The organism is Pseudomonas sp. MYb2 (assembly GCF_002979955.1).
Lineage (GTDB): Bacteria > Pseudomonadota > Gammaproteobacteria > Pseudomonadales > Pseudomonadaceae > Aquipseudomonas.
This window is the reverse complement of record NZ_PCQC01000016.1, coordinates 1-57,278: the sequence shown is the minus strand read 5'-3', so window position 1 is coordinate 57,278 and position 57,278 is coordinate 1. Positions and strand designations below refer to the sequence as shown.

Genomic DNA, 57,278 nt, shown 5'->3' with positions numbered 1-57,278 from the left:
GTCGAGTTGCAGGCGGTGTTGACCAAACGCGTTGAACGCCTCGATTGGCAAGTCCTCAAGAACAACGATCACTGGCTATTGGGCTGGCAATAAAGCCCCCTGTAGGAGTGAGCCTGCTCGCGATAGCGGGGGACCATTCAACATTTTTATTGAATGACATACCGCTATCGCGAGCAGGCTCACTCCTACAGGAATCGCATCAACCGGAAAAAGTTATACAAATAATTTGACTTGTACACCCATGAATCTATGCTGAGCAAAGTTGTACAGAGATTCACCTCTGTACAGGTATGGATTCGAGGTGTTCATGTCTGATCCTTGCGTAGCCAAACCTAAAATCGCCATCAGCGCCTGCTTGCTGGGCGCGGAGGTGCGCTACAACGGTGGACACAAGGAATCACGCCTGTGCAGCCGCACCCTCACCGAGCATTTCGATTTTTTTCCGGTGTGTCCGGAGGTCGCAATCGGCTTGGGCATTCCTCGCGAACCGATCCGCCTCGTCGGTGATCCAGAACATCCTGAAGCCATCGGCACGGTAAACCCGGCGATCAACGTCACCCGGCCATTGGCCGAATATGGCGAGAAAATGGCCGCTGAACTCGATGACATCTGCGGCTACATCTTCATGCAGCAATCGCCGTCCTGCGGCCTGGAACGGGTCAAGGTTTACCACGCCAACGGCGCCCCGGTGAACGGCGGCGGGCGCGGGATTTACGCCCAGGCGTTTTGCGCCCGACACCCGGATCTGCCCGTGGAAGAAGCCGGGCGCCTCAACGATCCAGTGCTGCGCGAGAACTTCATCACCCGCGTGTTCGCCTACAGCGAATGGCAACAAGTCATCGCTCGAGGCTTGAGCCGCCGCACGCTCACCGAATTCCATTCGCGCTACAAATACTTGCTGATGGCGCACAACCCGCTGCAATACAAGGCGCTGGGCAAACTGCTCGGCAACATGGCCGACACCGATCCCGTCGAACTGGGCCCGCGCTATTTCAGCGAACTGATGGCGGCGCTGAAAAAATGCGCCACCCGTGGCACGCACTGCAACGTGCTGCTGCACATCAGCGGTTATCTGAAACAAGTGATCAGCGCCGAAGACAAACAGGAAATGGTTCACGTCATCAGCCAATACCGCCTCGGCATCGTGCCCTTGGTGGTGCCGTTGACGCTGCTCAAGCATCACTTTCGCCTCCATCCGGACCCGTACATCGCGCAACAGGTTTACCTGCAACCGCACCCGGAAAACCTCAGTCTGCGAAACGCCATCTAATGAACGACAAACTCGATACCAGCGCTCAGGAAGACCTTGGCGCTGATTTTAAAAAAGCCCTCGACGAGGGCTGGCTGCCGATTCGCGAAGTCGCCCGGCAAACCGGCGTCAATGCGATCACCCTGCGTGCGTGGGAACGCCGCTATGGGCTGGTCGTGCCACAACGCACCCCCAAAGGTCACCGGCTGTATTCGGCCGAACATGTGCAGCGAATTCTGACGATCCTTACCTGGCTCAACCGTGGCGTGGCAGTCAGCCAGGTCAAACCACTGCTCGACACGCCACAGGCGTTCAGCGAATCAGTGGAAAACGACTGGCAGCGCTTGCGCCAGACACTGCTGGCGGCCGTTACGCAACTCAGTGAACGCAGCCTCGACGACAGCGTCAATCAAGCCATGGCGCTCTACCCGCCACGCACGCTGTGCGAGCAATTGCTCATGCCGTTGCTGACGGAACTGGAGCAGCGCTGGCAGGGCCAATTCGGTGCACAGATGGAACGCGTGTTTTTTTATTCGTGGCTGCGCAGCAAATTTGGCGCACGCATCTACCATAACAACCGTCAGTTGCATGCTGCGCCCTTGCTGTTGATCAATCATTCCGACCTGCCACTGGAACCTCATCTGTGGCTATGCGCGTGGCTGATCAGCAGCTCCGATTGCCCGGTGCAGGTGTTTGACTGGCCGCTACCGGTGGGAGAACTGGCGCTGACAGCAGAACACCTGCAAGCGCGTGGCGTACTGCTGTATTCCAGCAAAGCCATGAACCTTGCGCAGTTGCCGAAACTATTGAACGGAGTGAGTTGCCCGAAATTACTGGTCGGACCAACGGTATGCATCCACCACGCCGAGTTGTCCGTAAAAACTTCCGAGATCGCTGATTTGTACCTGGCTGAAGACCCGCTTTCAGCGCACCAGGCACTCGTTCAGCGTGGGCTGATTTAATGGACGCAGTGAGTTCCGACATGCAATTGATCTGGCTACGCAGCGACTTGCGCCAACATGACAACACCGCCCTCGCGGCCGCCGCAGCGCGCGGTCCGACGGTCGCCGTGTACCTGTTGAGCCCGCAGCAATGGCTGGAACATGACGATGCTCCATGCAAGGTCGACTTCTGGTTGCGCAATCTCAATGAGCTGAGCAAAAGCCTCGACGAGCTGAACATCCCCTTGTTGATTCGCACCGCAGCGCATTGGGATCAGGCTCCGGCCGAACTGCTCAAGCTGTGCCAGCAACTGAAGATTGAAGCGCTGCACGTCAACGAAGAATACGGCGTCCATGAAAGCCGTCGCGATGCCGCAGTGGCTGAAACGTTGACAGCCAAGGGCATCGAGTTTCACAGTTATCTCGACCAGTTGCTGTTCAAACCCGGCACCGTGCTGACCAAGACCGAAACCTACTTCAAGGTCTTCAGCCAGTTCAGAAAAGTCTGTTATGAGCGCCTGCATCGCTCGATGCCGGCATTAGTCAAGGCACCCGGCAAGCAGGCAAAACTCAAAGTCGACAGCGACCCGGTTCCTGACGCGGTCAAAGGCTTCGCCACCCCGAGTCCATCCCTCCAGGCTCTTTGGCCGGCCGGAGAAAAAGAAGCGCAGCGTCGCCTCGATACGTTCGCCGACGCACAAATCGACTACTACCAAAGCGAACGCGACTTCCCGGCCAAGCCCGGCACCAGTCAACTCTCGGCCTATCTCGCCGCTGGTGTGATTTCGCCGCGCCAATGCCTGCACGCCGCCCTGCAAAGCAATCAGGGCGAGTTCGAGAGCGGCAAAGTCGGTGCAGTCACCTGGATCAACGAATTGCTGTGGCGCGAGTTCTACAAACACATCCTGGTCGGCTATCCGCGAGTCTCGCGGCACCGCGCCTTTCGCCCGGAAACCGAAGCCCTCGCCTGGCGTGATGCACCGGAAGATCTCGCCGCCTGGCAAGAAGCGCGCACTGGCCTGCCGATCATCGATGCGGCCATGCGCCAATTGCTGGAAACCGGCTGGATGCACAATCGCCTGCGTATGGTCGTGGCGATGTTCCTGACCAAAAACCTGTTGATCGACTGGCGCGAAGGCGAGCGCTTTTTCATGCGCCACTTGATCGATGGCGACCTCGCGGCGAACAACGGCGGCTGGCAATGGAGTTCGTCGACCGGCACCGATTCAGCGCCGTACTTCCGCATCTTCAATCCGTTGAGCCAGTCGGAAAAATTCGACAGCGAAGGCCTGTTCATCAAGCACTGGCTGCCGCAACTCGCCGGTCTCAACAAAAAAGAAGTGCATAACCCGGCCAGCGCCGGTCTGTTCGGTGCCGCCGACTACCCGCCGCCGATCGTCAATCTGAGCGCTTCACGGGAACGGGCGCTGACCGCGTTCAAGAACCTGCCCACGCGCCAAGCCATCGGAGACGATCATGAGTGAATTCCTGCAGCGCTTCGCCCGGCAATTTTCAGCGTTGAACAAAGACAACCTGCAACGCCTGGGCGAGCTCTACAGCGATGACATTCATTTCACCGACCCGCTGCACGAAGTTCAGGGCCTGGCGCAATTGCGCGATTACTTCAGCGAGCTTTACGCCAACGTCAGCGAATTGCATTTCGACTTTCACGGTTTCGACCAGATCAGCGAGGGCGAAGGCTACTTGCGCTGGGTCATGCGTTATCGCCACCCGCGCCTGGCGGGTGGTCAGGTGATTCGCGTCAGCGGCTGCTCGCACCTGCTGTGGCACGACAAGGTTTATCGCCATCGGGATTATTTCGATGCCGGGGCACTGCTTTATGAACATTTACCCGTATTGGGCCGGGTGATCGCCTGGCTGAAAAGGAGAATGGGATGAGTCGTACAACTCCACGGCGTTATTGGTTGACCGGTGCCAGCAGTGGCATCGGCGCGGCGCTGGCTGAAGAGATACTGAAAACCGGTGCGCACCTGGCAGTCAGTTCACGCCAGCTCGCACCGCTCAAAGTGTTATCGCAACGCTATCCGGGACAGGTATTGGTAGTCCCGGGGGATTTGACCAACAGCCAGACCGTGCGCGAAATCGGCCAGCAGATTGCTGAGGACTGGGGTTCGCTAGACAGCGTCATCCTCAACGCCGGGACCTGTGAATACGTCGATGCCAAGCAGTTCGATGCCTCGATCATCGAACACGTGGTACGCACCAATCTGCTCGCCAGCAGTTACTGCATCGAGGCAGCCCTGCCGCTGCTGCGCAAAGGCAACGCACCGCATCTGGTCGGCGTGGCGAGTTCGGTGACCTATTTGCCGTTGCCTCGGGCTGAAGCCTACGGTGCGTCGAAGGCCGGGCTGCGTTACTTGTTCGAATCGCTGCGCATTGATCTTGCGGACGAGGGCATTGAAGTCACTGTGGTCAGCCCGGGGTTTGTCGAGACGCCGCTGACCGCCAAAAACGATTTCCCGATGCCGCTCAGCTGGCCTGTGGATAAAGCCGCGCGGCACATCTTTGCCAAGCTCAAGGATCGACCTCTGGAGATCGCTTTTCCGGCACTGTTCATGGCGGCGCTATGGCCCTTGTCGAAACTGCCCGCGCGCGCGCAACTGGCCATCGGCAAGCGCATGGTGCGCAAGCCACCACCACAGACGGATCCGGCATGAAGATCGCCATCGTCGGGAGCGGCATCGCCGGGCTGACCTGCGCCTACCTGCTCAATCGCCGACACGACGTCACGGTGTTCGAAGCCAGCGACTGGGTCGGTGGTCACACGCATACCGTGGAGGTCACGGTCGAAGGTCGCAAGTACGCCGTGGACACCGGTTTCATCGTGTTCAACGACTGGACCTATCCGAACTTCATTCGCCTGCTGGGCCAACTGGGTGTGCCGTTCAAACCGACCGAAATGAGTTTTTCGGTGACCGATCCGGACACTGGCCTGGAATACAACGGCAACAACCTCAACAGCCTCTTTGCCCAGCGCAGCAATCTGCTGTCGCCGGGGTTCTGGGGCATGCTGCGTGACATTCTGCGCTTCAATAAAGAAGCGCAACGCGACCTCCTGGAGCTGCGCATCGCGGCCGACACCACCCTCGACGAATACCTCAAGGCTGGCGGTTACGGCGAACGTTTCATCCTGCATTACATCGTGCCGATGGGCGCGGCGATCTGGTCGATGCCGATGGCCGAAATGCTCAATTTTCCGCTGCAGTTTTTTGTCCGGTTTTTCAAGAACCACGGTTTGTTGTCTGTCAGTGACCGTCCGCAATGGCAAGTCATCGAAGGCGGTTCAAGCGCTTATATCGCACCGCTGACGGCCGCGTTCAAGGACAGAATCCGACTCGCTTGCCCGGTAACCCGGGTTGATCGCGATGTGCACGGTGTGATGATCCACAGCCCGGTGGGCATTGAGCATTTCGACCAGGTGGTGTTCGCCTGCCACAGCGATCAAGCGTTGAAACTGCTAGCGGTTCCGAGCGATGCCGAACGCGCGATCCTCGGCGCCCTGCCCTACGCCGACAATGAGGTGGTGCTGCACACCGACACGCGCTTGCTGCCGACACGCAAACTGGCGTGGGCGAGCTGGAATTATCGCCTCGGCGGATCCGGCCATACCCAGGCTGCGGTCACTTACGACATGAACATTCTGCAAGGTATCCAGAGCGACACGACATTTTGCGTCAGCCTCAACCAGAGTGCCGGCATCAGCCCGTTCAAAGTGCTCGCCAAATACACCTACGCGCACCCGCAATACAGCCTGGCGGCGGTCGCGGCGCAAAATCGCTGGGCCGAACTCGATGGCGCGCAACACAGCCATTATTGCGGCGCCTATTGGGCCAACGGTTTTCATGAAGACGGCGTGGTCAGCGCTTTACGTGTGGCTGCCGCGTTCGGGGAAACCTTATGAACAGTGCCCTGTACAGCGGCTGGATCGGCCATCGGCGCTTCTCGCCGCGCCAGCATCAATTCCGCTATCGGATCGGCCTGATCTACCTCGATCTAAACGAGCAGGACGCGGTGCTGGCGCTGTCACCGCTGGCCGGGCGCAGCCGCTTTGCGCCGTTTTCGTTTCGGGAGAGCGACTACCTCAAGACCTATACCGGTCGTGGTGTGCGCCTGATCGATGCGGTGCGCCAACAAGTGGCTGCCGCCATTGGTCATGAGCCACAAGGCGCGGTCTGCCTGCTGACTCAGGCGCGCAGTTGGGGCCTGTCGTTCAACCCGGTGAGTTTCTTTTATTGCCACGAAGCCGACGGGCAACTGGCGGCGATTGTCTGCGAGGTCACCAACACGCCGTGGCGCGAACGCTATCACTACGTGCTGCCGGCGCGCACGCCGGTCAATCTGCAGGATTTTCATCAGCACTTCGCCGTGGCCAAAGCCTTTCACGTTTCGCCGTTTTTGCCGCGCGATCTCGAATACCGCATGAGCTTCAGCCCCGCCGCGCAAACCCTCGGCGTGCACATGGCCGACTGGCAGGGCGAGCAAAAACTGTTCGACGCGACGCTCAATCTGCAACGCGAAACCCTTGATCGCCACAGCTTGCACCGTCACTTGCGGCGCTTTCCGTGGATGACCGCGAAAACCGCGTTGGCGATTTACTGGCAAGCGCTGCGACTGCTGCTCAAACGCGCTCCGATCTTTGCTCATCAGACTGCCGACGGCAGCTTTCAAACCGCCACTGTGCCTCCCAAGGAGCACCGCCATGAAATCCTCTAGCCTGTCGGTCAGTCGGCTCAGCACTAACGGTTTGACCGGATCGCTGCTGCGCCGAGGCGTATTGCGCCAACTCGCTCAGCTCAAACACGGGCAATTGATGGTGTTCGAAGACGGCGAACAAATGCTCTTCGGTACGCCCGGCAGTGCGCTGCTGGGAGAAATCCACATCACCGATCCAGCAGCCTGGGGGATGGTTGCCAGCAGTGGCTCGATTGGCGCCGGCGAAGCGTTTATTCATGGCTACTGGAGTTCGCCGGACCTGACGGCAGTGGTGCGCGTGTTTGTCAGCAACCTGGAAGTACTCGATGCCATGGAGGGCGGCCTCGCCCGCCTCGGGAGGCCATTGGTGCAAGGCCTGCACTGGCTCAATCGCAATACGCGCAAGGGCTCACAGAAAAACATCGCCGCGCACTACGACCTCGGCAATGACCTGTTCGAGCAGTTTCTCGACCCGACCATGATGTATTCGGCAGCGCAGTTTCTGACGCCCGAAGACACGCTTGAGCAGGCGCAACTGAACAAACTCGAACGGATCTGCCAGAAGCTCGCGCTCAAGCCCAGTGACCATTTGCTTGAGATCGGCACCGGTTGGGGCAGCATGGCGCTTTACGCGGCGCAACATTACGGCTGCCGCGTCACCACCACCACGCTGTCGAAAGAACAGTACGCCTTTACCGCACAGCGCATCGAACAACTTGGATTGCAGCAACAAGTGACGCTGCTGCTCAAGGACTATCGCGACCTCACCGGCGAGTACGACAAACTGGTGTCGATCGAGATGATCGAAGCGGTCGGTCATCGCTTTCTGCCGACCTACTTCAAACAATGCGCGCACTTGCTCAAGAGCAACGGCCTGATGCTGATTCAGGCGATCACCATTCGCGAGCAACGCTATGAGCAGGCCAAGCGCGGCGTCGACTTCATCCAGCGCTACATCTTCCCCGGCGGTGCCCTGCCCTGTGTGCAGAAAATGCTCGAAGTGGTCGGCCGCGACACCGACATGAACCTGCTGCACATGGAGGATTTCGGCCTGCACTACGCGCGCACCCTGCGCCTGTGGCACGAGAACTTCCGCCGCGCCCATGGCCGTTTGAGCGAATTGGGCTACGACGATTATTTCCTGCGACTGTGGGAGTTCTACCTGTGCTACTGCGAGGGCGGCTTCCTCGAACGCACCATCGGCACCGCGCAATTGCTGCTGGCCAAACCGGCCGCAATAACTGCGCCGCTGCTCGGACGCTTCGATGCTTGAGCGTGTGGCCAATGCCGTGCTGTTCCAGATCGGCTGGCTGACGTGCGTGCTCGGCGGCAACAGTTTGTGGTTGTTGATCGCGTTAGCGGTGCTGGTGATCCATCTGCGCTGGATCAGCAGTTGGGCGGCTGAAGGCCGTTTGATTTTGAGCGTGGTGATTGTCGGCACGGCGGTGGACAGTGTGTTGCGTGGTGTCGGGGTATTCGAGTTTCAGGATCAGTCGCCACTGATTCCGTTGTGGCTGATGCTGCTGTGGGCGCTGCTCGCGACGACGCTGCGCCATTGCCTGCAATGGAGTGCCCGGCCCTGGTGGCTGGCGAGTGTGCTTGGCGCAGTCGGCGGAGCACTGTCGTATTACGCTGGCGGACGCCTGGCCGGGGTGCAATTTCCCTACGGCGAACTACCCACGCTGATCGGTATCGGCCTGCTCTGGGCGCTGCTGTTTCCGCTGCTGCATGGGATGGCGCGACGACTGGCACATTGAGCGTCTGTCAGACCTTTCACACGCACAGCAGCGACTGCCTTACACTGCCGCCATGAAGACCATTCCCCACCAACAAATCACGGAACCGGCGGTCACTTGTTCGACCTGCGCGGCGTGCTGCTGTCAGCTCGAAGTGATGCTGATCACCGACACCGGCGTACCTGATCGCTTTATCGATACCGATGAGTGGGGCGGCGAAGTGATGCTGCGCCTGGACGACGGTTGGTGCGCGGCGCTGGATCGCGACACGATGATGTGCACGATCTATGAGAAACGCCCGTTGATCTGCCGCGAGTTTGAGATGGGTGCACCGGAGTGCATTGAAGAGCGCCAGGGCATCAGTACTGCCTACCGCTGATTTTTGAGCATCACAAAAACCAATGTAGGAGTGAGCCTGCTCGCGATAGCGGAGTGTCAGTCAATATTTGTGTGACTGACACTCCGCTATCGCGAGCAGGCTCACTCCTACAGGGGTTATGCGTACGGCTTAGAGCGGCATCGTGTAATGCAGCGCGTAACTTTCTACGCCGTCGTTGTCACTGGCCAGGCCAGCGTTGGAATAGTGCGTGGCACGGATCCCGACTTCATGCCCGCCATTGAAGCGCAGACCAAAACCGATACGGTCTTCGAACTGGAAAGAACCGCCGAGGTTGTTGCTTTCATACTTGGTGTTGGAGAACGCAGCCACACCAATGCCCGCTTCGATATACGGTTTGACCGACTGTCCGGCAAACTCGTAAACAAACACCGGCGAGAACGACAGGCTGTTGTTGCTGGAGGTCTTGTCGCCTTCCCAATAGGTATAGGCACCGCTCCAGTAACCGGTCAGGCGACCGACGTCGCTCTGCAGCCAGCTCTTGTCCCAATCGAAATTCATGCCCAAGCGGTACGTCATGGTCGAATCGCTAGTGGCCCCCACCGCAAACTCAACACCTGCCGCTTGTGCAGTAACACTTTGCCCCATCAGTGCGGCCGCAATCGCGGCCAAGCAGAATAGTCGCTTCACGTTGAAACTTCCTTTTCCGGAACGATCGTTTGGTTTTCTAGATAACTCTTCGCTATAGAAGCTGGCGCCTGCTTAGAAGTTCAGCTGATTTTTTAGTTATTTCACAATTTTTTTACAAGTCGAAGTTTTGCACTTCACCAGCGTTTTGTCCGAGCAGTGGCAGGATGTTTTTAAAGTACTCAGGATCGGCGCTGGTCCAGAATCTGACTGGTTGGTTCGGGCCGGCAGCGAGCAAATCACGCTCAGCCAAAAGCCGCTGAAGTTGCCGCGCTACAGCAGCACCGGTATCGATCAGGCTGATGTCCTCGGGGATCATCGACTTGAGCATCGGTTTTAGAAAGGGATAGTGGGTGCAGCCGAGAATGATCGTGTCGCAGCCGCTGGCCAACAGCGGGTCGACATAACTTTTCAGCAGCGCGCGCAACTCGGCGCTGTGCAGATCGCCACTCTCAATCAATTCGACCAGACCGGGACACGGCTGGGTGATCACTCGCACGTCAGTGGCGAAGCGATCAAGCAGCGCCGCGAACTTGGCGCTTTGCAAAGTCCCGGTGGTGGCGAGCACGCCGACTACTCCGCTGCGGGTCGCGGCAGCCGCCGGTTTGACCGCAGGCTCCATGCCGACCAGCGGCCAGTCGGGAAAATCACGGCGCAGATCGGCGACACCGGCAACGGTCGCGGTATTGCAGGCCAGCACCAACGCCTTGGCGCCCTGCTCGCGGAAAAACCCCGCCATCACGCTGCAGCGCTGGCGAATGAATTCCGGGGTTTTCTCACCGTAGGGAATGTGCCCGCAATCGGCGACATAGAGCAGCGATTCATTGGGCAGCAAGCGCTGGATTTCCGCCAGCACCGACAAGCCGCCGACGCCGGAATCGAACACGCCGATCGGCGCTTCACGCATGGCGCGAGCCACAGACGCTGCAACCCGGATCACGCTTGACGCGCAGCTCACGGAAACGCGAGCCCAGCGCATCGATCAGCAACAGACGCCCAACCAGCGGCTCGCCGAAACCGACCAACACCTTCAACGCTTCCAACGCCTGGAGACTGCCGACCAGACCGACCAGCGGCCCGACCACGCCTGCTTCGCTGCAGGTCAGTTCGGCTTCGCTGCCGTGGCCGTACAAGCAGTGGTAGCACGGGCTCTCGGCGCGACGCGGGTCGAACACCGACAACTGCCCTTCCAGACGAATCGCCGCGCCGCTGACCAACGGTTTGCACGCAGCCACACACGCAGCGTTGACTGCTTCGCGGGTGGAAAAATTATCCGAACAGTCGAGCACCAGATCCACCGCAGTCACGGCTGCGGCGAGAGAATCCTCGTCCAGCGCCTGACGATGGGCAATCAATTGAATCTCGGGATTGATCGAGCCCAGACGCTTGAGCGCCGAGTCGACCTTGCTCATGCCGACGCTGTCGGTGTCATGAATGATCTGGCGTTGCAGGTTGGTCAGGTCGACCGTGTCGAAATCCGCCAGGTGCAACTCACCGACGCCCGCCGCCGCCAGATACAAGGCAACCGGCGCACCGAGCCCGCCGAGGCCGATGATCAGCACGCGACTGTCCTTGAGCTTCAGCTGCCCGTCGATGTCGATGTGTTGCAGCAGAATCTGCCGGCTGTAGCGCAGCAATTCCTGATCATTCAGCACGGCAGGCGCCCCAGACTGATGCGTTGATGACCGCCCAGATCGGTGCGGCTGTGGACTTCTTCAAAACCGCGCGTCAGCAGCAAGTCACGGACGGCTTCGGCTTGATCATAGCCGTGTTCGAGCATCAACCAGCCAGCGGCCTCCAGATGATCCGGGGCCTGATCGACGATCAAGCGCAGATCGTCGAGCCCGTCCTCACCAGCAACCAGCGCGCTGGCCGGTTCGAAGCGCACATCGCCCTCGACCAGATGCGGATCGGCGGCGGCAATGTACGGCGGATTGCTGATGATCAACTGGAAACGCTGACCTTCAAGTGCGCTGAACCAATGGCTGCTCAGCACCGTGGCGTTGTTCAAATGCAGGCGCTGGCGATTGCGCTCGGCGAGGGCCACGGCTTCGAGCACGCGATCCACCGCCGTGACTTTCCACGCCGGACGTTCGCTGGCCAACGCCAGGGCAATCGCGCCGCTGCCAGTGCCGAGATCGAGTACTTTCGCCGGGGTCGCAGGTAGCAATTCCAGCGCCGCTTCCACCAGCAACTCAGTGTCCGGGCGCGGGATCAGCGTGTGTGGCGCGACTTCCAGATCGAGTTTCCAGAAACCCTGCTGACCGAGAATGTAGGCCACCGGCTCACCGCCACGACGACGTTGCAAGTACTCGGCAAACGTCAGCGCTGCTTCACTCGGCACAATGCGCTCGGGCCAGGTGTGGAGAAAACTGCGCGACTTGCCCAACGCGGCGGCCAGGAGCAATTCGGCATCCAGGCGTGCGGTGGGCGAGTCAGGCAGTTCGGCTGCGCGCAACAGGCTGGCAATGATGGTCATTTATTCACCTATCGCGGCGAGTTGGTCAGCCTGGTATTCGGCCAGCAAAGGCTCGATCACCGCCTCAACGCCACCGGCAAGAATTTCGTCCAGCGAGTACAGGGTCAGGTTGACGCGATGGTCGGTGACTCGACCCTGGGCAAAGTTGTAGGTGCGAATGCGCTCGGAGCGGTCGCCGGAACCTACCAGCAATTTACGTTCGCTGGCGATCGCATTCGCCGCCGCTGCGGTTTGCTGATCGTTGAGCTTGGCGGACAGCCAAGCCATCGCCCGCGCCCGGTTCTTGTGCTGGGAGCGTTCTTCCTGGCACTCGACGACGGTACCGGTCGGTATGTGCGTGATGCGGATCGCCGAGTCGGTGGTGTTGACGTGCTGACCACCGGCGCCGGAGGAGCGGAATGTATCGACACGCAAATCCGCCGGGTTGATCTCGATGGCTTCGCGTTCGTCCGGCTCGGGCAACACCGCCACGGTGCAGGCCGAGGTGTGAATGCGGCCCTGGGATTCAGTGGCGGGTACACGCTGTACGCGGTGCGCGCCGGATTCGAATTTCAGTTTGCCGTAAACATTGTCGCCTTCAATGCGGGCGATGACTTCTTTATAGCCACCGTGCTCGCCTTCGTTTTCCGACAGGATCTCCACACGCCAGCCGCGACGCTCGGCGTAACGCGAATACATGCGGAACAAATCGCCGGAGAAGATCGCCGCCTCGTCGCCACCGGTGCCGGCGCGGATTTCGAGAAACACGTTGCGCCCGTCGTTGGGATCTTTGGGCAGCAACATGCGCTGCAGATCGGCTTCCAGGGTGATCAGCAATTCCTTGGCTTCGCGGACTTCTTCCACAGCCATTTCACGCATGTCCGGATCGTTGTCCTTGAGCAGCGCCTGCGCGCCTTCAAGATCGCTTTGTACGCCGAGCAGCTTTTTATAGCCTTGCACGACCGGCTCGAGTTCAGCGTATTCCTTGGAATAAGCGCGAAATTTGGCCTGATCGGAAATGACTTCGCCGTCGCCGAGCAACGCGGTCAGTTCCTCGAAACGGTCCTGGAGGATGTCCAGCTTATTGAGCAGTGACGCTTTCATTGCGGTTTTTTATCCGAAAAGCTATCCGGTGAGCCCTCGAGGGCAAAGAGTTCCTGGGCCATGGCCAGCGCATCGAGGCGGCCTTCGGCAGAAAGCTTTTTCAACTGCACGCTGGGCGCATGCAACAGTTTATTGGTCAGGCCACGGGCCAGTTGCCCGAGCACCTCTTCGGCGTTGCCACCGTTGGCCAGCAGGCGCAGGGCTTTTTGCAGTTCCTCGTCGCGCAGGCGTTCGCTCTGTTGACGATAGGCCTTGAGCACATCGACCGCCGCCAGCTCGCGCAGGCGCACCATGAAATCATCGGCGCCGACCGAGACCATCTCTTCTGCCGCCTGGGCTGCGCCCTGACGACTCTTGAGGTTTTCGGCGACCACTTCGTGGAGATCGTCGACGCTGTAGAGGTAAACGTCGTCCAACTCGCCGACTTCCGGTTCGATATCGCGGGGAACAGCGATATCGACCATGAAAATCGGCTTGTGCTTGCGCAGCTTCAAAGCGCTTTCCACCGCGCCCTTACCGAGAATCGGCAACTGACTGGCGGTCGAACTGATAACGATGTCGCTGCGCACCAGTTCCGCCGGGATGTCCGACAGCAGCACCGCGTGGGCGCCGAACTGCTCGGCCAACAGACTGGCGCGCTCCAGCGTGCGGTTGGCGACGACAATGCGCTTGACGCCGAGCTCGTGCAAATGGCGGGCGACCAGGGTGATGGTCTCGCCGGCGCCGATCAGCAAGGCTTGGCTGCGCTGCAAATCACTGAAAATCTGTTTCGCCAGGCTGACCGCGGCAAACGCTACGGATACCGGGTTTTCACCGATCGCGGTGTCGGTGCGCACCTGTTTGGCGGCATTGAACGTTGCTTGAAACAGTCGCCCCAACAGCGGGCCGATGGTGCCGGCCTCGCGGGCCACGGCGTAGGCCGATTTCATCTGACCGAGAATCTGCGGTTCGCCCAGCACCAGCGAGTCGAGCCCGGAGGCGACGCGCATCATGTGACGAACTGCCGCATCATCTTCATGCACATAAGCACTCGCGCGCAGCTCATCGAGGCTTAAATGGTGATAGTCGGCCAGCCAGCGCAGCACGATATCGGCAGAAAGCTGATCCTGTTCTATATAAAGCTCACTGCGATTGCAGGTCGAGAGGATCGCAGCTTCGCGGCTGTCGGTCAGTCGGCAGAGCTGCTGCAAGGCTTCCACCAACTGCTCTGGCGTAAAGGCCACGCGCTCGCGGACGTCTACTGAAGCAGTCTTGTGGTTGATACCGAGTGCAAGGAAGGCCATTCAAAGTCGCTGATGGTGACGTGAAGCCGGCAATTGTCCTACTTCGCCAGATTCAGAACAACTATTGGATATCTATCGCCCTTATTGTATCCACCTTATGCTGCGATCCATTCTCGTTCATGTACACACCACCCCATGTAGGAGCTGCCGAAGGCTGCGATCTTTTGACTTTGTTTTTTGAAATCAAAAGCAAGATCAAAAGATCGCAGCCTGCGGCAGCTCCTACAGGGCGATCAGCGTAAATTGCCTGAGCGGTTATGTTTGGCCGAAGGCTTGTGTCATGATGATCCGACCGCAGGTTAGTCGTCCTTCTCCTATATGAATAGATCTTCCGCGTTGCTCCTCGCTTTTGTCTTCCTCAGCGGCTGCCAGGCCTTGGCTCCCGTTTCGCCGGACGGTACGCCGCCGGTTGAAGACACCACGCCCGCGCCTGAAAAGCCCAAGGTTTACAGCTCGTTCAGCGAGGAAACCGTTTTCAGTCTGTTGAGCGCCGAACTCGCCGGCCAGCGCAATCGTTTCGACATTGCTCTGGACAACTACGTGACCCAGGCCATCAACACCCAGGATCCGGGCGTCTCCGAGCGTGCATTCCGCATCGCCGAATATCTGGGCGCCGATCAACCGGCCCTCGATACCGCGCTGATCTGGGCCAAAAACGCGCCGGACGATCTCGAAGCGCAACGCGCCGCCGCCGTGCAACTGGCCCGTGCCGGGCGCTATGACGACTCCATGGTTTATATGGAGAAAGTCCTGCAGGGCAAAGGCGATACCCACTTCGACTTCCTCGCGCTGTCGGCCGCCGATACCGATCAGGAAACCCGCAACGGTCTGATGAAAAGTTTTGACCGTTTGTTGCAGCGTCATCCGAACAACAGCCAGCTGATTTTCGGCAAGGCGCTGCTCCTGCAGCAGGACGGCGACAACAAGGCCGCACTGAGCCTGCTCGAAGACCATCCGCCGGAAGAAGGCGAAATCGCCCCGATCCTGTTGCGTGCGCGCTTGCTGCAAATCATGAACCGTGGCGATGAAGCGTTGCCTTTGCTGCAAAAAAGCATCAAGAAATACCCGGACGACAAACGCCTGCGCCTGACTTACGCGCGCATGCTGGTTGAGCAAGACCGCATGGACGACGCCAAGGCCGAGTTCTCCAGCCTGGTTCAGCAATACCCGGAGGACGACGAACTGCGTTACTCACTGGCACTCGTCTGCCTGGAAGCCAAGGCCTGGGACGAGGCCAAGGGTTATCTGGAAGACCTGATCGCCCGCGAAAGCCACGTCGATTCGGCGCACCTGAACCTCGGTCGCATTGCCGAAGAACGCAACGACCCGCAAGGCGCTCTTCTCGAGTACGCCCAGGTCGGCCCGGGCAACGACTATCTGCCAGCGCAATTGCGTCAGGCCGATATCCTGATGAACAACGGCAAGACCGCCGAAGCGCAAAGCAAACTCGCCGCCCAGCGCGACGAGCAACCGGATTACGCGATTCAGCTGTACCTGATCGAATCGGAAACCCTGTCGGCCAACAAACAGGACGACAAGGCCTGGAAAGTCTTGCAGACAGCCTTGCAGCAGTACCCGGACGATCTGAATCTGCTGTATACCCGGGCAATGCTCGCGGAAAAACGCAATGACCTGGCGCAGATGGAAAAAGACCTGCGTCTGATCATCAAGCGCGATCCGGACAACGCCATGGCGCTGAACGCCTTAGGCTACACCCTGTCCGACCGCACAACCCGCTACGCTGAAGCCAAAGCACTGATCGAGCAGGCACACCAGATCAACCCGGAAGACCCGGCCGTACTCGACAGCCTTGGCTGGGTGAATTACCGCATGGGCAATCTGGACGACGCCGAGAAATATCTGCGTCAGGCGCTGGAGCGTTTTCCTGACCACGAAGTTGCCGCCCACCTCGGTGAAGTGTTGTGGACCAAGGGCAACCAGCGCGAAGCCAAACAAATCTGGGGCAAATTCCTCAAGGATCAGCCCGACAGCACCATTCTGCGCAGCACCATCAAGCGCCTGACCGGATCCGAGACTCTTTAACTCATGTTTTTGCGCCACGTTATTGTTTTCAGCTTTATCGCCCTGCTCGCCGGCTGCTCGGGTTTTGGCACTCGTGAATCGGTCGAGGGCCACGGCAGTCCGGCTCAATGGGCCGCGAACAAACAGCAACTGACCGGCCTCGACGGCTGGCAGATCGACGGCAAAATCGGCATCCGCGCCCCGAAAGACTCCGGTAGCGGCACGCTGTTCTGGCTGCAACGTCAGGATTACTACGACATTCGTCTGTCCGGCCCGCTGGGTCGTGGCGCTGCACGCCTGACCGGGCGTCCGGGCAAGGTGTCGCTGGAAGTCGCCAATCAGGGCCGCTACGAATCGCAATCCCCGGAAGCCCTGCTTGAAGAGCAGTTGGGCTGGAAACTGCCAGTGTCAAATCTGGCCTGGTGGGTGCGTGGCCTGCCGGCTCCGGACAGCAAAAGTCGCCTGAACCTGGACGCCGACAGCCGTCTGGCCAACCTGGAACAGGATGGCTGGAAAGTCGAATACACCGCTTACACCGAACAGAATGGTTACTGGTTGCCCGAGCGCATCAAGCTGCACGGCACCGACCTCGACGTCACGCTGGTGATCAAGACCTGGCAACCGCGCAAGCTGGGGCAATAACGCATGACCGCTGCACGCCTGACCCTGCCCTCGCCGGCCAAACTCAACCTGATGTTGCACATTCTCGGGCGCCGTGAAGACGGTTACCACGAATTGCAGACGCTGTTTCAGTTTGTCGATTACGGCGATGAAATCACGTTTGCCGTACGTGATGACGGTGTGATTCAACTGCACACGGAGTTTGCCGGCGTGCCGCATGACAGCAATCTGATCGTGCGCGCGGCGAAAATGCTTCAGCAACAATCGGGTTGTACGCTGGGCGTCGACATCTGGATCGATAAAGTGCTGCCCATGGGCGGTGGCATTGGTGGCGGCAGTTCAAATGCGGCGACCACTTTGCTCGGTCTGAATCATTTGTGGCAGTTGGGTTGGGACGAAGATCGCCTGGCTACTCTGGGGCTGACACTCGGCGCCGACGTGCCGGTTTTCGTCCGTGGTCATGCGGCTTTTGCCGAGGGCGTGGGCGAGAAACTCACCCCGGTGGATCCCGAAGAACCGTGGTATCTGGTGCTCGTACCGCAAGTCTCTGTAAGTACGGCAGAAATTTTTTCCGATCCTTTGTTGACACGTAACACGCCGCCCATTAAAGTGCGCCCCGTTCCCGAGGGAAACAGTCGAAATGACTGCTTGCCGGTGGTTGCAAGGCGTTACCCAGAAGTACGTAACGCATTGGATTTGTTAGGTAAATTTACCGAAGCAAAACTCACCGGAACTGGAAGTTGTGTGTTTGGGGGCTTCCCAAGCAAAGCTGAAGCTGATAAAGTCTCGGCCCTTCTGACAGAGACCCTTACAGGGTTTGTAGCCAAAGGCAGCAACGTTTCGATGTTGCACCGCAAGCTGCAAAGTCTGCTCTAAAGGAACCAGGTGCTCGGCACTTGATGCAACAGATACAGGGGCGTCGCCAAGCGGTAAGGCAGCAGGTTTTGATCCTGCCATGCGTTGGTTCGAATCCAGCCGCCCCTGCCATTTTCTATACTCATCCAGGTTACCCTCAGCCTCTAGGTACTGCGCGTGTCCAAGATGATGGTCTTTACGGGGAACGCTAACCCCGATCTGGCTCGGCGTGTTGTACGTCAGCTGCATATCCCTCTCGGTGACATCTCTGTCGGTAAGTTCTCCGACGGCGAAATTACAGCCGAGATCAATGAAAACGTTCGCGGTAAAGACGTTTTCATTATTCAGCCGACTTGCGCTCCGACCAACGATAACCTGATGGAACTGGTAGTGATGGCTGATGCCTTCCGCCGCTCCTCGGCTACTCGTATCACTGCTGTTATTCCTTATTTTGGTTATGCCCGTCAGGATCGCCGTCCGCGTTCCGCACGTGTGGCTATCAGCGCGAAAGTCGTTGCTGACATGCTTACCGTAGTCGGCATCGACCGTGTTCTCACGGTTGATCTGCATGCTGACCAGATTCAGGGTTTCTTCGATATTCCGGTAGATAACATCTACGGCTCCCCGGTTCTGGTGGATGACATTGAAGATCAGCGCTTCGAAAACCTGATGATCGTTTCCCCGGACATTGGTGGCGTCGTGCGTGCACGTGCCGTTGCCAAATCCCTGGGCGTGGATCTCGGGATCATCGACAAACGCCGTGAGAAAGCCAATCACTCTGAAGTGATGCATATCATCGGTGATGTCGAAGGGCGTACCTGCATTCTGGTCGATGACATGGTCGATACCGCCGGCACTCTGTGTCACGCGGCCAAGGCCCTGAAAGAGCATGGCGCAGCCAAGGTCTTCGCCTACTGCACACACCCTGTGCTGTCGGGTCGGGCCATCGAGAATATCGAAAATTCCGTGCTGGACGAGCTGGTGGTGACCAACACCATCCCGCTGTCCGCTGCAGCACAAGCCTGTGCACGTATCCGTCAACTGGATATCGCACCGGTTGTTGCCGAAGCGGTTCGCCGCATCAGCAATGAAGAATCGATCAGCGCGATGTTCCGTTAAGGGCCCTGCCCTTCTCGAAATGTCTCGTTGACGAAAAGCGCCCCGCCCCGGCATTCCTGCCGGGGCGGGGCTTTTTTGCCCATACCGTGTTTGGCGCTGGTCGCAAACGCCACTCCGGTCATGGCTATTTTGGAGATACAAAATGAACGATTTTACTCTGAATGCTGAAGTGCGTTCCGACCTGGGGAAAGGTGCGAGCCGCCGCCTGCGTCGTCTCGCCGCTCTGGTTCCAGCTGTTGTTTACGGTGGCGAAAAAGCCCCTGAATCCATCAGCATGCTGGCCAAAGAAGTTGCCAAACTGCTCGAAAACGATGCTGCCTACAGCCACGTTATCGAACTGAACGTTGGCGGCAAAAAGCAGAACGTCATCATCAAAGCTCTGCAACGTCACCCGTCCAAGGGTCACGTTCTGCACGCTGACTTCGTACGCGTCGTAGCCGGCCAGAAACTGACCGCTATCGTGCCTGTGCACTTTGTCGGTGAAGAAGCTCCGATCAAGAAAGGCGGCGAGATCTCGCACGTCCTGAACGAAATCGAAGTAACTTGCCTGCCGAAAGATCTGCCTGAGTTCATCGAAGTCGACCTGTCGGCTCTGGAAATCGGCGCAATCGTTCACCTGTCCGACCTCAAAGCCCCTAAAGGCGTTGAGTTCGTTGCACTGGCTCACGGTGACGACAAAGCTGTTGCAAACGTACACGCTCCACGCGTTGCTCCAGAAGCTGAAGAAGGCGCAGCAGAGTAATTCACTCTGTCATGCCTGAGTGAGCAAGTAACATCGCGGACTGGAACGTAGCGAGAAAGCGGGCGAGAACGCGGAGTTTACATCCATGGTAAATGAGCATTTTTCGTCCACTTTCGCCGCTTTGCCTGATCGCGGCGATGTTACTCACCACTCAAAGGAAGGGCCCCTATCGTGACTGCCATCAAACTGATCGTTGGCCTGGGAAATCCAGGCGCCGAATACGACCAGACCCGGCATAACGCAGGGGCCCTTTTTGTTGAGCGCATCGCCCACGCACAGAATGTGAATCTTGTGGCCGATCGCAAATATTTCGGCCTGACCGGGCGCTATTCGCATCAGGGTCAGGATGTTCGTCTGCTGATTCCCACCACCTATATGAACCGCAGCGGCCAGGCCGTGGCGGCACTCGCCGGTTTCTTCCGTATCAAGCCTGAAGAAATCCTCGTGGCGCACGACGAACTCGACTTGCCTCCGGGCGTTGCCAAGCTCAAGCAAGGCGGCGGCCATGGCGGTCACAACGGGTTGCGCGACATCATTGCGCAACTGGGCAATCAGAATACGTTCTACCGCCTGCGGCTTGGCATTGGCCACCCGGGCGTCGCCAGTATGGTTTCAAATTTCGTCCTGGGTCGTGCGCCACGCGCCGAACAGGAAAAACTCGATGCCAGCATCGACTTTGCCCTCGGCGTGCTGCCGGATATCCTCGCCGGTGAATGGAACCGCGCGATGAAAAACCTGCACAGCCAGAAGGCCTGACTCTACTCCGAGGGGAAACACCATGGGATTCAATTGCGGCATCGTCGGTCTGCCTAACGTCGGCAAGTCCACCCTGTTCAACGCCCTGACCAAATCCGGTATCGCGGCCGAAAACTTCCCCTTCTGCACCATCGAGCCGAACAGCGGCATCGTGCCGATGCCGGATCCGCGTCTGGAAGCCCTGGCGGCCATCGTCAATCCGAAGCGCATCCTGCCGACCACCATGGAATTCGTCGACATCGCTGGCCTGGTAGCCGGCGCCTCGAAAGGTGAAGGCCTGGGCAACAAGTTCCTCGCCAACATCCGCGAAACCGACGCGATCGCTCACGTGGTGCGCTGCTTCGAAGACGAAAACGTGATCCACGTTTCCAACAGCGTCGATCCGAAGCGCGACATCGAAATCATCGACCTGGAACTGATCTTCGCCGACCTCGACAGCTGCGAGAAGCAACTGCAGAAAGTCGCGCGTAACGCCAAGGGCGGTGACAAGGACGCCGTGGTTCAGAAGGCTCTGCTTGAGCAACTGATCGCGCACTTCACCGAAGCCAAACCGGCGCGCAGCCTGATGAAGAACATGAGCGCTGACGAAAAAGCGGTGATCAAGGGCTTCCACCTGCTGACCACCAAACCGGTCATGTACATCGCCAACGTTGCTGAAGACGGTTTCGAGAACAACCCGCACCTGGACGTGGTTCGCGCCATCGCCGAAGAAGAAGGCGCGATGGTCGTTCCGGTCTGCAACAAGATCGAAGCTGAAATCGCCGAGCTCGATGACGGCGAAGAGAAGGACATGTTCCTCGAGGCCCTGGGCCTGGAAGAGCCTGGCCTGAACCGCGTGATCCGCGCCGGCTACGAAATGCTGCACCTGCAGACCTACTTCACCGCCGGTGTCGAAGAAGTCCGCGCCTGGACCGTCAAAGTCGGTGCCACCGCTCCTCAAGCTGCCGGCGTGATCCACACCGACTTCGAGAAGGGCTTCATCCGCGCCGAAGTGATCGCCTACAACGACTTCATCCAGTACAAGGGCGAAGCCGGTACCAAAGAAGCCGGTAAATGGCGTCTGGAAGGCAAGGATTACATCGTCAAGGACGGCGACGTGATGCACTTCCGTTTTAACGTGTAAGCGACACGCCCAAGAAAAAGCCGCGTTTGATACGCGGCTTTTTTGTGCCTGAAATATTTTCCGCCACGCCACCAATTCCCTGTAGGAGTGAGCCTGCTCGCGATAGCGGAGTGTCAGTCAATTCAACCGTAACTGACACACCGCTATCGCGAGCAGGCTCACTCCTACAATGGGAAATGTGTGAATCAGGTTTTTTTGGTCCGCGGCAGGAAAATCGCCAACACGCCAAACAACGGCAGGAACGAACACAGGAAATACACGTACTCAATCCCGTGAATATCCGCCAGATGCCCGAGCAACGCCGCGCCAATCCCGCCAAAACCAAACATCAGACCAAAGAACACCCCGGCAATCATCCCGACATTGCCCGGCACCAGCTCCTGCGCGTACACCACAATCGCCGAGAACGCCGAGGCCAGAATGAAGCCGATCACCACGCTAAGAACACTGGTCCAGAACAGATCGACATGAGGCATCAGCAGCGTGAACGGTGCCACGCCGAGGATCGAGAACCAGATCACCGCCTTACGCCCGATCTTGTCGCCAATCGGCCCGCCGAAAAATGTGCCCGCCGCCACCGCGCCTAAAAACAGGAACAGGTGCAGTTGCGAACTGGCCACCGACAAGTCGAACTTCTCGATCAGGTAGAAGGTGAAGTAACTGGTCAGGCTGGCCATGTAGAAATACTTGGAAAACACCAACAGCCCCAGCACCACCAGCGCACTGGTCACCCTGCCCTTCGACAGCCCGTGAGTCGCTGCCTGACCGGCCTTGAGCTTGAACAGATTGAGGTGATGGGCGTACCAGCGGCTGATGCGGTACAGCACGAACAGCGCAAACACCGCGAACAAACCGAACCACGCCACATTGCCCTGACCGAACGGAATGATGATCGCCGCCGCCAGCAACGGGCCAAACGCGGAACCGGCGTTACCGCCAACCTGAAAAGTCGATTGCGCCAGACCAAAGCGTCCGCCCGAGGCCAGTCGCGCAATCCGCGAGGCCTCGGGGTGGAACGTCGAGGAACCGATTCCGATCAGCGCCGCCGCCAGCAGAATCAACGGAAAACTGCCGACCATCGACATCATCACGATGCCAATTAGCGTGCAGATTGAACCGGCCGGCAACAGCCACGGTTTCGGATGCCGGTCGGTGTGATAACCGACCCACGGTTGCAGCAGCGACGCGGTCAGTTGAAAGGTCAAGGTGATCAGGCCGACCTGAGTAAAGGTCAGGCCGTAATTGGCCTTGAGCATCGGGTAGATCGACGGCAGCACCGACTGGATCAGATCGTTGATCAAATGCGCCAGCGCCACCGCGCCGATGATACGCATCACCAATGGACTGCTTTGGGGAGCAGCGGGCGCCGAGGCAGCGGCGGTCTGAACGTTGCTGATAGCCATGAAAGTTTCCGGACAGCAGATGGGTGCACGCAGGCAGGTGCGTCAATGTGCCATTTTTCGGTGCGCCAGCGCCATCCCCTTAGCCAGCTAACTAACCAACTGAATCACAGATCAATCCCTGTAGGAGCTGCCGAAGGCTGCGATCTTTTGATCTTGATCTTAAAAACAAAGATCAAAAGATCGCAGCCTTCGGCAGCTCCTACACAAAGCCCGGATTATCTGGACAAGGTGATAGCGCAACGCCATGGTCTGAATCTTGCCTTGCTTCTCCCCTTGAACGCGGGCGCCTTACAAAGGCGACCGACAATGGGAAGTTTCGCTACAGAGCCGGCCTACAGAGCGGGCGAGAGTGAACTTTCGAGGCCTTTTAGCAGGGCACAACATCCAGGTCGCACGACCGCGATGCACGCCATTGGTGCGTGGTGTCCAGAGGAGTCATGGGGCATGCAGGCTTTCCTTTCACCGGGGATCAAATTGCTGGGGCGTTTTGGCTTCGCAGGTAAATTCCAGTTGTTGTTTCTGCTGTTCATTCTGCCGTTGGCCGGCAGCCTGTTGATGATCGGCCAGGACTATCGCGACAAGCTCAATCTGATTTCCGGCGAACGCGCCGGCGTGCGCCAGTTGCTCGCGCTGGATGCGCTGGACAACCTGCTCGCCGCCCAACGTGACCGCGCTGCCCGCTGGCGCGCCACCGAAACCAATCGCCAGCCGACACCGGCCACTCTCGCCGCCATGGCCGCGTTCGATGCGGTGCAACCGGCGGTTCTGCAAGCCACCACAGATTTGGGCAACGCGTTGAAAAACGAAGGTGCCGAAGGCGAAACCCTCAGTCGTTATCAAGCGCTGCAAACCGCGCTCAACGGCCTGGACTCGAAAAGCCTCAGCGGTGTCGGTTGGTGGCCGGACGGCTACGACCGTTTCACCAACGCCCTCAGCGCCCTGCAAGCGTTGCGCGAGCAGATCGTCATGGACAACCGCCTGACTCTCGCGCCGTGGCTGGAAACCTACTTGCTGACGCAAATTTCCACGCAACACGCGCCGGACCTGATCGAACGGGTCGGCCGCCTTGCCGCAGTCGGCCAGGCCTCGGTCGTCTCCGGCCAGTTCACCCTGCAAAGCCGTTTGCAGTTGCGTGACCTGCGCAGCCGCATCGGCGATGCCCGCGAGCAACTGGTGAAAACCGCCACGCTGCTCGAAGCACGCCTGCCGAAAGATCAGCAGAGCTGGGCCAGCCAATACCACGACAGCCTCAAACACCTCGATAGCGGTTTGAAGGTGCTGGATGACGGTGTGTTCGGCGGCAGCATCAACCTCAAACCGGAAGACTTCGAACGCAGCCTCGACGCCTTGCTGAGCGACCTCGCCGCCCTGCGCCAGCAATCGCTGGTGTCGCTGGATCTGCGCCTCGACGCCTACCACAGCTCAGCAATCCGACAGTTCATCCTCGTCGCAGCGATCTTCGGTTGCCTGCTGCTCGCGGCGTTGTATTTGTTCGTCTGCCTGCAAGCCTCGATCCGCCGCAGCGCCAGCGGAATTACTTTGCTGGCCGAAGCCCTGCGCGATGGCAACCTCAGCCTGCAAGTGCCGGTGGTGGGCCGCGACGAACTGGCGGCGATCAGCACTGCGCTCAACGTCGCCGTGGTGCAACTGCGCAACAGCATGCTCGGCGTCGATCACGAGACCTCGCAGTTGAGCAACGCGGTGCGCAGCCTCAACGAACATTCCAGCGGCGCCCTCGGCGAAGTCGAGGCGCAGCAGTTGCAGATCAGCCAGATCGCCGCTGCTGCCACGCAATTGGCCGCGACATCGCAAGGCGTGGCGCAAAGCTGCGAACAGGCCTCCGGCAGCGCGCAGCACACCCGCCGCATCGCCGCCGACAGCAGCCGTGACAGCCAACGCACCACGGCGAGTATCCAGCAGCTCAATCAACGCTTGAACGAGACCGCTGCGGCGTTGGGTCGGGTCAGCGAGCAAGGTCAGCAGATCCAATTGGTCGTCGATACCATTCGCGGTGTTGCCGAACAGACCAACCTGCTCGCGCTTAACGCGGCCATCGAAGCTGCGCGCGCAGGTGAACAAGGTCGCGGTTTCGCTGTGGTGGCGGATGAAGTGCGTAGCCTGTCGCAACGCACACAATCTTCGACAGCGCAGATTGCCGGCACAGTCGACAGCTTGCGCGCCACGGTCAACGAAGCCGTGAGTTTGATGGAAGCGGCGTGTGGTCAGGCGCAAACCGACGCCGAATCGGTCACCGGCCTCGGTGAACGCCTGGGCGAAATCGCCAGCGCCGTACAGAGCGTCACTGACACGCTCGCGCAGATCGCTACGGCGGTCGAGGAACAGGCCAGCACCGCCGATGAAGTCAGCGGCAATATCCAGCAGGTCGATCAGGCGGCCGTGCGTTTGCTTGAAGGCGCACGCGCGGTGAACCTCGCGGCGGATACCCTGAGTCAGGGCAGCCACGCCTTGAGCGCCAATACCGCAAGATTTCAGCTGCGTTGAGGCCCTGCCCGGCCCGGATTTCCCGGGCTGGAGGATAAGCGGTTGAAAATAAGAAGAAATATTTTAAATTTACGCTTGACGCTTTTCCATTTCAGGGGAATAATGCGCGCCACTTGGCTACATAGCTCAGTTGGTTAGAGCATAGCATTCATAATGCTGGGGTCCGGGGTTCAAGTCCCTGTGTAGCCACCAAGTACTAAAAACGGCTTACCGAAAGGTAGGCCGTTTTTTTATGCCTCGAGAAAAGTTTCGGTAATCTGTTATTCCGCAGTAATCACAGCCCCCCCCTTCATCACGCGCACTTTGACGTTCTCGCTTACCTCGAATCCTGCCCGCCGTAACCACAGGCCGCGGAACTTGATCCAAGGCACGGGTTTGGCGTTCAAACCTCTTTTTCTTCGTCGCTCGTTTTGGTCGCTGCCTGTGCGATCAGGGCGTCGAGCATCTGCGTAATGACCTTCTGTTGGACCTTCGAAAGCGCCTTGATGGACTGCAGCCGTCCCCATGCAAAGCGAAAGACTACAAGCACGAAACACCCCGGCTTCAGCTGAATCAATCGCCAATCAACAGGCCGAGAGAGCGCTGTAGGAAACAGGTCCGATTCAGGTACGAATTGGATTTTTCGTAAAACCAAGCGCCTGAAACTTGCCCCACCGGTTTGCCCGAATTCCCCATTGACCGACAAGCTTCCCTGGCTCGATTCAAAGCCATACAGGGAGTTGGCATGGCTCGATTCAAATCGCTCTTCGATGAAGATTGGCCCTGGAAGCGCGACTACGGCGGCGCTTCATGGGGCGGGTGGTTTCCACCCAAAGCGCCGGAGCCGGTGTACATCGAAAAGGATGAATGGCCAACGCCCAATCGCCGCGAAGATCAGGTGTTCGCCAAGTCCTGCACGGTGGATAACTGGTGCCGAACGGACGCCGGTACGGCACCCGAACCCGCCAGCAACTTCGGCAAGATCATGGTCGCCGGCGCCATGCTCTTGCCCTCTGCCAGCACCGCTGTCGCGACGGCAATAGGTGCCGATCTGGCCTTGGGGCGTTTGGCGGGCGGCGGCATTTTGCAACAACGCCTCAACTGGGCAATTCGCGGCGCTGCTGGGCCGGCCAGCGTGTTCGTCCTCGGGATGCTGCCGACCCGCATGGGTGACGGCACGCTGCACACCGACGAACAACTGCGCCGCATGAGCCGCGCCCCCACTCGTGTGCGCTTCCAGTTTCGACGTAATACTGAAGGAGTCATGCAGGTTTACGGCATCCACTCCGGCGCTTCGGGCGATGACTCGGTGCGCACTGTCAAAGTCGAGTGGAACAGCGACAAGACTGCGATGGAGGCCAAGCTCAACGGCATCACGATTTTGTGGACGCCACAACGCGGGCCACTCGGTTCGATGCCGCCGCTGGTTTATCCCGAACACGGCGAGCAACTGAACACGATCCTTGTTCATCCGATTCCCGAGAACACGGATACCCAGATAGAAGGCCTGCCCGGCGAGGACATTACTGCCGAGGATTGTATTCTGGTGTTCCCGGCGGACACTGGGCTGAAGTCGCTGTATGTGGTTTTTTCGAGGCCGGCCAGACTGACGCCAGGTACGGTGACGGGTGTTGGTGAGGATGTGTCGGGGATATGGCTTACTGGGGCGGGAACGGGGGTCGGCGCGCCGATTCCGACACGGATTGCGGATAGGCTTAGGGGGCGGGAGTTTTCAAGCTTCGATGCCTTCAGAAAGGCGTTTTGGACTGAGGTTGTGAATGATCCAGAACTGGCTGAGCAATTTAAACCGCAGAATATTGCGCTTATGCGCAGTGGCAGCGCACCTCATGCCCGGTATCAAGATGCTGTGGGTAAAAGAAAAACTTACGAACTACATCACGTTGTATGGGTATCGGAAGGTGGTGATGTATATGACATCGAGAACTTAAGGGTCAGCACGCCAAAAAATCATATAGATATTCACCGGAAATAACCTCATGGCAAATAAAATTACTGATTACACCGAAGAGCAATTCATTAGCTTATTGCAGGAAATATTCACTTCCAATGGGGATGGCACGCCAGAGATGGTGTTGGCGGATCTATTGGATAAATTCTGTGACCTCGCCGAGCACCCCGCCGGTACTGACCTGATTTATTGGCCGGAGGATGACGCTGATTGCACCCCTGAAGGCATCACCGAAACCGTAAAGAAATGGCGCGCCACCAATGAGCTACCCGGATTCAAACGGTAATTCAATCCGCCCATTTAAACCGACCATTGCATGACAAAAATATCTGACTACACAGAAGCTGATTTCGTCGAATTTCTAAAATCCGTACTAGCCGCCAACACCAGCCCCGATGAAATACTTGATCCGCTATTACTGGAGTTTGCGCGTCTATCAGAACACCCGGCGGGATCTGATCTGATTTACTGGCCGGAAGATCTGAGCAAATCCCTAACGGCCGAAGAAATCACCGAAACAGTAAAGCGGTGGCGCGCGGCGAATGGACTGCCTGGGTTCAAGCAATAAGTACCTATACCTCGAGATGATCACCGAACTTGTGTCGAGGGGATAAACCTCCTCACCATAACGCTATGCCTGACCTACTCAGGTTTCTCTGTCGACAGGGCTGCCAACCCCTTCGCCCAAATCTGCCGAGTCCGCAGCCCCACCATCGCCCGCCAATCCGGATCAACCGGATAAAACTGCTCCAGCAAATTCACTTTGATCCCCCTCCCCGTCGCATCCAGCGGATCGCCATGCAAATGCAGCCAATGGTCATCGCGCAAATGCCGATGCACATCCGGCCCCGGATAAGTCCCGCACTCGATCACGAACGGCATCAACTGCACGTCCGGTAAAGCATTGAGCAACGCCTGCGAGGTGTACCCGGTAGCCGTCGCTGCCACACCGGTTTCGCTCAAGGTGTCGGCGCCCGTGTGCAGGGTGTAAAGCCATGGACCATAAATCGCCTGCGCTTGCGCAAGTGCCGGGTAAGGCGCCTGGGTGATGGTCAGCAACATCGGATGGCCGTACTCACCGGCGCCGGTGTGCAGGTCGAAACACATCACGGTTTCAGCGCCAGCCAGATGCGTTTCGATGATTTGCTGCAAGGTGCGATTCGACCAGCTCGGCGCACGGCCGCCGTAAAACAGGCCGTCGGGATGGCTGTGCTGACCGCCCTCGACAATCGACATCACCGCCGGCCAGCCGTGTTCGTTGATCTGCGCATCGAGCAAGACATCGGCGCGTTGGCGCTCGGGGCCGTGCAAATCGGTGCAGGCGTAGATTTCATGCAGTGCGGCGTAAGCGCGGTTATCTGGGAGAGGCCCGGTGAAATCCAGATGATTGCGGTTGAGGTCGATGTTGTCTTCGTTGACCCGGCGTAACCACGCCGTGCCCCATGGGTTGATCAGGTGAACCATGACCACCGCAACATCCTTGGGCAGCGAACCGGGTTCGAAGGTTTTCAGCCATTCGATCTGGCAATCCGAGCCGTAATAGCCCTCGACCCCGTGCGTACCGCTGAGCGTTACCAGACGACGTTTGGCCTGCGGATCACCGAGCACGACGACGTCGGTGCTCAGCGGTTCGCCGAATGGCCCGCAGCGTGGATGTGCGTAGGCGGTGAGCGTGGCGCCGGCGGCATTGGCGGCGGCGAGAAACTGTTCGCGTTGATTGCGGTAACTGGCTTCGGTGGGGAACTCGCTGTGCATTCTTGGCCTCTTGTGATTTTTATGGTTTGACCTCTGTAGGAGTGAGCCTGCTCGCGATCGCGGTGGGTCAGTCAGCAATGATGTTGAATGTGATGACGCTATCGCGAGCAGGCTCACTCCTACAGGGGATGCTGGTGCTCTATAAATTTGAGCTTGACCCTAGCGAACATCCGCCCCGAAAAGAAAGACAAAAATACCCATCGGTTTGCGTCGCGACCGAGCGGTCGATAAAGTCCCTGAGACTTTTATCCCACGGACGGAGAGCCCGCGTGTTTTCAGCCTTGCCTTTGAGCCGCTTTCGCCTGCCAGCCCTGACGCTGATCATCAGCGCCCTGACCCTCACCGCCTGCAACGCCCCGCCCTCCTCGACTTTGCCGCTGCCCCCGGAAGCCGCGTCCGGTTTCCGTACCGATCTGCAAACCCGTCACGCCAGTAAACACATGGCAGCGGCTGCCAACCCTCTGGCTGCTGAAGCTGGTCGGGAGATGCTGCGTCAGGGTGGTTCGGCGATTGATGCGGCGATTGCGATGCAAGCGGTGCTGACCCTGGTTGAGCCGCAGTCATCCGGGATCGGCGGCGGCGCGATGATCGTGTTGTGGGACGGCAAACAGGTGCGCACGTATGACGGTCGCGAAACCGCACCGGCCGGGGCGACCGAGAAGCTGTTCTTGCGTGCTGATGGCCAGCCGATGTCGTTCCCGCAGGCGCAGATTGGCGGTCGTTCGGTCGGTACACCGGGCGTGTTGCGCGCGCTGGAGATGGCACACGAACAACACGGTCGTCTGCCATGGGCGAAGCTGTTTGAACCGGCGATCAAACTGGCCGAGCAAGGCTTTGCCATTTCGCCGCGCCTGCATTCGCTGCTGGAATCAGATCCGGTAATCCGCAAATCACCCGACATGGCCAAGTACTTCCTCAACGCCGACGGCAGCGTCAAAGCCGTCGGCACACGTCTGCAAAACCCGGCGCTGGCCGCCGTGCTCAAACGCATCGCCAATGAAGGCCCGGATGCGTTGTACAAAGGCCCGATCGCCGAAGAAATCGTCGCCAAGGTGCAGGGTCACGCCAACCCCGGCAGCCTGTCGCTGAACGATCTGCAGCGCTATCAGGCCAAGGAACGCGCGCCGCTGTGCACCGATTACAAGCGCTGGCAGGTCTGCGGCATGCCGCCGCCGTCGTCGGGCGGGATCGCCGTGGCGCAGATTCTCGGTACGTTGCAGGCACTGGAAACGCGCGATCCACGTCTTTCCCTGACGCCGCTCAAACCAGTGAAAACCGACAAACCGGCGGGCATCGAACCGGCGCCAGAGGCTGTGCATCTGATCGCCGAAGCCGAACGTCTGGCCTACGCCGACCGCGCGCAATACGTCGCCGACACCGACTTCGTGCCAGTGCCGGTAAAAGGCCTGGTCGATCCGGGTTACCTCGCCAGCCGCGCCAGCCTGATCGGCGAACGCAGCATGGGCAGCGTCAAACCGGGCACACCGCCGGGCGTGCAGGTGGCCTACGCGCCGGACCGCTCGCCGCTGCGCATCTCCACCTCGCAAGTGGTCGCGGTGGATGACCTCGGCGGCGCGGTGTCGATGACCACCACCATCGAAGCCGCGTTCGGCTCACACCTGATGGTGCAGGGCTTTTTGCTGAACAACCAGATGACCGACTTCTCGTTCATCCCCGAAGAGAATGGCCAGAAAGTCGCCAACCGCGTCGAGCCCGGCAAACGCCCGCGCTCGTCGATGGCGCCAACGCTGATCTTCGATCGCCACAGCGGCGAATTCGTCGCCACGGTCGGCTCACCGGGTGGTTCGCAAATCATCGAATACGTCGCCAAAACCACCGTCGGCCTGCTCGACTGGAACCTCGACCCACAAAGCGCCATCAGCCTGCCCAACTTCGGCAGCCGCAACGGCCCGACCGAACTGGAACAAGGTCAGTTCAGCCCGGCGCTGATTCAGGCGCTGAAAGACAAAGGGCATGCGGTGAATGAAATCGACATGACCAGCGGCACCCAGGCCATCGTGCGGGTCAAGGATGCGCAGGGGAAAGCGTCGTTGGAGGGTGGTGCGGATCCACGGCGTGAGGGCGAAGCGTTGGGGGATTGAGGCTAGAACGCAAAGAGAAAAGGCTTACCGTGAGGTAGGCCTTTTTTGTGGCCAACAGATTGTGTTCACTCGCATCCCGTCGCCTTTTCCTACACCGAAAATTTGCTGCCACGGATAGAGTAAGTGGCCGTTCAGCAAACAACACTTTCGGGATCTGCTGGCATTTATGAACACGCAAATATTAGAACCGTACGTCCACCGACAGCCAACAGCCTTGCATCAGTCCCATAGCGGGACTAGGATCGCGTCATGAGAATTATCGCTGTCAGTCAGCTCAAAAATTTTTGGCAACGGTATCCGGACTCAGAGCAACCACTGTTGGCGTGGATAGATGAAGCGAGGAAAGCAAGCTGGTCAACGCCCTCGGACATCAAGGCACATTTTACTTCTGCGAGCATTCTGAAAAGCCGCAGAGTGGTGTTCAACATCAAGGGCAATGACTTTCGCCTGATCGTAGCCGTGGCCTACCGCTTCGGCGCCATATACATAAAATTCGTCGGCACCCACAAGCAGTACGATGCAATCGACGCTGATACCGTCGAAATGGAGTAACCCATGAACATACGTCCGATTCATAACGAAGAAGACTACCGTGCGGCGCTCAAAAACGTGTCTGCACTTTTCGACAACGAGCCAGAACCGGGTACCCCTGAAGGTGATTACTTCGACATCATGATCACTCTCATTGAGGCCTATGAAGCCAAACAGTTTCCACTGGATTTGCCCAATCCGATCGATGCCATCAAATTCCGAATGGAACAGTCAGGCCTGTCAGCCGCGGATCTCGCTCCGGCTATTGGTCGAACAAACAGGGTCTATGAAGTGTTGAACGGCAAGCGGGCACTCACTTTGCCAATGATATGGAAACTTCATGAGCTGTTTGGAATTCCCGCCGAAAGCCTGATCAAACCAATGAAGCAAATCTGATACAAATTGCAGCAACCCAGCCTTTGACTGCAGCTTAGCGATCAGCGATTAGCCACCAGATGCGCCCCAAACAGCAAATAACAACCACCGGCCAAGCGATCAAGCCATTGCCGCGAACGCTCGTACACACCAGCGATCCGACGACTGGCGAAGAACAGCGCCACGCAGCAATACCAACTGAACGACAGCGTCGCCATGGTCAGCACCGCCAGCGCCAGCAACAGCGGCGGGATGTGAGCTGGCATGGCGGTGGCGAAGATGGTGGCGACGAACAGTGCTGACTTGGGATTGGTCATGTTGCCCAGAAAGCCGCGACCATAAGCGCCGAGCAACGTTTGCTGCGAGTCATCCAGCGTACCCGCGACAATCGGCGCCTTGCGCTTGAACTGCTTGAGCCCGAGGTAGATCAGGTAGCAGCCACCGGCAATCTTGAAGCTCAGGTACAGCGTCGGCGCGGCACTGAACAGCGACTGAATGCCCAGGCCACCCGCCAGCCCCCACAACACGGTTCCGCTGGCGACGCCGAGCGCCGCGACTACGCCATGACGGCGGGAACGGCTGACCGCGAGTTGCGCGATGTTGAAGAAGTTCGGGCCGGGCGTGACCACCGCCACGGTCCACAACAGGGCCAGCGACAGTAACGGCGCCAGATAACTCGAAAGGGAAAGATCCATGGGGGTATGCGCCTGATTGGGTTCGACGATGCCCCCTACCTTGCAACATCCTGCAATGTTTTGCCATCAGCCGTCATTCAGACCGCTAGCGTCTTGCCATCCACCGCATCACCAATCTTCAGAAAATGCCCGCCCGCCACGTGGTGCAAGGTGCGCAAACCGTCATGCCCTTCGAAATGCCAGCGTCCGTCGCTGAACACGCGTTCATCGGCGTGGGCGGCGATGACTTCGGCGAGGAACAGGTCGTACTGCTCGTGGTTGCGCGGCTCCGGCAGCAAACGGCATTCGAGCCAGGCGACGCAGCCTTCAAGCAAAGGTGCTTCAACTTGTTCGCCATTGAAGGTCTGTAAGGCGTAAGCCTGAAATTTGTCTTGCCCTTGGCTTTGGGTGATGTCCAGGCCCGAGGTATTGCCGACGGTTTGCACGATGTCGGCCTGATCGACGCACGGCACGTTGAGCACGAAGGTACCGGACGCTTCGAGCAACTGGCGGGTCCAAGTGGATTTTTCGAGGACGACCGCGACTTTCGGTGGCTCGAAATCCAGCGGCATGGCCCATGCGGCAGCCATGATGTTGCGCTGACCGTCGTGAGCGGCGCTGACCAATACGGTCGGCCCGTGGTTGAGCAAACGGTAGGCTTTGTTCAGGGGCACCGGGCGGCGGTGGGAATCGCTCATGGGGTCTGCTCCGGGGGAAAAGGAGCCGATTGTAGCGCCAGCATCGAAATACAGGCAGGTGAAAACTCTGTAGGAGCTGCGGCACGCTGCGATCTTTTGATCTTGATGTTGATCCTCGGAATCAAGATCAAAAGATCGCAGCGTGCCGCAGCTCCTACAGGGGTTTAGTGCAGGTCAGTGGGAGAGTTGGTTGGCGAACTGGCCAACGGCATTCACGACTTTCTGCGCACCGTCCTGAATCTCGACAATCACCGTGCCCGCCTCGGCCGCCAGCGCCAGCCCTTGTTCAGCCTGAAGCTTGCCGTCGGTCATCAGGGCCACGGCGTTGCGCGCCATTTCCTGGTTCTGCCGCACCACGGTGACGATCTCTTCGGTCGCCTGGCTGGTGCGCGAGGCCAGTTGCCGCACTTCGTCGGCCACCACCGCAAAACCACGGCCCTGCTCACCGGCGCGCGCCGCCTCAATGGCAGCATTGAGCGCCAGCAGGTTGGTCTGTTCGGCAATGCCGCTGATGGTTTTGACGATGGTACCGATCACCTGCGACTGCTCGTTCAGCGCCTCGATACCCTCACCGGCTGCCTGCATGTGCCGCGACAGATCACGCATTACGTTGACCGCCTCAGTCACCACCGTGGTACCGCGCTGGGCGGTGCTGTCGGTTTGCTGCGAGGTGCTGTAGGCAATGCTCGCCGCGTCGGCTACCGCTTGTTCGCGGTTGACCTGATCAGTGATCACGGTGGCGAACTTCACCACTTTGTACAGTTTCTCGTTGGCATCGACCACCGGGTTGTAGGACGCCTCCAGCCACACCGTACGACCGTGGCTGTCGACACGTTTGAAGCGATCAGCCACGAATTCGCCGTTGTTCAAACGGCGCCAGAAGTTCTGGTACTCGGCGCTGTTGTATTCCTCCGGGGTGCAGAACAGGCGGTGATGTTTGCCCTTGATCTGCGCCAGGTTGTAACCCATGCCGCTGAGGAAGCGATCGTTGGCGTTCAGCACATTGCCGTTGAGGTCGAACTCGATCACCGCAGTCGAACGCACCAGTGCACCGATGAGGTTTTCGTGTTCACGGGAGGCTTCGATGGTGCGGGTCAGGTCGCTGGCGAACAGCGAAATATGCTTGATCCGCCCGTCCGAAGAACGCACCGGTTGCACGATCGAACGCAGCCACGCCTCTTCACCATTGCCACGCAGCAGGCGCACGGCACCGGCGAAATGCTCGCCACGGGTCATAGCGTTTTTGAAGCGCTGGTGGAATTCGTCAGTCTTCACATGCGCCGGGACGATGTCTTCAATCGCCCGACCGATCAGGTCCTGACTCTTGTAAAGCATCTCGGTGAGGAAGTTCTGATTGACCGACTGAATGCGCCCGTCGGGCTCAAGGTTCAGCACCAGCATCTCGCTTTCCAGGCTTTCCTTTACCTGCACGAGGCTGGAGAGTTCTTCACGAAGAGCGGCCAGCTCTTGCTTCAAGCGTTTGTTGAACATGGGAAAGTACCGATGGGCAGGATAGAAAGCGGGATGCAGCCTAACCATCGGCCTTGAAAATCTTTTCTGAAGAGCGTTTGCGACCCGTCGGTCAAAAATAGTGCCGCGCCACCGCGTCAGGCAGTTCCCGCCACCTGACACGGTCCCGTGCGTGGCATTCGCGAGCCGAAATACGCCGCCGTCAGGAGACCCACCACGCCCATCACCGCGCAGAACATCACGCAGATCCATGGGCTCCACGGCATCAGACCGATCAGCAATAGCGGTGTGATACTGGCCCAAATGGCGTAGGCAATGTTGTAGGTAAAGGAAATGCCTGACACGCGAATACGTGCCGGGAACAACCCGACCATCACCGACGGCACCGCGCCGACAACACCGCAAGCCAGACCGGCCACCGCGTATGCCAAGCCTACCCAGCTACCGCCCATGATCAGGCAGCCATACAGCACGCCGATGCCCAGTGGCAGCAACAGGCTGTAGAGCATGACCGTGCGCCAGGCGCCAAGACGATCGACCAGCAACCCGGCGATCACGCAGCCGATATTGAGAAACACGATGCCCAATGCACTGAGGGCGAAGGTGTGGCTGGCGGTCATGCCGAAGGTTTTCTGCATCATGGTCGGGGTGATGACGACGAACACCACCACCGCCGAAGTCAGCACGCAGGTCAGCAACATTGCCGGCAGCATCGCCAGTCGATGCTCGCGCAGCACCGTGCGCAGCGGCAGTTCAACCCGCGCCTCGCGCTGCGCTTCCATGGCCATGAACACCGGGGTTTCGCTCAGCCAGCGGCGCAGGTAAACGCCAATCACGCCGAACACGCCACCGAGCAGGAACGGGTAACGCCAGGCGTAATCGAGAATTTCCGCCGGGGTGAACACTTGCGCGAGAAAGGTCGCGGTCAATGCGCCGATCAGATAACCGAAAGTCAGGCCGGCCTGCAAAAAGCCCAGGGCGTAACCGCGATGGCCGGTCGGCGCGTGCTCGGCGACGAACACCCAGGCACTCGGCACTTCACCGCCTACCGCCGCACCTTGAAGGATGCGCAACGCCAGCAGCAACAGCGGTGCGAAGTAACCGATCTGCGCGTAGGTCGGCATGATCCCGATCAGCAGGCACGGCAGCGCCATCATCAGGATGCTCAGGCTGAAGACTTTCTTGCGCCCGAGTTTGTCGGCGAAATGCGCCATCAGAATCCCGCCCAACGGCCGCGCCAGATAACCGGTGACAAAAATCCCGAAACTTTGCAGCAAACGCAGCCACTCGGGCATTTCCGGGGGGAAAAACAATTGGCTGAGGGTCAGGGCGAAGAACACGAAGATGATGAAATCGTAAATTTCCAGCGCACCGCCAAGGGCCGCAAGGCCGAGGGTCTTGTAGTCGGAACGGCTGAACGGCGCGGGTTTGGCCGCGGTTTGGGCAGTCATGGCAAAGAACTCTGAATCAGGCAAAAAACCAAGGCGCCCATGGTCTACGCAAATGGGCGGATGGACAACCCGTTAGACCATAGTCCCGGTTTTGCAAAAGCTGCTCACAAAGCACCGGCAGTTGAATTACTGTTGAGACTTGGCGAATCCCACAGTCAAAACCCTGTAGGAGTGAGCCTGCTCGCGATAGCGTTTTTACATTCAACAGGTGTATCGACTGACTCGACGCCATCGCGAGCAGGCTCACTCCTACAGGGGATATGTGTTTCGTCCGCAAGACCACAATAACCATAAAAATCCGAGGTACTCCCTGTGGCCGTTGATATCGAAGATAGCCGCTCCGCACGCTTTGCCCTGCGCTGTTCAAGCTTTGCCGAACGCTGGTTCCCCGATTCCTGGGTGTTCGCCGCGCTGGCCGTGATCATCGTGGCCGTCGCCACACTGGCCATGGGCGCCAAGCCCACCGATGCCGCCATGGCGTTCGGTGACGGCTTCTGGAGTCTGATTCCGTTCACTATGCAAATGGCCTTCGTGGTGATCGGTGGCTACGTGGTCGCCAGTTCTCCGCCCGCCGTGAAGTTGATCGACCGCCTGGCACGCATTCCGAAAAACGGCCGCTCCGCCGTGGCCTGGGTGGCGCTGATCTCGATGGTCGCGTCGTTGCTCAACTGGGGCCTGTCGCTGGTGTTCGGCGGGTTGCTGGTGCGCGCCCTCGCCCGCCGCACCGACCTGAAAATGGACTACCGCGCCGCCGGTGCCGCTGCCTATCTGGGCCTTGGCGCGGTGTGGGCGCTGGGCTTGTCGTCGTCGGCTGCGCAGTTGCAGGCCAACCCCGCCAGCCTGCCACCGTCGATCCTGTCGATCACCGGAGTGATTCCGTTCACCGAAACGATTTTCCTCTGGCAGTCCGGCGTGATGCTGCTGGCGCTGATCGTGATCTCGATCATCATCGCCTACGCCACCGCCCCCGGGCCGAACTCGGCGCGCGATGCCAAGGCCTGCGGCATCGACCCGGCCTTCAACCTGCCACCGCTGCAACCGCGCACCCGTCCGGGTGAATGGCTGGAACACAGTCCACTGCTGATCATTGTGCTGGTGCTGTTGGCGGCGGGATGGCTGTTCCACGAGTTTTCGACCAAACCGGCGATCACCGCGATTTCCGGCCTCAATACCTACAACTTCCTGTTCATCATGCTCGGCGCATTGCTGCACTGGCGCCCGCGCAGTTTCCTCGATGCCGTGGCCCGCGCGGTGCCGACCACCACCGGCGTACTGATTCAATTCCCGCTGTACGGCTCGATTGCCGCCCTGATGACCACGGTCAAAGGCACTGACGCGCAAACCCTGGCGCATCACATCTCGACCTTCTTCGTCAGCATCGCCTCCCACGACACCTACGCACTGTTGATGGGCGTGTACTCGGCGATTCTCGGTTTCTTCATTCCGTCGGGCGGCGGCAAGTGGATCATCGAAGCGCCGTACGTGATGCAGGTCGCCAATGATCTGCAATATCACCTCGGCTGGGCGGTGCAGATTTATAACGCTGCAGAAGCGCTGCCGAACCTGATCAACCCGTTCTACATGCTGCCGCTGCTCGGCGTACTTGGGCTGAAGGCGCGGGACCTGATCGGATTCTCGTTCGTACAGTTGCTGGTGCACACGCCGCTGGTGCTGCTGTTGCTGTGGGCGCTGGGGACGACATTGGCGTATACGCCGCCGGTCATGCCGTAAAGCCAAGCGGGGCAAAGTCATCAAGGCCGCGCCTCGCACTATTCTCCCGAACAGCTCTGTATCGGGCTGTCCGTCGCAAATAATGGCTCAGAGCCATCATCCCGCTTTACCGCATCACACCCTCGGTAATATTCTGCGCGCCCATAAATGTTTCATTTTTTTACCAAGCGCAAAGGGAGTTCGTTGCAATGATCGTAGGGATTGACCTGGGAACCACCAACAGCCTGGTCGCCGTCTGGCGTGGTGATGCCACCGAGTTGGTGCCCAATGCCCTGGGTCAGTTCCTGACACCGAGCGTTGTCGGCCTGGATGATCAGGGTCGGATTCTGGTCGGCCAAGCCGCGCGTGAACGTCTGCACACCCATCCGCGTCTGACCGCGTCGTTGTTCAAGCGCCACATGGGCAGCGCCACGGAAGTTTATCTGGCCGACAAAGCGTTTCGCCCGGAAGAGTTGTCCGCGCTGGTGCTCAAAAGCCTGAAAGAAGACGTCGAGCGCGCGTTTGGCGAAACCGTCACCGAAGCGGTGATCAGTGTTCCGGCCTACTTCAGCGACGCCCAGCGCAAGGCCACGCGGATCGCTGGCGAGCTAGCCGGGCTGAAGGTCGAGAAGTTGATCAACGAACCGACTGCCGCCGCCCTCGCCTATGGGCTGCATCAGCGGGACAAGGAAACGTCGTTCCTGGTCTTCGACCTCGGTGGCGGCACGTTTGACGTGTCGATTCTGGAGCTGTTCGAAGGCGTGATGGAAGTCCGCGCCAGCGCTGGTGACAACTTCCTCGGCGGCGAAGACTTCGACACCGTGCTGCTTGAGCACTTCATCAGCCAGCAGCGTTCGGCCGCAGACTTCCCTGAGCGCAGCAGCGTCATCCAGCCGCTGCGTCGCGAGGCCGAGCGCGTGCGCAAGGCGCTGGGCCAGGACGACAGCGCCGAATTCCGCTTGCAACTCGGTGAGCGGCAGTGGACGCACACCATCACTCAGCAACAGCTGGCGACGCTGTACATGCCGCTGCTCGAACGCCTGCGTGCGCCGATTGAGCGGGCGCTGCGCGATGCGCGCATCCGCGTCAGCGACCTCGACGAAATTCTGTTGGTCGGCGGTACCACGCGCATGCCGCTGGTGCGCAAACTCGCTGCCGGGCTGTTCGGCCGGTTCCCGTCGATCACCCTCGACCCGGATCAGGTCGTGGCACAAGGCGCGGCCATTCAAGCAGCACTCAAAGCCCGCGCCGCCGCGCTGGAAGAAGTGGTGCTGACCGATGTCTGCTCCTACACGCTGGGCATCGAGACTTCGACGCAGGTCGGTCGCAACTATGAGAGCGGCCACTACCTGCCGATCATCGAGCGCAACAGCATCGTCCCGGTCAGTCGGGTGAAAACCGTGTACACCCTGCACGACAATCAGGAACAGGTGGTCGTGCGCATCTTTCAGGGCGAAAGCCGTCTGGTCAAAGACAACGTGGCGCTCGGCGAACTGGACATCAAGGTGCCGAAACGCAAGGCCGGCGAAGTTGCCCTCGACGTGCGCTTCACCTACGACAACAACGGCCTGCTCGAAGCCCAGGTGAAAATCCCCCTGACCGGGCAACAGCATTCGCTGGTCATCGAGAACAACCCGGGCGTGCTGTCACCCGAGGAGATCCAGCAACGCCTGGCGAACCTTGCGCAACTGAAGATTCACCCGCGCGAGCAACAGGTCAACACGCTGCTGAGTGCACGTCTGGAGCGCCTCTATCAGGAAAGCCTGGGCGATCTGCGTGATCTGATGGGCGATTGGGCCAAGCAATTCCAGATCGCCCTCGACTCTCAGGATGAGCGCCAGATCCGTGAAGTGCGCACCGACTTGAGCCGACGCCTGACCGAACTTGATCGCACCCCGTGGCAATAAGGAGCCTGGCCATGGATTGCTGGTCGGTGCTGCACCTGCACGATGACGCTGAAGCTCGCGACATCAAACGTGCCTATGCGCGCCTGCTGAAAACCTTCCGCCCCGATGAGGATGCCGAAGGTTTCCAGCGCCTGCGCGAAGCCTACGAACAAGCGCTGGCGATTGCCCGGTGGCGCGTTGAAAACGCTGAGCCTGCCGACGAAGAAGATGTCGCCGTGGCCACGGCTTCCAGCGCCTTTGCCGCACTGGCAATCGATGCTGCGCTGGCAAACAAACATAGCCAACCGCAAAACACCGCGTGGGATTTTGCCGATCTCGACTTTCCGCCCGTCAACCCGGCAGCCCCCGAGCCTTTTGCGCCGCCAGGGAAGGATGATGTTTTGCCTGTCGAGCCACTGACGGCGGCCTCGGACACAGAGGCGTATGCGCTTGAAGCGCAGGCCGCACGGCAACTGCTTGAGGGGCTGTCGCCCGAAAATCTCGACAAGCGTTGGGATCAGGCGCAACAGCAAGGCTGCGCCAAGGCCTTCGAAAGGCTGTTACTGCAGTTGTGTTTTGAACAGCCACAACTGCGCAGCCCGGTGCTGAACTGGGCCGTCGAGCAACTTGGATGGTTGGGGCCGTGGCAGGACGTGCTGATCAATGATCGCCAGCATGAGGTTCTCGCCGAGAATCTGATCGCCGACTATCGAGACAACCTGCAAGCGCTGCTCGAAAGCCAGAGCGAACGCGAATTTCTCAACGTGCTCAAACGCTACAGCGCCCAGCCGTGGCTGCAGGTATTCGATCGCCGCGAACAATGGCAGCAAACCCTGCTGCACTTGCTCAATGACAGCGAGTGGAGCGTGCCGCTGTTCGACCGCATCGGCCAACTGTTCGGCTGGGATCACAACAAAGGCCTGCACCCGCAACCGGACTGGCTCTGGGACACGTTGATCGAACGCTGCAATCAGGAAAGTTTCTACGACGATCTGCGCGCCAAGGCTGAAAGCGACCGGATGTCGGCGGCCGACGTTCAGGCGGCCCATCTGTTGATCAACCCGCTCAAGCCCCTGCAGCAAAAGAAGCTGACAGACGTCTTTGGGAGGGATGAATGGAAGGCCTGTTACGAGCTCTCGAACAAACTCAAATGGCGTTTTCCCGACCTGCTCGCCCGATTGCCCTACGCTGATGTTTTCTTCTGGCGGCGTTTCCTTCCACGTGCCATCGCCGCCGAAACCTGGGTACGGTTATGGACGGCGATTGCCTTGGCGCTGTGCCTGTTCTATCTGCCATCCCAACAAAAAACCGCCATGAACCTCGTCTTCATTCCGATGATATTTGCCTGCGTGCCGGTCTGGTTTTTTCGCATTGCACTGAGTTGGTGGGTGGTGCTCACGGCCCACGTGGTCCTGCCGGACCTGTGGCTCAGCGAGTGGCTGATTCCACGTAAATGGAACCCCTACACGCGATGGCTGGTGATACGCCACGGGGTTCCGCAGGGGGTCATGCTGCTGCTGTTTTCGCTGCTGCTCGGCCCGCTGGGGGCGCTCACTTACGTTGGCACGATGCTGATCGGGCGGGTACACAAACGCCGTATCGGTTCGCTCGATCCAGTGCTGAGCAGCCGCCGTCCTTGGCTGACCGCGCTGCACTGGGCGCATTTCAGTCCGCTGCAATTGCTGTTTCTGGTGGTGATGATTGCGATCATGGCGGCCAGCCGACTCGGTTACTCGCTCACTCAATTCATGCCTGGCTAATCCTGCAGCACCCGCAAGACCTGTCACCCAACCGTCACATGACCTTGCTAGCGTCCGCCCGAAACATACTGAAACAATTAAGCTAAACGGGCTGAACGATGAAAGACGAAACAGACGGCACTGATGCACCTGAATCAGACAACCCGACCGACACCAGTCGCCGCCGTTTCCTCGGCGGCGTTGCGGTGCTCGGTGTCGGTGCCACGCTGGCCGGGTGTGGCAGCGCCAGCGATCAACCGGGCAAACCGGTCGAGCGCCCGCTGACGCCCGCCGAGCTGGACAAGGCCCTGCGCGACCAAGTGAAAACCGTGGTGGTGATCTACGCCGAAAACCGCAGCTTCAATAACCTGTTCGGTGATTTCCCCGGTGTCGAAAAACCGCTGTCAGCGCTCAAGCCTGCCGACTATCAACAACGGGACCGCGACGGCTCGCTGCTGCAAACCCTGCCGCCCGTCTGGGGCGGCGTGCTGCAAATCGGCCCGCAAACCCTCGATGGCGTGACTTATCCCAGCGCCACGCAGTTTCAGCAAAACCTGCCCAACGCGCCCTTCGCCCTCAAAGGCCCAAACGCTGAAGACTTGCCGTTCGGTCTGGTGACCCGCGATTTGTGGCATGTGTTCTATCAGAATCAGATGCAGATCAATGGTGGCAGGAACGACGGCTTTGTCGCCTGGGCCGACTCCGGCGGTTTAACCATGGGCCACTACGCCCAGAGCCGTTATTCCCTGCGCCTGTGGGACGTCGCTCAGGAATTCGTGCTGTGCGACAACTTCTTCCAGGGCGCCTTCGGTGGCTCGTTCCTCAATCACCAGTATCTGATCAGCGCCACCGCGCCGTTCTATCCGGATGTTGCAAATTCCGTGGCCAAATCACAGATCGCCGCGCTGCAAAGCGATGATCCCGCCGATCCTCGTCTCAAGCCGCTGGACGCATCGCCGGCCAGCGCCATGACCGGCCCACCGCAGTTCGGCCCGAGCGCATTGACCCCGGATGGCTTCGGCGTCAACACCCTCGCCCCGCCCTACTGGCCAACCTGGCTTCGCGACCCTGAGCGCCCGGCGTATTCGAAAGCGGATCTGCCCAACGTCATGGTGCCGCAGACCCACGAACACATCGGCGACAAGCTGTCGAAAAACAACATCGATTGGGCTTGGTACGCCGGCGCTTGGCAGGCGACGCTGGATCAATACAAGGACTCCGGTGGCATACCAAAGATTCCTAATTTTCAGTATCACCACCAGCCGTTCAACTACTTCAAGCAGCAAGGCCCGGAAAACCCGCAAGAGCGCAATAAACGCCTGCGCGATGCCGGCCTGGGCGACGAGTCGAGCAGCAATAAATTCTTCGCCGACGCCGAGGCCGGCCAGTTGCCTGCGGTGAGTTTCTACAAACCTCAGGGTAATCTGAACATGCACGCCGGTTATGCCGACGTGGCCTCCGGGGATCGGCACATCGTCCGCGCGCTGAAAGTCCTGCGCGAGAGCCCGCAGTGGCAAAACATGGTGGTAATCGTCACGGTCGACGAGAACGGCGGCTGGTGGGATCACGTCGCGCCGCCCAAGGGTGACCGCTGGGGTCCGGGCTCACGAGTACCGGCGCTGGTAGTGTCGCCGTTTGCACGCAAGGGCACGGTGGATCACACGGTCTACGACACGGCATCGATCCTGCGCCTGATTACCCGGGTATTCCAGCTCGAAACGCTCGACGGCCTCAAGCAGCGCGATGAGGCGATGATCGCCCGAGGGCAGAAACCGATGGGTGACCTGACCAACGCCCTGCATTTTCATGCCTGAAGTCGCACCCTGTGCAGCGCTGAAAAAAACTGCCATTGACGGCTTCTCTGCGCAACACGGCTGATCCACTATGAGGCGCCCCCGACCTATGGGGAACCCACGCTGAAAAGGATCTGAGCATGTTCAAAATCGCAGGACTCACGCCCACCGCCCTGACCCTCGCCGCGCTCACACTGAGCGCGGCCGCCCACGCCGATGTCGATCTGAAACTGGGCAGCACCGAACGCGTCACCCGCCTCTTCGCCTACCCCAACAACTGCAGCGTGATCTGCTACCGCAACTGGACCCTGGAACAGACCGTCGCCCATTACCTGACCCAGAGCGTGCAGCGCGACGGTTATGCCGCAGCGAAGGTCCTGGTGAAAACCGATAACGACCAGCTCTACGCTGAAATCAGTGGCGTGCCGAAGGGCTATGACAAGCCGTTGTCGGCGTTGCTCGACGCGGGAGATCTGGCCTACACCGGCGCCAGCAAGCTCAACGCCGACGGCAAGTGGGCGTACAGCTGGTATCTGTTCCTGCCACTGGGCATGGCGCTGGAAAATCGCAAGAGTGTCGAGTTGCTGCACTTCCCGCCAGACTATTCACTGACTCAAGCGCAGGATTATCTGCGCTCCAACACCACTGATCGCTGGGCAACACTACTCACCGACAACGGTATTCCGGCTGACCAGACGCCGGCCTTCCAGACCATCATTGACATCGCCCCGATCGCCGCGCCATCCAGCGCGGGCAAGGATCTGGAAGGTGTCTACGACTACTTCAAGGACTATCAGACCACGCTGGTCAAACAGTTCAGCCAGACCGCCGCCGGCACTACCTTGCCGATGGTGGCGTTCGGTGCGCCGGTGCGAAACTGGATCAAGCAGCAATACGGGCCGACTGTGAATGTGCTGGGCCTGGCGACCATCAGTCCGAGCGAAGGCGTGAAAGTGCCGGTACTGGGTTCAAACCATCCGAGCTACATCTGGTACGCCGCTGACCCGGCAAGCTACGACGGCGATGAGACCAAGGCGGATGCAGCCGGCCTGAAGGTCATGGGCCAGGATCTGAGCGCTGCCTGCTGGCAGGCCGGCATGGGCAGCAAACCGGGGAGCGATGCCCAAACCACGCTGACCAATTGCACTCAAACCTGGCAGGTGACGCAGAAAATCAAAACCTGCGAGCTGTTCTACACCTCGATCCGCAACCTGACTGCGGAACAAGCTGCAAGCAAGTGTGCGACGCCACCAATCAAGGCGCAGTTGCAGCAACTGAAGAGCGCATTGCCCGCCACCGCCATTCCCGCCCCACACCTGTAACCGGTGATATGTCTTCCCGTGTCAGCCTTTGCTGACGCGGGAATGCGCTCATTACGCCTGTCAGATCTGACAGTAGACCGCTACTGTCGCATACACGAAAATTCGATCCACAATCCGTTGCAGGACTGACATGACGTCAGCCAAAGGAAGTCGCAGCCCCTGACGACAAGGATCGTTATGAACAGCCATGCACTCGCCAGCGATGCTCGCGATACCGAAGGCATTTACCCGTTCGCCGGCCTGCCAGTTCGCCTCGGTTTTCCATCAAGTAGCGACTTCGAAATAGTCCTCGATAACCACTGCCATGCGGTGGCCATCGCCGCGCGCCGGGATTTTCCGCGTACCGGCCGCATGTGCCGGGTTTCCGGGCAATTGCTACCCTATCGCTGCCGACAGACTCGACAGCTGCTCTCAGGCATCCACGTCTACGACCCGCGCTTTTGCGGGCTGCTGGAACACGCTTGCGACCCGAACGTATTTCTCGACATGAGCGAGCTGTGGTTGTGGGCGTTGAAAGATATCCACAGGGGCGAGCGGCTGACCATCGATTACGCCGCCACCGAAGACAAACTGCTGCAACAGTTCGCCTGTGAGTGCGGCTCGACAAAGTGTCGCGGGTGGATCACAGGTTACGACGAACCACCCAGTATCGAAGGCCTCGCCTTTCTGCAACGCTTGTGGAGCCACTAGCGTCTCGCTGATTACGGCGCGCCAACCGGGCGCAAACGATATTGCGGCGGCAATTGTTCGAAACCACTGATGGTGGTGTTCAGACTTTTCCAGCGACCATCCTTGATGCCGTAGATGCAGCCGTGAATCGACAGACTCTGCCCGCGATGCCAGGCGTTCTGGATGATGCTGGTGTGCGCGACGTTGGCCACTTGCTGGATCACGTTGAGTTCGCACATGCGATCGACCTGTTCTTCTTCGGTCGGCAGCTTGGCCAGCTCTTCGCGTTTTTCGTAGTACAGATCGCGGATCGAGCGCAGCCAGCCGTCGATCAGGCCGAACTGGCGATCCTGCATCGACGCACGCACACCACCGCAACCATAGTGTCCGGTGACGAGGATGTGTTTGACCTTGAGTACGTCGACCGCGTACTGGATCACCGACAGGCAGTTAAGGTCGGTGTGCAGCACGACGTTGGCGACGTTGCGGTGCACGAACAGATCGCCCGGCAACATGCCGACGATTTCGTTGGCCGGCACGCGGGCGTCGGAACAGCCGATCCACAGGTATTCAGGGGTTTGCTGACGCGCCAGCTTGGCGAAGAAATCCGGGTCTTCCTTGGTGATCGCGTCAGCCCAACGCTCGTTGTTATCAATCAGGTCTTGTAAGTCATGCATGCTGTAAGGCCTCAAGAAAGATGCGCTGGTATGACAGACGACCACCCGTCGGGGTCACGCCGCCACCGCAAGTGATTTCATTGGAATTCTCGTGTGCCCGGTGAGTCCACCTAAGTAAGGCCCACAGTATGAGGATTTGCCATGACTGATTCACGACGCCCTTACGATGCGGTGCAACCGGAACCCATCGATGATAACGAAGACCGCATGGGTTCGGTGCATGAGCTGGATTTCGATGAAGACGAGCCGAGCGCGAAGATCGGTGATGAGATCCCGCAGCGTGAGCGCGAGCAGTTGATGCCCAACGAGCGCGTGCGTGAGGCGGGCATGACCGGGGCTTCGGTCAGTGATCATGAGCCGACGGACGATGACCTGAGCCCGGAAACGCTGATTCATGAAGACGGTGCGCGGGATGCCGAGGAAGCGGGTCAAGGCAATCAGGCGGATTGGGATTTGAGCATTGTCGATGAGGATGACATCGGCGGTGGCAATGGACTGGATGAAGCGGAGCTGGCGCAGCGGGATCCGCTGGATGGCAACCGCTAACAGACGCGCCTTCCCGTAGGCGCTGCCGAAGGCTGCGATCTTTTGATCTTGGTCATAACATCAAAAGCAAAAGATCGCAGCCTTCGGCAGCTCCTACAGGTCATTAGTCAACCAGGGTGCAGGCCATGACCACGGCGTCTTCACGCCCGCCCACCGCCGGATAATAATCCCGGCGCCGGCCAATCTCGTTGAAGCCATAACGCTCATACAACTTGAACGCGCCCGTATTGCTGTCACGCACTTCCAGAAAACATTCCCGCGCCGAAGCCGCATATGCCCGCGACATCAGATGCTCAAGCAACGTCAGCCCCAGCCCGCGCCCCTGATTCTCGGGTTTGACGGTGATATTGAGCAGATGCGCCTCATCCAGAATGATCTGTACCACGCCGTGACCGACCTGTTGCTCACCTTCGAACATCAGCCAGATCTGATACTTGCCCAGCCCATCGAGAAAGATCCCGCGAGTCCACGGATGGCTGTAAGCGGCGTACTCGATTTTCAGCACGGTTTCCAGATCCGCCTCGGTCATCGGGCGGAACGATACAGCGTCACTCATTCGATTCTTTCCAGCGCGCCATCAGCCGACGCATGGCTTGCCACACAGCGGCCTTGCGCTGTGGCTCTTCCATTAACAATTCCAGACCGGGAATGGCCCAGGCCGAACCCAGACCTTCGATCTGCAACTCACGATTGAACGCTTCGGCGTCCGCTTCACCGGCAAAACGCACCGCCGGCAGGCCAATCAGCCACAGGCAGGCGCACGGTGCGGCTTCGATTTGCACGGAAAGGAAACCCTGCACAAAGTCACGCGCCGCTTCCGGGCCCTGATCCATGGTGCCGCGATTGAGCCACGGCCAGCGCACCGGCTCGCCGACGATTTGCGGTGCATCCGGCAGACCGGCGGCACGCAGCATGTCTTTCAGCAGCAAATACGCCGGATCGCGGCTCTGGAACGGTTCGCCTGTGGGTAACTCGACCAGCAGCAGGCAGCGGCCGGCGCGCAATAATTGCAGGGCAAAACGCGGTGGCGGCACGGGTGCAGGCTTGGCGACGACTGGCGTGTCGTCCGCCTCTTCCACCGGTTTGGCGTTGGTTCGCGTGCTCGCCAGCGACGGGCGCGGCACTTCGATCTTCGGCCGTTCGCTCGGGCGCGCAACAGGCTGCACCGGCGCTTCGGCCTGAGGCGCGGGCAGCAACGGCACCTCTACCTCCGGCTCAGGCATGTCCAGCAGCTCGGGCCGCGACGGCGCGGCGAAGGGCAATTCGGTGCGCGGCAGCCAGTTGACCACCTGCATGGCGTTCAAATAGGCGCGGCGGCGGGACTCGATAAGCAAAGGGTCGGCCACTTGTGGATAACTGAAGTGCGCTGATTCTACCGCCCTTCGCTCAAGATCGCTTGCTGTTGATCGATAGCCTTTATCTTAGAAAATGCGACAGCCCGTCCCGAGAGTGAATCGCATCCTTCATGATGCAGTACAATCGCGTCTTTTTATTGCCAACCCGCCGGGCATTCCGATGATCGAACCCAAGCGCGTCTTGCGCGCCCTCGCTGAACACTGGGCACTTCTGGAGCCTTTGTGCGAGCACTTCGACCAAGGCACATTGAGCCTCAACGAATTGCGCGCGCAACTGGCCGCCCAACAACTGGACAGCACGCCACAGGACATCACCAGCCTGCTCGACGTGTGGATTCGCCTCGATATTCTGATTCCGGTGGCGAAAAGCCCGAACCGTTTCGAGCTGAACGCGCAGATCCACGACTTCCTCGCTTACCTGCGGCGTGAACACCGCTTGGGCCTGTGCCTGGAAATCGAAGCCTATCTGCGCCACCTCGAGCGTCTGGCCGGTTACATCCAGGACGCGTTCGAGGTTCGCGACGGTCACGACCTGGCCCGCCAGTTGCGCCTGCTCGACATGCGCGTGCGCGATGTGTTGAAGAAGCTCGACAACGACGAACAGGCGCTGGTGGCCGTGGCCGAACGGGCGAAGACCAGCGACCGGCAGATTCCATTGCGTCAGCGTTACGCTGAAGTACTGGCGACGTGGGACGAATACGTCGAGCCGATGATCGATCTGGTTAACGCCGACGGCGCCTTCGAACAAGGCGTGCGCAAGGTTGAAACCGTGCTGTTGAAGATGCTTAGCGAGCAGCAGCGCCTCGGCCATCTGGTCGATGACGACATGCTGCTGCGTACCCACGCGCGCATCCTCGAAATGCAGACCAGCGCCCAGTTGACCCTGCGCCACGCCCGCGAATTGCTGCTGCCACTGCGTGAAGAAGCGCGCCGGCACAACGCCGTGACCCGTGGCGCGGCGCTCGCCTTGGCGGCGATTCGCCGTAAAGGCATCGATGCCGTGCCGCAAGCGGCGATGCCACTGTTCACCCGCCCGCAAAGTACTTTCCTCGGCAGCGCCAGTCAGGTCGAAGCCTATGTTTACGCCTTGGCGCGTTTCGAGCCAAAACCGGCGCGTTTCCCCAAGGCGCACAAAACCCAGAAAGGCGAAGCCCCACGCGCCCCGCGCACCGTGCGCGAGATGGTCGACCGTTGCGAAGAAGCCCTGCCGATGCCGGATCTGATGACCTGGCTGCTGGAACAGGAACCGGACGGCGCCACCGACGAATTGCTTTACTGGTTCTCGCGCCTGTCGCGGGAAAAACGCTTCAAGCGCGAGCGTCTGGAACGCCGCGAATACCACACTCACGAGCACCAGGTCAGCCTGCGCTCCTTCGCCCTGCTCTCGGCCAGCGATATCGCCGTCGAGAATTCCGCGAGCATCCCCAATGCATCTTGATCTTTCCGAACTGTCACAACTCGCGCCGATCTTCCGCGAGCTGTTCAAGGGTTACCACGTCAGCCGTCGCGACCCGGAGCTGTACGCGCAACTGTCGAACTTCCAGGATCAATACCGCACGCTGTTCAAGGCGTTGGGTTTTGAACTGGTCTGCGACACCCGTGGTTTCTACTACTTCGTCCCGGACATGGCCGCTGCGGCGGTGAACAAGACCGCGCAGCGTCTGGCGTTGTTCACCTTCATCCTCGTCGAACACCTGGCCGATCAGGGCCGCGACCCGATTGCCGTGCTCGATGGCGGCAGCCTCGGCCGCGAAGAGTTGCCGTCGCTGCTGGAGAAATACCGCGACCTGTTCATTCAGGCCGAAGTGCAGACCGTCGAAGAACTCGAAGAAAAGATCATGCGCCGCATGACTCAACTCGGTTTTGCCAGCGAAGAAAACGGCGTGTACCGCTTCCTGCCGCCGATGCACCGTTTCCTCGACGTGTGCCTGTCGGTGCAACAAGACCGCGACTTGGCAGCCAGCGTGCACAGCGTATTGCCGCTGCCAGCGCCGGTGCTGATCGACGAAGCCGCGGAAGCCAAATTCCTCGAAACCGACGATCCGCTCGATCTCACCGAGTTTGACGAAGAAAGCGAAGAAGACGCACTGGCCCGCGCCATTGCCGAAGAACAGGAGTCCGACGCATGAGCCAGGAACGCTACGGCATCCGCCGCTTTGCTCTTTTGAACACCGCCGGTTACAGCCTCGGCCTGTTCCCGCTGGAAGAACCGTTGTCGGTTTACGGCGCGAACAACCTCGGTAAATCGGCGTCGATCAACGCGCTGCAATTCCCGATTCTAGCGCGCATGTCGGACATGAGTTTCGGCAAATACAGCCTCGAACAATCGCGGCGCTTCTACTTCGCTTCCGACACCAGCTACATCCTTGTCGAAGTGAATCTGCCCCACGGCCCGCACGTGATCGGCGTGGTCGGTCGCGGTCCGGGCGGTGGTTTCGGTCACCAGTTCTTCGCTTACGCCGGCAAGCTCGATCTGGCGCATTACCAGAAGAACGACACCTGCCTGCGCCAGAAGGAGCTGTTCAGCAACCTTGAAAAAGAAGGCCTGAAAGCCTACGAACTCAAGCCTGACGAACTGCGCCGTTTGCTGGTGGGTGGTCACACCTCGATTCCGTTGGACTTGACGCTGATCCCGCTGCGCTCCACCAGCGAACAGAGCCTGAAGACCTTCCGCGCGCTGTTCATCAACCTGCTGCACATGCGCGAAATCACCGCGGCCAAGCTCAAGCAATTGTTCCTCGATGCCTTCGAACACAGCCTGCGCTCCGGCAGTGTCGATTACATCGCCGCGTGCGAAGAAGCCTTCCGCGACGTGCGCCGGATGGAACAGGACTACAACTCGCTGGTCGCTGCCGGCCCATTGGTTGAAGCCTTGGCCAATGGCGTGAAACAGCGCGACGTGCTGCGCGGCAAACTGCATCGCCTGTCACCGCTGCTCGACTCGTTGCTCGGCACCTGGTCGGACTACGCCAGTGCGCGCAAAGAAGAGCTGACCATTCAGGCCGACCACTACCGTGGTGAGCAGGACAGTCTGCAAAACGATCAACGCGGTGGCACCCAGGAACTGATGCGTCTGGAGCGGGAAATTTCCGGCATCCAGCGCTGGCTCGGCGAGTTGTCGGTGTTGAAGAATCGCTTCGCCCTGGTCGATGACGTCAAAGTGCTCGAGCAACAATTGCTCGCGGCCAAAGACGCGCACGATGAATTGGCCGGTGCCTTGGCGCAATCCCGCCAGTTCAGTGCCGAAGATCTGGAAGAGCGCGTACGCGATCTGGAAAAACGCCTGAAGTCGGTGAAGCAGCAACTCGATCACGCCGACAACAACAGCTACGCCCGTCTGCGCGAAGAGTTCTCGCAGCAGGACGTCGAGCGCTTGATGCGGCTGTTCAACAGCGCGCTGTTCAGCCTGCCGCTGGGCGAACACGGCATCACCCTCGACGAAGATGGCGCGTGGGTCAAATCGGTTGAGCTGATCCTCGATGGCTTCAAAGGCGAGCGTTTCGAAGTGCCGGGCCTGTCGATCGACATCTCGAATATCGAGCCGCCAGCGCTGCAAGCCTTGGCTGACCGCGCGGCATTGCGCGATCAGAAAGAGCGTCTGGAAAAAGAGCTCAAGCAACTGAAAACCCAACAGGCTGTAGCCGCCGACCGCGCCGCGAGCAAGACCCAGACCGAAGCGCTGTACCAGCAAGTGCTGGACGCGCAGAAAGCCCTGGAAGATTTCCGCCGCACGCAGACCCTGAGCGCCGAAGAAAGCGACAAGCTCGAGCAACTGGCGCAGATGGAAGGCGCGCAGGACGAACTCAAGCGTTCCAGCGATGCCTTCACCGAACGCGTCCAGCAACTGTCGGCCAAGTTGCAACTGGTCGGCCGCCAGATCGCCGACATGGAAGCCAAGCAACGTACCCTCGACGATGCGCTGCGCCGTCGTCAGCTGCTGCCAGCGGATCTGCCATTCGGTACGCCGTTCATGGATCCGGTCGACGACTCAATGGACAACCTGCTGCCGCTGCTCAACGACTATCAGGACAGCTGGCAAGGTCTGCTGCGCGCCGACGGTCAGATCGAAGCGCTGTACGCGCAGGTGCGTCTGAAAGGCGTGGCCAAGTTCGACAGCGAAGACGACATGGAGCGCCGTCTGTCCCTGCTGATCAACGCTTACGCGCACCGCACCGATGAAGCGCTGACGCTGGGCAAGGCCCGTCGTGCAGCGGTTACCGACATCGCTCGAACCCTGCGCAACATCCGCAGCGACTACGACAGCCTCGAGCACCAACTGGCGCTGTTCAACCGCGAGATCAACAAGCGTCAGGTCTCCAACCTGCAGAGCTTCCGCATCGTCCTCGCGCCGAACAAGGAAGCCCTCAAGCACATCGACCAGATCATCCACAGCGCCGGTCAGTACGAAGAAGGCGAAACCCTGTCGGTGTTCGACCTGAGCCAAAGCGCCGAGCAGGACAACAAGAACGAAGAAGCCAAGGAATATCTGGCACGGTTGGTGGCGGCAAACCACAACCAGCTCGGCCTCAAGGATTTGTTCGAACTGGCGTTCGAGATCACCAAAGTCAACGGCCAGCCGGTTATCCACACCGACATCGACGGCGCGGCGTCCAACGGCACGACCATGACCATCAAGGCGCTGACCAACATGTACTTGTTGCTGCACTTGATGGATCGCGATCAGGCCGGCCGCGTGCGTCTGCCGTACTACCTCGACGAGGCGGCGGACATCGACGAGAAGAACCAGGCCGCGCTGCTGGAAACCAGCCTGCAACTGGGCTTCGTGCCGATTCTGGCGAGCGTGAAGCCGCAGGTCTGCGCCAGTGTCGCAATCGACCTGGAAGGCGGCAGCGGCCCGGCGGGGATCTACATTGATGAGGCGGACTGGAAATACATCCGTCGCCACGATGTGGTGAAGGCGACGTTGAATGTTGAGGCAGATGAACCGGAGCTGGATGCGGTTTGATCGGCGTTAACTGAAAGGCAAAAAAAGGGCCGCGATCTGATGGGATCGCGGCCTTTTTTATGCTTGGGATTTGTGTTGATTTTGCGGGCGTTATCGCGAGCAGGTTCACTCCTACAGTTGGAATGCGTTCCCCTGTAGGAGTGATCCGGCTCGCGATGGCGCCACTTCAGACACCACAGAATTACTTACCGAGCGAAATCTTCGGCGCCCACGTCAGCCACTCATCCTCAAACTTGTCGAACAACGGGAACGTCTGCTCAGCCCGCGCCTGGCTGCCCATGCGCTCGCCGTCCGGTGTAGCGAAAGCAATCCCGCCTTGAATCGCCGTTTCCAGCGACTCGGTTCGCACCGTCAAGCCGTTGAACAAACCAATATCAAAGCCTACGCCGCTGGTGTTCCAGAAGCGGCTGCCGCTGCGCACCAACGGCGCGTATTTCGGCTCGATCAGAATGTGCACCAACACACGATCAGCGGTCTGGCCCAGCTCATAGCCCGTCACCTTACCCACGGTGATTTCGCGGTAAGTGACCGGCACACCCGGTTTCAGCGAACCCCGACGCGCCGCACTCAACACCAGACTCAGCCCCGCCTCTTGTTTGGTCACTTCCGGCGCAGCGGCCAGCGCAGTGAAGTTATTCTGCGGGCCGAGGTTCTTGGCTGCCGGCTGCACTTCGATGTACTTGCCCGTCACCAGGGTTTCCAGATTCTCTGTCTTGATCAGCCCTAACTCCGGTTTGACCACCCAGAACTGACTGCCAACCCGGGCAATCTTCTCCGGCACCTCAGTGATGCGCGCGGTGAGGATGACCGATTGCAGGTCGTCAGTCAGATCGACGCTTTCAATCTTGCCGACGTCCAGTCCCTTGAAACGAACCGGCGTGCCACTGCTGAGACCATCAGCGCGATCGACTTTGATCGTCACTACGCTGCCTTTTTTACTGGCGTCGTCATGATTGGCGAACAGACGGAAACGCGGGATGCGCTTCTGCAACGGCGCCTTGGCTTGCGGCGTTTCGAAGGCGATGCCGCCAGCCATCAAGGTTTGCAGCGACTCACTCTTGACCTGAATCCCGCCGGTCAAACCGCCGGTCAGGGTGACTCCGCTGACGTTCCAGAAACGCGTCGAAGCGTTGACCAGACTTTCGTATTCCTTCTCGATGTGCACACCGACAATGATCTGCTTGCGCGTCTTGGAGAACTGATAGCTCTGCACCGAACCGACCTTGACCTGTTTGAACAGAATCGGACTGCCGACATCGATGGAGCCGAGGGTGTCAGTGAACAACACCAGGTGCAGCCCCGGTGAACGCAGATCCAGCGGCGGCGCTTTCGGCCGCGCCTCGAATTCGCGTTTCGGTGCCGCGCCCTTGTCACCCGGGCGCACGGCAATGTAGTTACCTTTCACCAGCGCTTCCAGACCGGTGATCCCGGCAAGGGAAATCGACGGTTTGACCACCCAGAACTGCGTACCGTCAACCAGATAGTCTTCAGCCAGTGGATCGAGGGTCAGTTCGGCTGTAGCGCTGTTCAGATCCGGATCGACCTTCAGCGCTTTGAGGTTGCCGACCTGAATGCCTTTGTACATCACCGGCGTACGGCCAGCCTGCAGGCCTTCGAAGTCGCTGAGTTTGACCTTCACACGAATCCCGGCAGCGGCGGCGTCGAAGTCCTCATAGAGTCGGAACGGCAGGCTTGGATCGGTCGGCGGACTGTCCTTGCGATTTTCCGGCGTGGCGAAAGCGATACCGCCGGCGACGATGCTGGCCAGTGACTCACTGCGTACTTTTACGCCGGACAGGTTGGCATCGATGCTGATGCCGCTGGCGTTCCAGAAACGCGTGTGTTTACGCACCAGTTTGGCGTAGGTCGGCTCGATGAAGACTTTGAGTTCGACAGTGCTCTGGTCTTCGGAAAGCAGATAGCTTTTGACCTGGCCGACTTTGATCTGTTTGTAGAACACCGGACTGCCACGGTTCAACGAGCCAAGACGATCAGCCTTGATGGTCAGGTGCAGACCGGGCTTGGCATCGGACAGCGGCGGTTCTTCGGCCAACGCTTTGAACTTGCGGATCGGCTCGCCTTCGCCGGGGCTGATGGCGACGTAGTTGCCCGACACCAAGGTCTCCAGCCCAGTGATACCGGCCAAGGTCACGCTCGGCTTGACCAGCCAGAAGCGCGTGCTGGTCTTGAGGTATTGCTCAACGTCCTTGTTCATCTCGACGGTGGCGATCACACCTTTTGAGTTGCCTTCATCGTCGAGCTTGAGCGTCTTGACCTTACCGACCGGCATGCCTTTGTACATGACCTCGGTCTTGTTGGCCTGGATGCCTTCGCCGCTTTCAAAGCGGATCTGAATCTCGATACCGGTTTCGGAATAGGCACGCCAACCGAGCCAGCCACCGATGATCAGCGCGATCAGAGGCAGGACCCAGATGGCAGACCAGTTCGAAGCCGGTCGGGTTTTCGCTACGGGCAAATCAGTCATGGTCGTCGTCCGACTCCGTGTTATCCCAAATCAGTCGGGGATCGAAAGTTACTGCGGCGAGCATCGTCAGGATCACCACACTGGCGAAGGCGATGGCGCCAAGATTGGCTTCGACACTGGCAAGCCGGCCGAAGTTGACGACCGCCACCAGAATGGCGATCACAAAAATATCGAGCATCGACCAGCGGCCAATGAACTCGATGAAACGGTACATCCAGATGCGCTGACGAGCGGACAACGGCTGACGTCGTTGCACTGAAAACAGCAGCAGCGCGATACCGACCAATTTGAAGGTCGGCACCAGAATACTGGCAATAAACACCACCGCAGCAATCGGAATCATGCCGTGCTGCACCAACTGGATCACGCCGGACATGATGGTGCTCGGATCACCCTGCCCCAAAGAACTGACAGTCATGATCGGCAAGACATTGGCCGGAATATAGATAATCGCGGCCGTAATCAGCAGCGCCCAGGTGCGTACTAGACTGTTCGGACGGCGAGCGTGAACCAGCGCACCGCAGCGGGTGCAGGTTTGCTCCTCGGTGTCCGCTTCCTGCCTGTTCAACTCGTGGCATTCGGTACAGACCAGAATGCTCGCATCAATCGCCCGCATGAGCGTCCTCTCCTGATAACGCCTGCCAGATCTGATGCGGTGACATCACCACTTCCAGCCAGACCTGCACCAATAACAAACCGATGAAGCACGCTAACCCCAAGCCTGCGGTGATGGCCGCCATGTCAGCCAGTTTGACGATCGCCACCAAAACGCCCATGAGGTAAACCTCCAGCATTCCCCAGTCTTTGAGGTGGTGGTAGATACGGTAAAGCAGCAAACCGTAGCTGCGCCCGACGTTGAAGCGAATCGTCAGCAAAACGAACAACTGGCACAGCAACTTGAGCAGCGGAATGGCCATGCTGCACAGGAATACGACAATCGAAACGCCTTGCATGTCGGTGTTGAACAAACCGAGTACGCCGCTCCACACCGTATCCTCAGACGATTGCCCGAGGATATTGAGTTGCATGATGGGTAAAAAGTTTGCCGGGATGTACAACAGCAATGCTGCGATCACCAAGGCAAGGCTGCGCTGCACCACGTTATGGCGATGGGCGTACAACTCATAACCGCAGCGTGGGCAGAGGGCTTTCTCGCCGTGGGCAAGTTTCGGCTTGCGCATCAGCAGGTCGCACTCGTGACAGGCCACCAGGTCTTCCAGCGGTAAATCTGACAGCCCTGGGGCGTCAACCGATTCTGACATAAAGGCTCTGGCTCCGAATAAGGTGGGGCTATTCTAGTGTTCTGATTCGAAAATAACTGTGCAAATTTGTTCGCCGTCGCAAGCAAAACTTTTTCGCGGGCAAAACAAAACCCCAACTGCTTTCGCAATTGGGGTTTCGGAATTTAATCTTGACGATGACCTACTCTCACATGGGGAAACCCCACACTACCATCGGCGATGCATCGTTTCACT

54 protein-coding genes, 2 tRNA genes and 2 pseudogenes (1 of these 58 running past the window's edge) are annotated in these 57,278 nt (G+C 59.3%); 37 read left to right on the top strand and 21 right to left on the bottom strand.

Annotation, left to right across the window (positions count from 1 at the left end; genetic code table 11):
- The 11 genes from CQ009_RS22665 to CQ009_RS22615 all read left to right on the top strand — a co-directional run.
- Positions 1-93: the end of a TIGR02450 family Trp-rich protein gene (locus CQ009_RS22665; RefSeq protein ID WP_105708781.1), read on the top strand. 123 nt of this gene lie to the left of the window's left edge; only the last 93 of its 216 coding nucleotides appear in the window; its start codon lies beyond the left edge, outside the window; it ends in the stop codon at positions 91-93.
- A gap of 214 nt (positions 94-307) precedes the next feature.
- Entirely contained in the window at positions 308-1,270 is a 963-nt protein-coding gene (locus CQ009_RS22660) for a DUF523 and DUF1722 domain-containing protein (RefSeq protein WP_105708780.1), read from the top strand.
- Positions 1,270-2,211: a MerR family transcriptional regulator gene (locus tag CQ009_RS22655; RefSeq protein ID WP_105708779.1), complete on the top strand. Its 942-nt coding sequence runs from the start codon at positions 1,270-1,272 to the stop codon at positions 2,209-2,211. The genes CQ009_RS22660 and CQ009_RS22655 overlap by 1 nt, the downstream gene beginning before the upstream one ends.
- Positions 2,212-2,231: 20 nt before the next feature.
- Positions 2,232-3,674, top strand: coding sequence for a deoxyribodipyrimidine photo-lyase (gene phrB / locus CQ009_RS22650; protein WP_177431015.1), 1,443 nt, complete (start codon positions 2,232-2,234; stop codon positions 3,672-3,674).
- The gene (locus CQ009_RS22645) at positions 3,667-4,089 is read left to right on the top strand and encodes a nuclear transport factor 2 family protein (RefSeq protein WP_064387634.1); all 423 of its coding nucleotides are present in this window, start codon (positions 3,667-3,669) and stop codon (positions 4,087-4,089) included. Before phrB ends, CQ009_RS22645 begins: the two co-directional genes overlap by 8 nt.
- On the top strand, positions 4,086-4,868 hold the full coding sequence (locus CQ009_RS22640; protein ID WP_105708777.1) for an SDR family oxidoreductase: 783 nt from the start codon (positions 4,086-4,088) through the stop codon (positions 4,866-4,868). Before CQ009_RS22645 ends, CQ009_RS22640 begins: the two co-directional genes overlap by 4 nt.
- Positions 4,865-6,112 (top strand): NAD(P)/FAD-dependent oxidoreductase, encoded by a 1,248-nt coding sequence (locus tag CQ009_RS22635; RefSeq protein ID WP_064387636.1) that lies wholly within the window; start codon positions 4,865-4,867, stop codon positions 6,110-6,112. Before CQ009_RS22640 ends, CQ009_RS22635 begins: the two co-directional genes overlap by 4 nt.
- Positions 6,109-6,924 carry a DUF1365 domain-containing protein gene (locus CQ009_RS22630; RefSeq protein ID WP_105708776.1) on the top strand — a complete coding sequence of 272 codons (816 nt, stop codon included), beginning with the start codon at positions 6,109-6,111 and terminating at the stop codon, positions 6,922-6,924. Before CQ009_RS22635 ends, CQ009_RS22630 begins: the two co-directional genes overlap by 4 nt.
- On the top strand, positions 6,911-8,176 hold the full coding sequence (locus tag CQ009_RS22625) for a cyclopropane-fatty-acyl-phospholipid synthase family protein (RefSeq protein ID WP_064387638.1): 1,266 nt from the start codon (positions 6,911-6,913) through the stop codon (positions 8,174-8,176). Before CQ009_RS22630 ends, CQ009_RS22625 begins: the two co-directional genes overlap by 14 nt.
- The gene (locus CQ009_RS22620; protein WP_064387639.1) at positions 8,169-8,660 is read left to right on the top strand and encodes a DUF2878 domain-containing protein; all 492 of its coding nucleotides are present in this window, start codon (positions 8,169-8,171) and stop codon (positions 8,658-8,660) included. The genes CQ009_RS22625 and CQ009_RS22620 overlap by 8 nt, the downstream gene beginning before the upstream one ends.
- Before the next feature lie 52 nt (positions 8,661-8,712).
- Positions 8,713-9,018, top strand: a complete 306-nt coding sequence (locus CQ009_RS22615; protein WP_064387640.1) for a YkgJ family cysteine cluster protein — start codon at positions 8,713-8,715, stop codon at positions 9,016-9,018.
- 129 nt (positions 9,019-9,147) lie between these two features.
- Here CQ009_RS22615 and CQ009_RS22610 read toward each other — a convergent pair whose 3' ends face one another.
- The 6 genes from CQ009_RS22610 to hemA all read right to left on the bottom strand — a co-directional run bounded on the left by CQ009_RS22610 (position 9,148) and on the right by hemA (position 14,508).
- Entirely contained in the window at positions 9,148-9,666 is a 519-nt protein-coding gene (locus tag CQ009_RS22610) for an acyloxyacyl hydrolase (RefSeq protein ID WP_064387641.1), read from the bottom strand.
- Positions 9,667-9,778: 112 nt separating this feature from the next.
- Positions 9,779-10,570 carry a glutamate racemase gene (murI, locus tag CQ009_RS22605; protein ID WP_105708775.1) on the bottom strand — a complete coding sequence of 264 codons (792 nt, stop codon included), beginning with the start codon at positions 10,568-10,570 and terminating at the stop codon, positions 9,779-9,781.
- Positions 10,563-11,318, bottom strand: coding sequence for a molybdopterin-synthase adenylyltransferase MoeB (locus tag CQ009_RS22600; protein ID WP_105708774.1), 756 nt, complete (start codon positions 11,316-11,318; stop codon positions 10,563-10,565). Before CQ009_RS22600 ends, murI begins: the two co-directional genes overlap by 8 nt.
- Positions 11,312-12,142 carry a peptide chain release factor N(5)-glutamine methyltransferase gene (prmC, locus tag CQ009_RS22595; RefSeq protein WP_064387642.1) on the bottom strand — a complete coding sequence of 277 codons (831 nt, stop codon included), beginning with the start codon at positions 12,140-12,142 and terminating at the stop codon, positions 11,312-11,314. Before prmC ends, CQ009_RS22600 begins: the two co-directional genes overlap by 7 nt.
- On the bottom strand, positions 12,143-13,225 hold the full coding sequence (gene prfA, locus CQ009_RS22590; protein ID WP_105708773.1) for a peptide chain release factor 1: 1,083 nt from the start codon (positions 13,223-13,225) through the stop codon (positions 12,143-12,145). It lies immediately after the preceding gene.
- Positions 13,222-14,508 carry a glutamyl-tRNA reductase gene (gene hemA, locus CQ009_RS22585; protein WP_064120441.1) on the bottom strand — a complete coding sequence of 429 codons (1,287 nt, stop codon included), beginning with the start codon at positions 14,506-14,508 and terminating at the stop codon, positions 13,222-13,224. Before hemA ends, prfA begins: the two co-directional genes overlap by 4 nt.
- Before the next feature lie 318 nt (positions 14,509-14,826).
- Between hemA and CQ009_RS22580 the strand changes: the two genes are divergently transcribed.
- From CQ009_RS22580 to ychF, 8 genes are all read left to right on the top strand, one after another.
- The gene (locus tag CQ009_RS22580; RefSeq protein WP_064387644.1) at positions 14,827-16,551 is read left to right on the top strand and encodes a tetratricopeptide repeat protein; all 1,725 of its coding nucleotides are present in this window, start codon (positions 14,827-14,829) and stop codon (positions 16,549-16,551) included.
- Positions 16,552-16,554: 3 nt separating this feature from the next.
- Positions 16,555-17,172 (top strand): lipoprotein insertase outer membrane protein LolB, encoded by a 618-nt coding sequence (gene lolB, locus CQ009_RS22575; RefSeq protein ID WP_016987219.1) that lies wholly within the window; start codon positions 16,555-16,557, stop codon positions 17,170-17,172.
- Between the two features lie 3 nt (positions 17,173-17,175).
- Positions 17,176-18,027 (top strand): 4-(cytidine 5'-diphospho)-2-C-methyl-D-erythritol kinase, encoded by an 852-nt coding sequence (gene ispE / locus CQ009_RS22570; RefSeq protein WP_105708772.1) that lies wholly within the window; start codon positions 17,176-17,178, stop codon positions 18,025-18,027.
- A gap of 36 nt (positions 18,028-18,063) precedes the next feature.
- A tRNA-Gln gene (locus CQ009_RS22565) sits at positions 18,064-18,138 on the top strand.
- A gap of 45 nt (positions 18,139-18,183) precedes the next feature.
- Entirely contained in the window at positions 18,184-19,125 is a 942-nt protein-coding gene (locus CQ009_RS22560) for a ribose-phosphate pyrophosphokinase (protein WP_003171603.1), read from the top strand.
- 142 nt (positions 19,126-19,267) lie between these two features.
- Entirely contained in the window at positions 19,268-19,867 is a 600-nt protein-coding gene (locus CQ009_RS22555) for a 50S ribosomal protein L25/general stress protein Ctc (protein WP_064387646.1), read from the top strand.
- A gap of 171 nt (positions 19,868-20,038) precedes the next feature.
- Positions 20,039-20,623 carry an aminoacyl-tRNA hydrolase gene (pth, locus tag CQ009_RS22550; protein WP_008079560.1) on the top strand — a complete coding sequence of 195 codons (585 nt, stop codon included), beginning with the start codon at positions 20,039-20,041 and terminating at the stop codon, positions 20,621-20,623.
- Positions 20,624-20,645: 22 nt separating this feature from the next.
- The gene (gene ychF, locus CQ009_RS22545; protein ID WP_007912904.1) at positions 20,646-21,746 is read left to right on the top strand and encodes a redox-regulated ATPase YchF; all 1,101 of its coding nucleotides are present in this window, start codon (positions 20,646-20,648) and stop codon (positions 21,744-21,746) included.
- Between the two features lie 185 nt (positions 21,747-21,931).
- Here the strand turns inward: ychF and CQ009_RS22540 are convergent, their stop codons facing one another.
- Positions 21,932-23,149 (bottom strand): MFS transporter, encoded by a 1,218-nt coding sequence (locus CQ009_RS22540; protein WP_105708771.1) that lies wholly within the window; start codon positions 23,147-23,149, stop codon positions 21,932-21,934.
- 444 nt (positions 23,150-23,593) lie between these two features.
- On the opposite strand from CQ009_RS22540, the gene CQ009_RS22535 reads away from it, so the two are divergent.
- Positions 23,594-25,651 carry a methyl-accepting chemotaxis protein gene (locus CQ009_RS22535; RefSeq protein WP_105708770.1) on the top strand — a complete coding sequence of 686 codons (2,058 nt, stop codon included), beginning with the start codon at positions 23,594-23,596 and terminating at the stop codon, positions 25,649-25,651.
- Positions 25,652-25,766: 115 nt separating this feature from the next.
- Positions 25,767-25,843 (top strand) — tRNA-Met (locus tag CQ009_RS22530).
- Between the two features lie 68 nt (positions 25,844-25,911).
- Here CQ009_RS22530 and CQ009_RS30520 read toward each other — a convergent pair.
- Positions 25,912-26,022 (bottom strand): SymE family type I addiction module toxin, encoded by a 111-nt coding sequence (locus CQ009_RS30520; protein ID WP_371920182.1) that lies wholly within the window; start codon positions 26,020-26,022, stop codon positions 25,912-25,914.
- Positions 26,023-26,033: 11 nt separating this feature from the next.
- Positions 26,034-26,207 (bottom strand): hypothetical protein, encoded by a 174-nt coding sequence (locus CQ009_RS29990; protein WP_158262983.1) that lies wholly within the window; start codon positions 26,205-26,207, stop codon positions 26,034-26,036.
- A 168-nt stretch (positions 26,208-26,375) separates the two neighbouring features.
- Here CQ009_RS29990 and CQ009_RS22520 point away from each other — a divergent pair, with 168 nt between their 5' ends.
- Genes CQ009_RS22520 through CQ009_RS22510 form a run of 3 tightly spaced genes read left to right on the top strand, consistent with a single transcriptional unit; the run spans position 26,376 to position 28,167 of the window.
- Positions 26,376-27,623, top strand: coding sequence for an S-type pyocin domain-containing protein (locus tag CQ009_RS22520; RefSeq protein WP_105708768.1), 1,248 nt, complete (start codon positions 26,376-26,378; stop codon positions 27,621-27,623).
- 4 nt (positions 27,624-27,627) lie between these two features.
- Entirely contained in the window at positions 27,628-27,885 is a 258-nt protein-coding gene (locus CQ009_RS22515) for a bacteriocin immunity protein (protein WP_064387650.1), read from the top strand.
- A gap of 30 nt (positions 27,886-27,915) precedes the next feature.
- Positions 27,916-28,167: a bacteriocin immunity protein gene (locus tag CQ009_RS22510; RefSeq protein ID WP_064387651.1), complete on the top strand. Its 252-nt coding sequence runs from the start codon at positions 27,916-27,918 to the stop codon at positions 28,165-28,167.
- A gap of 74 nt (positions 28,168-28,241) precedes the next feature.
- On the opposite strand, the gene CQ009_RS22505 is transcribed toward CQ009_RS22510, so the two are convergent.
- Positions 28,242-29,354, bottom strand: a complete 1,113-nt coding sequence (locus CQ009_RS22505) for a DUF2817 domain-containing protein (RefSeq protein WP_105708767.1) — start codon at positions 29,352-29,354, stop codon at positions 28,242-28,244.
- Between the two features lie 269 nt (positions 29,355-29,623).
- On the opposite strand from CQ009_RS22505, the gene ggt reads away from it, so the two are divergent.
- The 3 genes from ggt to CQ009_RS22490 all read left to right on the top strand — a co-directional run bounded on the left by ggt (position 29,624) and on the right by CQ009_RS22490 (position 32,383).
- A complete protein-coding gene (gene ggt / locus CQ009_RS22500; protein ID WP_105708766.1) occupies positions 29,624-31,456 on the top strand; it encodes a gamma-glutamyltransferase in 1,833 nt (610 codons plus the stop codon).
- Between the two features lie 249 nt (positions 31,457-31,705).
- Positions 31,706-32,008, top strand: coding sequence for a type II toxin-antitoxin system HigB family toxin (locus CQ009_RS22495; protein WP_064387654.1), 303 nt, complete (start codon positions 31,706-31,708; stop codon positions 32,006-32,008).
- Positions 32,009-32,011: 3 nt separating this feature from the next.
- Positions 32,012-32,383 carry a type II toxin-antitoxin system HigA family antitoxin gene (locus CQ009_RS22490; protein ID WP_064387655.1) on the top strand — a complete coding sequence of 124 codons (372 nt, stop codon included), beginning with the start codon at positions 32,012-32,014 and terminating at the stop codon, positions 32,381-32,383.
- 41 nt (positions 32,384-32,424) lie between these two features.
- Here CQ009_RS22490 and CQ009_RS22485 read toward each other — a convergent pair whose 3' ends face one another.
- The 5 genes and pseudogenes from CQ009_RS22485 to CQ009_RS22470 all read right to left on the bottom strand — a co-directional run bounded on the left by CQ009_RS22485 (position 32,425) and on the right by CQ009_RS22470 (position 36,655).
- Positions 32,425-33,057 (bottom strand): LysE family translocator, encoded by a 633-nt coding sequence (locus CQ009_RS22485; protein WP_105708765.1) that lies wholly within the window; start codon positions 33,055-33,057, stop codon positions 32,425-32,427.
- A 77-nt stretch (positions 33,058-33,134) separates the two neighbouring features.
- Positions 33,135-33,734, bottom strand: coding sequence for a flavin reductase family protein (locus tag CQ009_RS22480; protein WP_105708764.1), 600 nt, complete (start codon positions 33,732-33,734; stop codon positions 33,135-33,137).
- A 174-nt stretch (positions 33,735-33,908) separates the two neighbouring features.
- Positions 33,909-34,346, bottom strand: a pseudogene (locus CQ009_RS30515) (methyl-accepting chemotaxis protein); the annotation flags it as partial.
- 102 nt (positions 34,347-34,448) lie between these two features.
- Positions 34,449-35,135: pseudogene (locus tag CQ009_RS30510) on the bottom strand (PAS domain-containing protein); the annotation flags it as partial.
- A gap of 206 nt (positions 35,136-35,341) precedes the next feature.
- Positions 35,342-36,655: an MFS transporter gene (locus CQ009_RS22470; protein ID WP_105708762.1), complete on the bottom strand. Its 1,314-nt coding sequence runs from the start codon at positions 36,653-36,655 to the stop codon at positions 35,342-35,344.
- 312 nt (positions 36,656-36,967) lie between these two features.
- Here CQ009_RS22470 and CQ009_RS22460 point away from each other — a divergent pair, with 312 nt between their 5' ends.
- The 6 genes from CQ009_RS22460 to CQ009_RS22435 all read left to right on the top strand — a co-directional run bounded on the left by CQ009_RS22460 (position 36,968) and on the right by CQ009_RS22435 (position 45,795).
- Positions 36,968-38,386: a short-chain fatty acid transporter gene (locus CQ009_RS22460; protein WP_105708761.1), complete on the top strand. Its 1,419-nt coding sequence runs from the start codon at positions 36,968-36,970 to the stop codon at positions 38,384-38,386.
- A gap of 188 nt (positions 38,387-38,574) precedes the next feature.
- A complete protein-coding gene (locus CQ009_RS22455) occupies positions 38,575-40,272 on the top strand; it encodes a molecular chaperone HscC (RefSeq protein ID WP_105708760.1) in 1,698 nt (565 codons plus the stop codon).
- A gap of 11 nt (positions 40,273-40,283) precedes the next feature.
- Positions 40,284-42,011, top strand: coding sequence for a J domain-containing protein (locus CQ009_RS22450; protein WP_105708759.1), 1,728 nt, complete (start codon positions 40,284-40,286; stop codon positions 42,009-42,011).
- Between the two features lie 98 nt (positions 42,012-42,109).
- Positions 42,110-43,804 carry an acid phosphatase gene (gene acpA, locus CQ009_RS22445; protein ID WP_064387663.1) on the top strand — a complete coding sequence of 565 codons (1,695 nt, stop codon included), beginning with the start codon at positions 42,110-42,112 and terminating at the stop codon, positions 43,802-43,804.
- 119 nt (positions 43,805-43,923) lie between these two features.
- Positions 43,924-45,105 carry a hypothetical protein gene (locus CQ009_RS22440; protein WP_064387664.1) on the top strand — a complete coding sequence of 394 codons (1,182 nt, stop codon included), beginning with the start codon at positions 43,924-43,926 and terminating at the stop codon, positions 45,103-45,105.
- 177 nt (positions 45,106-45,282) lie between these two features.
- Positions 45,283-45,795, top strand: a complete 513-nt coding sequence (locus CQ009_RS22435; RefSeq protein ID WP_105708758.1) for an SET domain-containing protein-lysine N-methyltransferase — start codon at positions 45,283-45,285, stop codon at positions 45,793-45,795.
- Positions 45,796-45,806: 11 nt separating this feature from the next.
- On the opposite strand, the gene can is transcribed toward CQ009_RS22435, so the two are convergent.
- A complete protein-coding gene (gene can, locus CQ009_RS22430) occupies positions 45,807-46,451 on the bottom strand; it encodes a carbonate dehydratase (RefSeq protein WP_053123831.1) in 645 nt (214 codons plus the stop codon).
- A 141-nt stretch (positions 46,452-46,592) separates the two neighbouring features.
- Here can and CQ009_RS22425 point away from each other — a divergent pair, with 141 nt between their 5' ends.
- A complete protein-coding gene (locus tag CQ009_RS22425) occupies positions 46,593-46,997 on the top strand; it encodes a hypothetical protein (protein WP_064387666.1) in 405 nt (134 codons plus the stop codon).
- 103 nt (positions 46,998-47,100) lie between these two features.
- Here CQ009_RS22425 and rimI read toward each other — a convergent pair whose 3' ends face one another.
- Both rimI and CQ009_RS22415 read right to left on the bottom strand, forming a co-directional pair.
- Positions 47,101-47,553 (bottom strand): ribosomal protein S18-alanine N-acetyltransferase, encoded by a 453-nt coding sequence (rimI, locus tag CQ009_RS22420; RefSeq protein ID WP_007912963.1) that lies wholly within the window; start codon positions 47,551-47,553, stop codon positions 47,101-47,103.
- On the bottom strand, positions 47,546-48,292 hold the full coding sequence (locus tag CQ009_RS22415; protein WP_064387667.1) for a hypothetical protein: 747 nt from the start codon (positions 48,290-48,292) through the stop codon (positions 47,546-47,548). Before CQ009_RS22415 ends, rimI begins: the two co-directional genes overlap by 8 nt.
- Positions 48,293-48,512: 220 nt before the next feature.
- On the opposite strand from CQ009_RS22415, the gene mksB reads away from it, so the two are divergent.
- The 3 genes from mksB to mksF are packed head-to-tail and all read left to right on the top strand — an operon-like array spanning position 48,513 to position 53,318.
- Positions 48,513-49,790, top strand: a complete 1,278-nt coding sequence (gene mksB, locus CQ009_RS22410) for an Mks condensin complex protein MksB (protein WP_163024100.1) — start codon at positions 48,513-48,515, stop codon at positions 49,788-49,790.
- On the top strand, positions 49,780-50,481 hold the full coding sequence (gene mksE / locus CQ009_RS22405; protein ID WP_016983587.1) for an Mks condensin complex protein MksE: 702 nt from the start codon (positions 49,780-49,782) through the stop codon (positions 50,479-50,481). The genes mksB and mksE overlap by 11 nt, the downstream gene beginning before the upstream one ends.
- Positions 50,478-53,318, top strand: coding sequence for an Mks condensin complex protein MksF (mksF, locus tag CQ009_RS22400; protein WP_105708756.1), 2,841 nt, complete (start codon positions 50,478-50,480; stop codon positions 53,316-53,318). The genes mksE and mksF overlap by 4 nt, the downstream gene beginning before the upstream one ends.
- Before the next feature lie 181 nt (positions 53,319-53,499).
- Here the strand turns inward: mksF and CQ009_RS22395 are convergent, their stop codons facing one another.
- Genes CQ009_RS22395 through CQ009_RS22385 form a run of 3 tightly spaced genes read right to left on the bottom strand, consistent with a single transcriptional unit; the run spans position 53,500 to position 57,065 of the window.
- Positions 53,500-55,803, bottom strand: a complete 2,304-nt coding sequence (locus CQ009_RS22395; protein ID WP_105708755.1) for an intermembrane transport protein PqiB — start codon at positions 55,801-55,803, stop codon at positions 53,500-53,502.
- A complete protein-coding gene (locus tag CQ009_RS22390) occupies positions 55,796-56,419 on the bottom strand; it encodes a paraquat-inducible protein A (RefSeq protein WP_105708754.1) in 624 nt (207 codons plus the stop codon). The genes CQ009_RS22395 and CQ009_RS22390 overlap by 8 nt, the downstream gene beginning before the upstream one ends.
- Entirely contained in the window at positions 56,406-57,065 is a 660-nt protein-coding gene (locus CQ009_RS22385; RefSeq protein WP_064387672.1) for a paraquat-inducible protein A, read from the bottom strand. Before CQ009_RS22385 ends, CQ009_RS22390 begins: the two co-directional genes overlap by 14 nt.
- Positions 57,066-57,278: the final 213 nt, after the last annotated feature.

Coding starts and splice junctions, on each gene's coding strand:
- CQ009_RS22660 (WP_105708780.1), top strand. CDS start 308: ATGTCTGATCCTTGCGTAGCCAAACCTAAAATCGCCATCAGCGCCTGC.
- CQ009_RS22655 (WP_105708779.1), top strand. CDS start 1,270: ATGAACGACAAACTCGATACCAGCGCTCAGGAAGACCTTGGCGCTGAT.
- phrB (WP_177431015.1), top strand. CDS start 2,232: ATGCAATTGATCTGGCTACGCAGCGACTTGCGCCAACATGACAACACC.
- CQ009_RS22645 (WP_064387634.1), top strand. CDS start 3,667: ATGAGTGAATTCCTGCAGCGCTTCGCCCGGCAATTTTCAGCGTTGAAC.
- CQ009_RS22640 (WP_105708777.1), top strand. CDS start 4,086: ATGAGTCGTACAACTCCACGGCGTTATTGGTTGACCGGTGCCAGCAGT.
- CQ009_RS22635 (WP_064387636.1), top strand. CDS start 4,865: ATGAAGATCGCCATCGTCGGGAGCGGCATCGCCGGGCTGACCTGCGCC.
- CQ009_RS22630 (WP_105708776.1), top strand. CDS start 6,109: ATGAACAGTGCCCTGTACAGCGGCTGGATCGGCCATCGGCGCTTCTCG.
- CQ009_RS22625 (WP_064387638.1), top strand. CDS start 6,911: ATGAAATCCTCTAGCCTGTCGGTCAGTCGGCTCAGCACTAACGGTTTG.
- CQ009_RS22620 (WP_064387639.1), top strand. CDS start 8,169: ATGCTTGAGCGTGTGGCCAATGCCGTGCTGTTCCAGATCGGCTGGCTG.
- CQ009_RS22615 (WP_064387640.1), top strand. CDS start 8,713: ATGAAGACCATTCCCCACCAACAAATCACGGAACCGGCGGTCACTTGT.
- murI (WP_105708775.1), bottom strand. CDS start 10,570: ATGCGTGAAGCGCCGATCGGCGTGTTCGATTCCGGCGTCGGCGGCTTG.
- prmC (WP_064387642.1), bottom strand. CDS start 12,142: ATGACCATCATTGCCAGCCTGTTGCGCGCAGCCGAACTGCCTGACTCG.
- prfA (WP_105708773.1), bottom strand. CDS start 13,225: ATGAAAGCGTCACTGCTCAATAAGCTGGACATCCTCCAGGACCGTTTC.
- hemA (WP_064120441.1), bottom strand. CDS start 14,508: ATGGCCTTCCTTGCACTCGGTATCAACCACAAGACTGCTTCAGTAGAC.
- CQ009_RS22580 (WP_064387644.1), top strand. CDS start 14,827: ATGAATAGATCTTCCGCGTTGCTCCTCGCTTTTGTCTTCCTCAGCGGC.
- lolB (WP_016987219.1), top strand. CDS start 16,555: ATGTTTTTGCGCCACGTTATTGTTTTCAGCTTTATCGCCCTGCTCGCC.
- ispE (WP_105708772.1), top strand. CDS start 17,176: ATGACCGCTGCACGCCTGACCCTGCCCTCGCCGGCCAAACTCAACCTG.
- CQ009_RS22555 (WP_064387646.1), top strand. CDS start 19,268: ATGAACGATTTTACTCTGAATGCTGAAGTGCGTTCCGACCTGGGGAAA.
- ychF (WP_007912904.1), top strand. CDS start 20,646: ATGGGATTCAATTGCGGCATCGTCGGTCTGCCTAACGTCGGCAAGTCC.
- CQ009_RS22540 (WP_105708771.1), bottom strand. CDS start 23,149: ATGGCTATCAGCAACGTTCAGACCGCCGCTGCCTCGGCGCCCGCTGCT.
- CQ009_RS22535 (WP_105708770.1), top strand. CDS start 23,594: ATGCAGGCTTTCCTTTCACCGGGGATCAAATTGCTGGGGCGTTTTGGC.
- CQ009_RS22520 (WP_105708768.1), top strand. CDS start 26,376: ATGGCTCGATTCAAATCGCTCTTCGATGAAGATTGGCCCTGGAAGCGC.
- CQ009_RS22515 (WP_064387650.1), top strand. CDS start 27,628: ATGGCAAATAAAATTACTGATTACACCGAAGAGCAATTCATTAGCTTA.
- CQ009_RS22510 (WP_064387651.1), top strand. CDS start 27,916: ATGACAAAAATATCTGACTACACAGAAGCTGATTTCGTCGAATTTCTA.
- CQ009_RS22505 (WP_105708767.1), bottom strand. CDS start 29,354: ATGCACAGCGAGTTCCCCACCGAAGCCAGTTACCGCAATCAACGCGAA.
- CQ009_RS22495 (WP_064387654.1), top strand. CDS start 31,706: ATGAGAATTATCGCTGTCAGTCAGCTCAAAAATTTTTGGCAACGGTAT.
- CQ009_RS22490 (WP_064387655.1), top strand. CDS start 32,012: ATGAACATACGTCCGATTCATAACGAAGAAGACTACCGTGCGGCGCTC.
- CQ009_RS22485 (WP_105708765.1), bottom strand. CDS start 33,057: ATGGATCTTTCCCTTTCGAGTTATCTGGCGCCGTTACTGTCGCTGGCC.
- CQ009_RS22480 (WP_105708764.1), bottom strand. CDS start 33,734: ATGAGCGATTCCCACCGCCGCCCGGTGCCCCTGAACAAAGCCTACCGT.
- CQ009_RS22470 (WP_105708762.1), bottom strand. CDS start 36,655: ATGACTGCCCAAACCGCGGCCAAACCCGCGCCGTTCAGCCGTTCCGAC.
- CQ009_RS22455 (WP_105708760.1), top strand. CDS start 38,575: ATGATCGTAGGGATTGACCTGGGAACCACCAACAGCCTGGTCGCCGTC.
- CQ009_RS22450 (WP_105708759.1), top strand. CDS start 40,284: ATGGATTGCTGGTCGGTGCTGCACCTGCACGATGACGCTGAAGCTCGC.
- acpA (WP_064387663.1), top strand. CDS start 42,110: ATGAAAGACGAAACAGACGGCACTGATGCACCTGAATCAGACAACCCG.
- CQ009_RS22440 (WP_064387664.1), top strand. CDS start 43,924: ATGTTCAAAATCGCAGGACTCACGCCCACCGCCCTGACCCTCGCCGCG.
- CQ009_RS22435 (WP_105708758.1), top strand. CDS start 45,283: ATGAACAGCCATGCACTCGCCAGCGATGCTCGCGATACCGAAGGCATT.
- can (WP_053123831.1), bottom strand. CDS start 46,451: ATGCATGACTTACAAGACCTGATTGATAACAACGAGCGTTGGGCTGAC.
- CQ009_RS22425 (WP_064387666.1), top strand. CDS start 46,593: ATGACTGATTCACGACGCCCTTACGATGCGGTGCAACCGGAACCCATC.
- rimI (WP_007912963.1), bottom strand. CDS start 47,553: ATGAGTGACGCTGTATCGTTCCGCCCGATGACCGAGGCGGATCTGGAA.
- CQ009_RS22415 (WP_064387667.1), bottom strand. CDS start 48,292: ATGCAGGTGGTCAACTGGCTGCCGCGCACCGAATTGCCCTTCGCCGCG.
- mksB (WP_163024100.1), top strand. CDS start 48,513: ATGATCGAACCCAAGCGCGTCTTGCGCGCCCTCGCTGAACACTGGGCA.
- mksE (WP_016983587.1), top strand. CDS start 49,780: ATGCATCTTGATCTTTCCGAACTGTCACAACTCGCGCCGATCTTCCGC.
- mksF (WP_105708756.1), top strand. CDS start 50,478: ATGAGCCAGGAACGCTACGGCATCCGCCGCTTTGCTCTTTTGAACACC.
- CQ009_RS22395 (WP_105708755.1), bottom strand. CDS start 55,803: ATGACTGATTTGCCCGTAGCGAAAACCCGACCGGCTTCGAACTGGTCT.
- CQ009_RS22390 (WP_105708754.1), bottom strand. CDS start 56,419: ATGCGGGCGATTGATGCGAGCATTCTGGTCTGTACCGAATGCCACGAG.
- CQ009_RS22385 (WP_064387672.1), bottom strand. CDS start 57,065: ATGTCAGAATCGGTTGACGCCCCAGGGCTGTCAGATTTACCGCTGGAA.